Origin of the sequence: Pseudosulfitobacter pseudonitzschiae (assembly GCF_900129395.1) — a bacterium.
Classification (GTDB): Bacteria; Pseudomonadota; Alphaproteobacteria; order Rhodobacterales; family Rhodobacteraceae; genus Pseudosulfitobacter; species Pseudosulfitobacter pseudonitzschiae.
This window is the reverse complement of sequence record NZ_FQVP01000009.1, coordinates 1-56,413: the sequence shown is the minus strand read 5'-3', so window position 1 is coordinate 56,413 and position 56,413 is coordinate 1. Positions and strand designations below refer to the sequence as shown.

Here is a 56,413-nt window from a genome sequence, read left to right as displayed (position 1 = left end):
GATTGTTATGCGTCAGAAAATTTTGGTGCTGCGGATAACTTTCACACTACATTTAGATTCTTCTTGCCGGACTCACTGGATCGTGGCATTCCCATTCTGACGGCAAAATGCGTCAGACACGCTATACACCGTCAGAATGATAAAGAGCCTAACAGGGGCCAAGAGTGAGCGGCAGTACATGGATGATCGTAACGTTGGATATGCGCAAGGCATAGGCTCTGCTGATATTGGAGCGTTTGCTGACAATCTGGCCGAGTCCTTGGACCGTCAGATGAAGATCGCATTCGAACCCGAAGTGCGGAAGTCCCTGCGGCGCTTCAGCTCTACCGAGGTTGCCGGCTTGCTGCGCGTAAGCCCTTCGAACCTTCGCAATCGGCACAAAGACGGCAGCTTCCCTGAGGTGCACACAGATAACCGCGGACACCGGTTCTACACGGCCGAAGATGTCGACAAATTGCGCGATATCTTGGGGCGCACGGGCAAGAATGCAGAAGCCTATCGCCCGGGTCGCCGCGATGGTGACCGTCTTCAGGTGATATCCGTCGTGAACTTCAAAGGCGGTTCGTCAAAGACGACCGCAACGATCCATCTTGCGCAAAGGTATGCCTTGCGCGGGTACCGTGTGCTGGTGCTGGACCTTGATCCGCAAGCAAGCTTGACCACGTTTTTCGGCTTTCGGCCCGAGCTTGAGTTCGCCGATGGCGGCACAATCTATGATGCTCTGAGATATGAGGATCAGCTTCCGCTCTCGCACGTTATCCAAAAGACCTACTTCCATAAACTCGACATGGTGCCCGCCGGTTTGATGCTCTCTGAGTACGAAACAGAGACCGCGAACGCACTCGCCCGTCGCGTACAGCCCATCTTTGCGGAGCGTCTCGCTTTGGCGCTTGAAGAGGTTGAAGCAGACTATGACATCGTCCTGATCGACTGCCCTCCACAACTTGGGTTTTTAACCCTGACCGCGCTGGCAGCCTCGACAGGACTTTTGGTAACCGTGGTGCCCGGCATGCTTGACATCGCATCCATGAGCCAGTTCCTGAAGCTCGCTTCAGAAACGGTCAAGGCGGTAGAAGAGGCCATCGGTCGGCGCGTTACCTGGGATTTTGTCAAGTTCCTGATCACCAGATACGAGCCATCTGACGGGCCACAGACCCAAATGGCAGGCTACCTGAGATCGATTTTGGCGGGTCAGGTCATGACAGAGCCGATGCTGAAGTCTACAGCGATCTCCGACGCGGGAATGACCCAGCAGACCGTCTATGAGGTCGATCCAAGCCAGTTCATCAAAAAGACGATTGATCGCGCCCTGACAAGCGTGAACGGCGTTGGCGATGAGCTGGAGCAGACCATTCAAATGGCATGGGGGCGTCGCTGATGGCACGAAACATCTTCAACCAGCCTCCAAAGGATGAAACGGAGCGCGCTGCCCCCTCCCCTGCCCCGCCAAAAGCGGCAAAGCTGCCAGGATCTGTTGGCGGCTTGCGCGACTCTTTGCGCGAGATTACAGCAAACTCGATCCGCGATATCGACCCCGACCAGATTGATATGGATGGGCTGCGCGATCGGTTGGTGCTGGAAGATTCCAGCATTGATGAGTTGGCCGAGAGCATTCGGAAGCATGGCCAGCAAGTGCCCATCATGGTCCGTCCATCAGCCCAGCCGGACAGATACCGCATCGTCTACGGCCGCCGCAGGCTTGCCGCGATCCGTAAGACCGGTGGAACTGTCAAGGCAATCGTCCGGACCTTGGATGATGACGCGTCACTAATTGCGCAAGGCCAGGAGAACAACCTTAGGCTTGATCCGTCTTTCATTGAAAAGTCTTTGTTTATCAAAGAGATGCAGGAGGCAGGCTACAAACCTGGGGTCATTCAGGATGCTCTGGGTCTGACCCGGCAAGGTGTATCCAACCACAGGGTCGTCATAGAACAACTGCCAGACGGTCTTGTTCAACTCATTGGGCCGGCACATGGGATCGGACGACGGCAATGGGGTGATCTGGCTGCCTTATCGGCAAAGGTAGATTTGGTGGACATCGCCAAGGAAACGCTTGCCGCCCTGCCCGACGACACTCCGAGTTCCGACAAGTTCCAAGCGGTCTATTCGGCTAGCTCGAGAAAAAAAGCGCGTGGCGACAAGAAGCCGACCACACGTGACCTGACTACGATCATCAAGGACAAGGACGGCAACTCATTGGCCACGCTGACAGTCGCCGACAAAGCAATCGCGATCAAGGTCACTAAAAAAGACAATCCAGAATTCAGCCAGTGGCTTGAAGAGCGCGTGGAAGCCACGCTTTTACAGCTCTTTGACCAATGGCGGAATGAGAGAGGCACTGGGTCCTAACCCAAGCCATACAGAGCAACACGAGCAGAGGAGAAAAGCGAAGACCCAAAAGAAAAGAGCCCCCCAAAGTTTCCCCTGGAGAGCCCTCATCATCTGATTAGCACCTCTGATGTAGCAATCTTCAGCACAACGGTCAAGAGTCACCGATTCGGTGGACCGATATTTATTGCCTTTTTCCTTGAGAAATCCGGGAAAGAGACGGGAAAGTGGTGGGCCGAATGGTCATCGTGAACAAATTATGGCATTCACAAAACTGTCGATCGATGCTGCGGGTGCAGATACAACCCGCGGCCCCGTTCCCACATCTGAAACCGACGTCTGGACCATATTCAGGGCGCTGAGAGATGCGCGAAGCGTGTTTGGCCTGCGTCCTGGACACATACAGACACTTCAGGCCATGCTTAGTTTTCTAAAGCCAGGCCATGGTGAAACGGTATTTGCATCGAACGATTCCATCTGCAAGCGCGTCGGCGGAATCGACGAGCGAACACTCCGCAGGCACATCAACCGCTTCGTTGAACTCGGGTTCATCAAACGCAATGACAGTTCGAACCGAAAGCGCTACCGCGTGCGCTCTTCCGGCGGGGCGTGCATCAGCTATGGATTGTCTCTCGCCCCCCTGCTCCAACGTGCCAGCGAGCTCATCACCATCGCGCAAGAGATGGAAAACAATCGGAGGGATCGGATATTTGTCCGCAAACAGATCCTCACAAAGCTTGCCCATCTGGAAGAGCACGAACCCTGCAACGCATTCATCGACCACGCACGTAGAGTTCTACGCAGGAAACTGAGCCTCCCCGAATACCACGCGCTACTTGCCGATACAAATGCCGTATGCCAAAGCTTGTCTACCCTGCATGATACGGCAGAAACTATAGAATTGCCCGCCAATGACGGGCAAACTGTCCGGCACCAATCTAAGTCTGAAGAAGAAAGAAAAGATTTAGATAGCAACCCGAGTACTGAAAATTTGAAACCAGATCTGCTGATTTCATTTTGCGATCAGGCAACATCGTTCTCTACAAAGCGACTTAGAGACTGGTTGGACATCGAAAATCATGCTCGAACACTCGCACCCATGATGGGGATACACCCAGAGACTTACGAGAAAGCAAAAAATTCCGTAGGAGCTCAGAAAGCGGCATGCGCAATCTTCATCATGCTACAGCTTGGAAAGCGCATCAGGGATTTTGGAGCGTATTTTCACAGTATCACCTTGGGTAAAAGACGCGAGCAATTTGATCCTCTAGCTTTGGTCATGCGAATGTCTGATACCAACAAGCGAATCGGCTGATGTCCACCGCGGTGGACATCTACCAGCAAATTGTGCCTATCGTTGCGGGACATGTTCAGCCGTTCGAAAACGGTAATACCGAGATGGGCCTAGGAGAGCATGTTCGTCCTCCGATTTTCTCGGATCAGCGGATGTCCACCGCGGTGGACAAGTAGCACACGAGCGAACTGAAGCGGAAATATCGCTGTCCATAAAGAACGCGCGACAGTCAGCACCGATTGATTTCAACTCCTCTGGGTGGTTCACGGTTTGAGGATCGCGCGGAGAACAAGTTCGATTTTTTGTGAATTTCGGATGCGCTGGTGGCACGGCTTGAGCGGTTCTTTACAAAGCCCCAAGGCAAATCGCACATCAATCACCAGCGTGTACCGAACGGAATAGCCTTAATAAGTTGCAACAGATTAAGGTGGAAAATGCTCAAAAGGGCTACGCCCATCCAAAACGCTACCCAACCGTTCACGGCGTTGCAGTGACAAGTGCCTATTCGTCCGGATCATCGTCGGGCAGACTACCGGACACCGCGAACAGAAGATCCTGATGATCGATGCAAATTACCGCAAAGGCTCAGCGATCGACGTCCAGCATGGGCGTCACACAGGGGGGAGCGGCTGCCGGATTGGCCGCTGACCCAATCTCTTCCTGTCTGCTATCTCTCTCGCTGCGACCGTCATCTGGTGGCCAGGAGTGTGGGCTGGGAAGCCCAGAGAAGGGACTTCGGCTGGCTCTTCTGATAAAGCCAATTCGTTGGAGGCAAAGCGCTTGCCTCAAAAGCTTGGGGGCAGGTGAGTTTGGTTCGACTGTCCGCCGTACTGTCGTGCAATGGCAAATGACGTTACTCTTGGATGGCGCCAGTGTCGGCGCAATACGGTCCGGAACAGCATGAACGGATCGTTAATCTGACAGGGCAGGGGGGTCGCTGCCACGCACCCGCAACAGGTAGATGAAATTGTGCCTGATACTCTGACGACGCTCTGACCCGATTTCTGGACGAGGCGGTCCCAACCTGTGTTGATTGCTTTGATGCGTATGTCTTAATTCAACGCGATGTCACTCTGAGGAAAAATTGGCAATTGGCGGAGTCGTTGGTTTGCTGAGTTCTCTACATTGTCTCGGATGATCATTGCCCTGCTTGGTATCGCCATTCGCGGTTTTCCTTTCGGAGGCCGAAGGGTTTGATGCGCCCATTTTTCTAAGAATGAGACGCCTGTCTGACCAGCAGGGTAGTGGAGAACTAAATCCCATCGGTGGCGGATTTCGTTGCAGGAATACTTAACCTCCAACGGCAGTTCACGCGAGGGATGCGCTGCGCACCTTCAGCGCACATCTTGTCGTTGGAGGGTCCTGACGCGCGTGGCTCTGCAGGATATCTTTAGCCAAAAACTCTTTTTGGATGATGTCTTTCAGGAGGCAGAAACTACACCGTTGCGGCCTGCAGCGCCGATGGCGTGGTGTTCTCTCAACTGGTCCATACGGCTAGATTAAGAGAAGAATAAGATTGACGCCGGTGGAAGGAGAGCCGGAGTGTGGGTAAAAGCCGTCATCAATTTGTTGGAAATTTTGTGGAAGAAACATGTGGTTTCTGTCGAAATCGCCCATGGTGCTCAAACGATAGTGAAGTGTTTTTCAACACACTTTCAAAATGACCGATAATGCAAACTTATCGGACCTTTATGAGATCGGCAAGGCGAGGCGTTTTATGCCCTAATTTCTGGAAGAAAGCGCCGTCATGCGATAGGGTTCCAGCATGACATTTGCCCACGACCCCGTTCATCAGCGCCCTGAGACTATACCTCGGATGGGCTTTGTCATGTTGTTGACGCGCCCCGGCTGCACGAATAGCCCTCACTTATGATCAGCCAAGTTTCACAGCCTCGCCTGAAGGGCTTCCGTTTCCCTCGGTCCGTCATCTCCTATGCCGTCTGGGCGTACCATCGGTTTGCTCTGAGCCTGCGAGATGTCGAGGATCTGTTGTCCGAGCGGGGCGTGATCGTCTCATATGAAAGCATCCGGGCGTGGTGCCAGCGGTTTGGAACGCAGATAGCGGCCGAGATCCGTCACGATCGCCCGGTTGCTGCCGACAGCCGGGCTGAACTCTACGCCTCAGAATGCGTCACGCGCGAAGCTGCGCGGCGTTTCGACATGGGTTTGGTCGTGTCGACGGAGGCAGCCGCCGCAAAGATGCTTGCGACTGAAAGCGTCGGCCGCATCGCCGATCGGGCGGTTCAGATTCTCGGAGGTGCAGGGTATATGGCCGAATATCCCGTAGAGCGCATCTACAGGGATGTTCGCCTGCTGCGCATTTATGAGGGCACGACCCAGATCCAGCAGTTGATCATAGCTCGAAACCTGCTGCGCGATCACCAAGCGGGCACCCGGCTCTGATCAAGAATCGCCGCATTGGTTTCAACGCTTTGACGGATGACGTTGAACGCATCCCGCGTTTCCGAGATGCGGTCCAAGGTCGTCACGACATCTTTGCCTTTGTAGCTGAACCGGGCGTCCAGCACAGGAACGCGGGATGATCGCGCGCTTCTCAGCTTGGGGTGTCGATCTCTCTGATATCCCAAGGGTACTGCAACGGACCCAGTTTGAGAGGGTCGCAATGGTGCCGCCATCGACAGTTGTTGCCATCGCTGGAAAAATTGATCGACTGGTTTGGGCGCGCTCGCAGCTCAAACCGATCTGCAAAAGCTCTACCTGAAGGCAGGGAAGCACAGCTGGACCGGCCTGGAGGGCTGTGCCGTGGTGGTCATATGATCAAAGCTTCGTTGCTGTTTTTTTGGCCGTGATAGCTGTGCGGCTATTTTGCGCCAAAAATTTTGGCCAGCGCATTGGTCTGTTCGGGGCTCAGCCGATCCCGCCCTTCCGCATAGTTTCGTGCGTTCATCTCATAAAACTGCGCATTTTTTAGGTTCGCTGCACCGCAATCGCGTGTGCCAACCTGTTTTGCTGGTATCCCGGCAATGATCGCGTTTTCTGGAAACTCGGCATTTTCCGTGACGATGGAATGCCCCGCAACAATGGAATTCGCGCCGATCTTCGCGCCATCCATGATCGTTGCATTGATCCCGATAAGGCAGCGATCTCCGATTTCGCAGCCATGCAACGTGACGTGATGGGTAATGGAGCAATCCTCGCCCACGATTGTCGGCGTAGAATTTCCCACATGAATCATCACGAAATCCTGGATGTTGCTGCGTGCGCCGATCCGGATTTCATAGACCTCCGCGCGCGTGACCACGTTCGGCCATATCGACGCGCCCGGCCCGATATAGACCTTGCCGTACAACAGCGCGCTGTCGTGCACCATTGCCGGATCATCCAGCTCTACGTTCTGGCCAATGTGACCCATCTCTTACCTCCCTCGCGTGTTTCAATCAGACTGGCGTGTTGATCCGCCCATGCGTCAATTCATCCAAGACGCCGCAAGATGCGTTGACTATGTGAAGTCCGGCATCCGTTTCTGTTGCCTGGCAGCGATAACTTCCGCAAATTCAGGCGAATTTAACTGCTCGGCAAACAGGATAGATTCCTTTTCCATCTGCGCTGCCACTTGCTCTCGGCCTTGGCGGATTAAAGATTTCGATTTGAGCATGGAGTTTGGCGCTGCATTCGCCAACTGAGCGGCGACTTTTGCGGTTTCAGCCATGAGATCAGCGAACGGGATCAAACGTGAAACCAAACCGAAACGAACCGCTTCGTCTGAAGCAAGAACACGGTTTGCCAGAAGCATATCATTTGCCACCGCCATCCCGACAGTTGCCGGCAAAAGCAGTGAGGACGCGGCCTCAGGCACCAAGCCCAATTGCACGAAAGGCGTGCTGAACGTCGCGGTGTCTGAGGCAATGATCAGATCGCAATGCAGCAGCATCGTTACCCCGACGCCAATTGCAGGGCCATTAACGGCAGCGATCAACGGTTTGGGACAAGTCGAGATGGCAGCTAAAAAACGTGTGACAGGTGGGACTTCGTCACCGCGCGAGCCCATTGCAAAACCCTGCAAGTCATTGCCGGCTGTGAAATAGTCCTCGGCACCAGTGATGACAAACGCGCGGCTATCGTCGGACCGGGTATAAGTCTCCAATGCGTCTGCCATAGCAGCATACATATCTTGCGTGATTGCGTTGCGTTTTGCAGGACGTGAAATGGTCAACGTTGTGACCCGTTCAACGGTGTTAAGGGTGATGTTTTCGGCCATCTTGGCTCCTGTCTGTTTGAGGGGGAAAACTGTCATTCTCCGCTGGGCACCAGCTGCGGATCGGCGGAAAGCCGATCCCAGACGAGATCAGGACGGCGACCTTCGGCACGGCAGACGAATGAATGTCTGCTTCCAGTTCCCGTGCATCGCGGGTCGTTATGCCTATGGTTTTTGGGAGGGCTTTCTCAGTCATTTCCGGCGTCACCTTTTTTAATAGGCGATGAGCCGTTGATAATGTCATCTGCATTCGCCGCCAAATGGGTCAAAAACCGTTCGATGATGTCCTGTTCCGCAACTGAAAACGGCGCAAGAAGCGCTGTGTTGAACTGGCTTGTCTCACGCGCACCTTGTTCCAGCGCGTTTCGTCCCAATTGTTCGAGATATATATTGATGACACGGCCATCCTCTTTTGAAGGAGAACGTCGCACCAGACCCTTCGCGCACATCCGGTCCACGAGCCCCGTAAGGCTGGATTTGCCCATCGCAAGTGTAGTTGAGATTTTGCTGATGGGCTGACCGTCCGTTCGCGAAAGTATGAACAGCACAGCAAGCTGCGATGTCGTCAAACCTAATTGATCGCGTGTGCGGTGGTCGGCTGCTCGAAAGAGCGCAGAATGCGCGATCTGGAGTTTGTGGAAAATTCTGCGGTTTTTGGACATTTTTTCATTCGTATGTGAACTAAGTAATTCGTATGCGAACCAAATTGAGCGAACAACCCTAAACAGCGTTCAGAACGCTGTGACGTCACGGCATCCGACACGAACGCCCCGTTGATGATGTCCGGCGGTGCGCTTCTTCGGCAATTGCGCCTTTGGGGCGTATCAAATCTGTCATTCATTAGCTGTGTTCGGAAAACGAGGCTGCCAAACTTCGGCGCAACAAGATTCAGGAACTTTAAGAGACTACGCCGTGCAGTTCGTTTGAATCGTTCCGGGCCAATTTTTGTGCGCATCGGCACGCCGTCGGTTTGTCGATGTCCTGTTCATCAAGGCTTGCCCCGCTTAGCTGTCAAGTTCTCGACGCGTTATACGCTTCAGCGGGTATCTTGGGTTTATACGCCTTAGCGCATAAGCATAATCTATACGGTACAGAGTATATTGACAACTTATACGCCTTGGCGTATACTGGTTAGATGAGTGATTTAGCACGCACACCAAGACAGATTGGCTCTGTCATCCAACGGGCACGCAAAAAGCGAGGTTGGACACAGATGAAGCTTGCCGAGCGGGCAGGTCTGCGCCAGGCAACGATCTCGATGATAGAGAGCGGAGAAAAGCCCGCAAAGCTTGAATCCATCCTCGCTGTCCTTGCTGCACTCGACCTGGAACTCAGGATCGGACAGCGCTCCAAGGGTCATGGCAGTGACATCGAGGCGCTGTTCTGATGGGACGGCGTCCGACCTATGCGCCCCTGCGCGTCTATCTGAACAACCGCCGCGTCGGCACGCTGAACCGTGAGGCAAGTGGTGCCGTGGGGTTTTCGTACGAAGCGGACTGGCTCGACTGGGAGCATGCCCTGCCGGTCTCTTTGTCACTGCCGCTTCGGGAGACGCCCTATCGCGGTGAACCCGTTTCTGCGGTCTTCGAAAACCTGCTGCCTGACTCGGACAAGTTGCGCCGCCTCGTCGCTGAAAAGGTCGGCGCACGCGGGACTGACGCTTATAGTATGCTGACCAAGATCGGCCATGACTGTGTGGGGGCGCTCCAGTTCATCGCCGGAGACGACGAAACCCCCAATGCGACCGGCAAGATCGAAGGAGAAGCTGTCGATGCGGTGGGTGTCGAAAAAATGCTGAAAGGGTTGGGACAAGCGCCACTTGGCCTGGCCCGCGACGACGCCTTCAGGATTTCTGTTGCCGGGGCGCAAGAAAAAACTGCCCTGCTTTGGCACGACGGTCGGTGGATCAAACCCCACGGCACGACGCCGACAACCCATCTGATCAAGACTCAGATCGGTAAGCTGCCCGGTGGCATCGATCTCTCGGACAGTGTCGAGAACGAGTACTATTGCCTGAAGCTCACCGCAGCGTTTGGTCTGCCTGTGAATACCGCGACCATCGAAACCTTCGGTGAGACCAAGGCTTTGGTCATAGAGCGGTTTGATCGCCGTTGGACGAAAGACGGGCGATTGCTGCGCCTGCCGCAGGAGGATTGCTGCCAAGCACTCTCTGTGCCGCCGACGCTCAAATACCAGAACGAGGGTGGCCCCGGCATGATTGATGTTCTGGGCTTGCTCAGGGGCAGCGATACACCGATCAAGGATCAAGACACCTTCCTTAAAGCGCAACTTGTGTTCTGGCTGATGGGCGCGACGGACGCCCATGCCAAAAACTTCAGCGTTTTTCTAAGCCCGGGCGGCAGCTATCGCATGACCCCGCTTTATGACATCGTGACAGCGCAAGGTGCACTGGATGCCCGCCAAATTGAACGCAAGCAAATGAGAATGGCGATGTCGGTCGGAAACAGCCGACATTACCGTTTTGATAAGGTTCACGGGCGACATTTTGTACAGACGGCCATGCGCGCCGGTCTCTCAAAAAAGCGAACCATGGGCATCATCGAGGACATCGCAGCCAGAGCACCCGAAGCCCTTGATGCTGCCGCCAACGTCCTGCCGAAAACCTTTCCCCAGGCCATTGTCGATACTGTCGGTAAAGCGATCATGGAGCGGGTTGGTGGCCTCAAGCGGCATTGCCTACTTAAGGGCAATGACCTGTGATCGCCCCTGGGGGGACTTTCTCAGGCGGTCAACGCGAGTGCATACTGTGGACGTCACTCCGTCGCTGACCACATTCTTATGGTTCCAGTCGAACTGATAGGCCTCGCTTAGGTCGAAGGTCGGCGGAAGCTACGCGGCAGTCGACGACCGGACCACCTTGCGCACAGTGTTCCGCGATTGTTTCGGAAGTGTCGTCCGCGCGAGTTTACAGGGTCATCTTTGGATGCCGATGGTCCTGCAGATACAGTCCGAAGTGCGATAAAGCCAAACACCGCAAGCCGCCGGGATTTCCCGGTGCTCTCAGCGGATCGCACCGCCGCTCGTTGTCTGTGGCGACGACGGCGGTGTGACCAGCGTCACCACTATTTTTGCAGCCGCACCGGATTTGGCTGTGGGCAGTCTCTGATGGGGCGCAGCCCTAGCTGCAATTCGCCCGGGTGACTTCGCCGCTTTCTGCATCCATGATGACGGTGGCGCGAAAAGGGATAAGCTCCATGGTCATTGGCTGACCTTCGTTCGCACGGCGCACGGTGGTGGCGCCTGTGAGGTCCATAATCTGCCGGTCGGAGGGATTGACCAGACCGATGAGCCTTTCGGTGTGGTCAGGATCACACATGCCTTGCCCTGTGGCGATTTTCTCTGACATGCAGCCTGCGAGGAGACCGGTGGTGCAGATCGCCAGGATGGATGTTCTCAGATTGGATTTCATAGATTTATTCCATCGGTTTCGTTTCTGGGCAATGTTACCGCCCGTGCAGTCAGACGGTTTCTGTCTTGCACCGTATCTGCAGTTCAGAGCTTAGGGCGGTGCGTTGCTGTTTCACCTTCTGCGTGAACTCTATGAGCGCATCAAGTCACCAAATTTACCCACCTGAGCTGCAGCGAATGCGCCAGCGTGAATGGAAAAGTGACGGTGAATATCGCGTTCCTCAACCGTCTTATCAATCGCATCCACTGAGGTGTTTCCTGAGAACTGGACAATGGCATAAGCTTGGATTTGCTGTCTGCTGATCTTCACCACGAAAGAGATCGAAGCGGAAGAAGCACGCCCCTGAGTTCAAGGCGCAGAAGCTTTTGAAAATGCCTTTATTTTAGTCTGGTTCCGGGTGCGACCAACTGGTCATTTTTTCAACCCGTCGACGAAGATATCAAGAATACGCAGAACATTTTCGCGCCAGTCAGGACCGGGCTGTCGCGCATAGCAGATGGCATAGAGGGTTTGCATGAGGTCTTCGGCGCTGACTCCTTCTCGGATTTCTCCGATACTGCGGCCCTTGTCCAGAAGCCTGTCAACTGCGGCGCGCAGAAGGCTGGAGCGTTCAGTATAGCCCTGTTTAAGGTCCTCTGTCACGACGAGGCTCATCGCGCCCAGCATGCCGCGCTTTGTCTCCACCAGGTCGACATTTGCGTGCAGCCAGCTGCGGATGGCCTCAAGGGGGTCATCCCTTTCAACCAGGTCTTCGGCGGTGACAATGAGTTGGTCCAATTCGCGGCTGAAGACCGCCATGAACAGTTCTTCACGGGTGGGAAAGTGCCGGTACAGCGTACCGATGCCAACGCCAGCGCGCCGTGCGACGGCGTCCAGACTCGCATTTGGTCCGCCGCGGCCCAGGATTTCCTTGGCCGCTTCGAGCAGCAGCTCGCGGTTCTTTTGTGCGTCGGCGCGCGGCTTTCGTTTGCGGACTTCTGCCAAAATCTGCCTTTCATCTTGAAAACGGAGGATGCCTCCGTATATTGTGTTTCAGAAGACGGCACCGCGCCGTTTGATTCCTTATACCGGACCTCGCCAGCGAGTGACCACACCCGGAAAAATAGCATAACTAGAAATTAGCATAACAGGGAGGACGTATGTCACTCTTCATCAGCCTGACCCTCAACGGGGAGGCGCGTGAGGTCTCCATTGATGACCCGCGCGTGACACTGCTTGATCTGCTTCGCGAACGTCTGGCGCTGCCCGGGACCAAGAAAGGCTGCGACCGTGGCCAGTGTGGTGCCTGCACGGTGCTGGTGAACGGGCGACGTGCGAACGCATGCCTGATGCTTGCGGCGGGCCTTGATGGTGCGGAGATCACCACAATTGAAGGGCTGGCAAGGGGCGAGGATCTGCACCCGGTGCAGGCCGCCTTTATCGAACATGACGGGTTCCAGTGCGGTTATTGCACGCCGGGCCAGATCATGAGCGCCGTCGGGCTGATCGCCGAAGGGGATGCCGGGAGTGATCCGGAGCGCATCCGCGAGGGCATGAGCGGTAATATCTGCCGCTGCGGGGCCTATCACGGGATCACCCTTGCCGTGCAGGAAGCGAGCCGCCGGATGGCTGCCAAGGACGAGGGGGGCGCGGCATGAAGCAGTTTGACTATGTGCAGCCAAAAACCATGGATGAGGCGCTGGCGAGTTGGGAGCCGGGTGCGTCATGGCTTGGCGGGGGGACCAATCTGGTTGACCTGATGAAGCTGGGCGTGGCCCAGCCGCAGCGGGTGATCGACCTGACCCGGATTTCCGACCTGGGCGAGATCACCTTTCAACAGAATGGATCGGTGCGGATCGGGGCGATGGTCAGCAACGCTGACCTGGCCCGCCACGCGGGCTTCGCCCAACATTTTCCGATGGTGGCCGAGGCGCTGCTTTCGGGGGCCTCGGGGCAGCTTCGCAATATGGCGACTGTCGCGGGCAACCTGATGCAGCGTACCCGTTGTGCTTATTTTCAGGAGGAAACGGCTGCCTGTAACCGGCGCACTCCCGGTGCGGGATGTGATGCGCGCGACAGTGATGAAGAGGCACGCGCGCTGCTGGGGGCGAGCCCGGCTTGTGTAGCGACGAACCCGTCGGACTTCTGCGTGCCGCTCGCGGCGCTGGAAGCGCAGGTCGAGGTGCGTGGCGTGAATGGAACGCGCCAGATCCCCATTGCAGAGTTTCACCTGCTTCCGGGCGACCATCCGGAGCGGGAGACGGCGCTGGAGCAGGGCGAGTTGATTGTCGCCCTGCACCTGTCCGCCGAGGCGGCCAGGTTTGCCAGACATGCACGGTATCTGAAGGTGCGCGACCGCACGTCCTTTGCCTTTGCCACCACCGCTGCCGCCGCCGCGTTGCAGATGGAGGATGGTATTATCGTGGAGGGACGACTGGCGCTTGGCGCGGTGGCGGCCAGGCCGTGGCGGGTTGCCGAGGCCGAGGCGCTGCTGGTCGGGCAGGCCCCGGATGCGGCGCTGTTTGCGCGCGTCGCCGAGGCGGCGATGGCGGGGGCAGAGGCCCCGGTGCATCTGGAATGGAAGATCGACCTTGCCCGCCGCACTGCTGCGCGCGCACTTGCCATGGCTGCGGCCGGCACGCCGGCACGGCTGCCGGCGCTGCCCGCATCCCCCTTTGGCCAACAGAACGGAGACCTCGCCCATGTCTGACACGCTTTCACCGGAAATCCGTTTCGGTTCCAACTCGGGTCAGCCTGCCACACGGCGGGATGGTCTTGCCAAGGTCACCGGCGTGGCAACCTTTGCTGCCGACAACACGCCCGAGGGGTTGCTTCATGCGGTCTACGCACCGGCAAAGATCGCGCGTGGCCGGGTCAGCCATCTTGACGTTGCAGCAGCAGAGGCGCACCCCGGTGTGACCCATGTCATCACGCCGCAAAACCGGCCCGAGTTGCAGGGCGACCCCTCGGGCAAGCCTACGATGTTCTCCTTCCGCACGGAAGTTTTGCAGGACGACACAGTGCGTTATGCCGGACAGCCGATTGCACTGGTGCTGGGCGAGACTTTGGAAGCCGCCACCGAGGGCGCGCGCCTGCTGGCACCGCAGTACGAGGTCGATCCGGTGCGTGTGGCGCTGGATGACAACACAGCCAGGGGCTTTGATCCGGGCGGCTTTGGGCTGCCGGGCGGGGCAAGCCACGGCGATGTCGAGGCGGGGCACGCGGTTGCCGCACGCAGCATCGACGTTAGCTATGAGACAGCGGCGCAGTATCACAATGCAATGGAAACCCATGCGATCGTGGCGCAATGGGACGGGGACCGGCTGATGCTGGATATGCCCAGCCAGGCGCTGAAAGTCTCTTGTGCGGGCTTTGCCTATTTCTTTGGAATCCCGCCGGAGAATGTGACGCTGCGCAGCCCCTACATTGGCGGCGGGTTCGGATCAAAGGCGATTCCGACCGGGCCGCAGGTGCTGGCGATCCTCGCCGCGCGGATGACGCAGCGGCCGGTCAAGCTGATGTTCACCCGACAGCAGATGTTCGGGCCTGCCGGTCACCGTGGTGCCACGCGCCAGCGGCTTCGGTTGGGCGTGGACGAGAACGCCGCATTGACGGTGATCGACCACGAAGGGTTGGCGGAAACATCCACCTTTGATGATTTCGTGGAACCGGCGGCCAATGCGTCGCACGATCTTTATGCGGCCGGTGCCTTGCGGGCCAGCCACCGGCTGGTGCGGCTTGATGTCGGTACGCCCGGACCCATGCGTGCACCGGGCGAGGCCTCAGGGTCCGCTGCCTTGGAATGCGCAATGGACGAGATGGCTGAAGCGGCGGGGATGGACCCGCTTGAATTCCGCCTTCACAACTACGCCGAGACCCAACCCGGCACCGGGCGTCCCTATTCTTCCAAGGCGTTGCGGGAGTGTTACGCAGAAGGTGCGGCACGATTTGGCTGGGAGGGGCGGCCGCTGGAACCCCGGCAAATGCGGGACGCTGATGGATTGATGACGGGCTGGGGCATGGGAACGGCGTTGTTTCCCTGCCCGATGTTTGCTGCCGAAGCGCGGGCGACGCTGCGTCCGGATGGGACGGCTTTGTTCGAGACCTCTGCAGTTGATATGGGGCAGGGGGCCTGGACCGTGCTGGCCCAGATTGCTGCGGACAGCCTTGGCCTGACGCTGGATCAGGTCGAGTTCCGCGCCGGACATTCGGCATTGCCGGACGGCGGTGTTGCGGGTGGGTCTGCACATACCGCCACGGCGGGCGGTGCGCTGCACGCTGCGGGTGGGGATGTCTTGCGTCAGCTTGGCGAACTTGCCACTGCCGATCCGCAGTCGCCCCTTTATGGCGCGGGCAATTCAAGCCTTGTGGCGCGGCACGGGTGGTTGTTGTTGGAAGAGGACGAGAGCCGCCGGGAACGCTTTGCCGATATTCTGGCACGTGCCGGAAAGACCGAGATGATCGGAACCGGCCACGGCGGGCGCGCGCCAGAGGCCGCCGGACGCCATGCGATGAACTCCCACGGCGCAGTGTTCGCCGAGGTGAAGGTGGACCCGGATCTGCGCCAGGTACGGGTGACCCGGCTGGTGGGGGCCTTTGCCGCCGGGCGGATCATCAACCCACGGCTGACCGAAAGCCAGCTTATGGGCGGAATGATCTGGGGCACGTCTTTTGCCCTGCATGAGGCCGCCCGGCACGACCGGCGCAGCGGGCGCATCGTGAACGCCGATTTCGCGGGCTATCATGTGCCGGTGAACGCGGATGTGAGCGGGCTTGAGGTGATCACGGTGCACGAAGACGATCCTTACGTGAACGCGTTGGGGATCAAGGGTGTGGGCGAGATCGGCATCGTCGGGACGGTCGGGGCCATTGGCAACGCGATCTGGCATGCAACCGGCAAACGCGTGCGCCATTTCCCAATCCGGATCGCTGATTTGCTCGCGCCCTGAACGCCTGCGCTATCGACAAGGTCCGCGCGGAAACGGATGGTTTGAACCGGATGGACAATGCACTTCAGAAGTTCGGTTCGACATTCATATGCTGGTCTTTTTGGTCAACCACGTTATACTTGTTCAAAAAGCTGAATTCTTTTTCCATTAGATAGGTTTAGGCATTTTCGGAACTTGTCGGCGCGTGAAATTTGGCTTTTTGAGCCCCCCGAAATTCGGACACTGATACTATGACCAGTTCTTCTTCGCTCGAATCGCGATAACAACCTCATCCAGATCCCGTATTTCGTTAGGGCGAGAAGGATCGCGCGGGACGCAATTGGCGAAATGCATACCAAAGCGATTGACCTACAACCAGATTGCTTCTCGGTTGGCAACTACACCGCGCTTTGTCAGCAGGCTTTCGACGTCGGTCGTGATCATAGTGAAGCGATAATAGGTCCTGGCAGCATACGCGATGTTTTCGCGAGAGAAACCCAAGCCTTTCAGGCGTGTGATATTTTGGAGATTTTTATGATGTTGGGATAGCTTGATCATGCAAGTCGAACAACTTGGCAATACCGGCGCAAACCATCGACGTTCCATTGCGACAGCGGGCGGCCCCTGTCAGGTATCCGCCCGCATCTTCAGGATTTACCAGCTGTGGTTCAGCTTGGCCTGAATTTCGCGGCCCGGGCTGTAGAAATCGGCGTAAAATCCGCCAAAAGCTACGTGTTTCTCATTCAGCAGGTTTTTTACGTTGACCGAAACCGATGTCTGCTCGGTCAACTGGTACTTTGCGGCGGCGTCCACGACAAAGAAGCTTCCGGAATGGCCTGCCGTGTTGGCATCATCGAAAAAATATCCGTCGCTGAACCGTCCACCCAGGCCGACAGTCAGATCGCCACGCCCGAGGCTTTCCCAGGTGTGGTTAACCCAGATCGAGGCTATATGGTTTGGCACGCGCGCAGGCATGTTGCCGACGTTGCCATTGGTGCCGTTCTCGACAATTTCGGGGTTCAGATAGCTGTAGGCGGCGACAATCTCGAACGCGCCCAATTCAGCCTTGGCCTCTAAGTCTAGCCCGCGCACCCGCACCTCGCCGATGGGTTCCGGCTGGTTGGTGATCGGGTTGGTGCGGGTGATATTGGTTTTCGACAGGTCATAGATCGACGCCGAGAACAGCGCATTCGTGCCCTCGGGTCGCCATTTCGCGCCCAACTCGAACTGTTCGCCGGTTTCGGGCACCACGCCCAGACCGGCCGGTATTGCCGACTGCGCATAGCTGCCGAACAGAGACAAGTTTGGGTTCAACTTGTAGGTCAGGCCGAAGCGGCCTGTTGTTTCGCTAATGTCACCCTGTTCGATGGTGCTGGCCATGTTGTTGGTCTGTGTCACGTCGATCCAGTCGTGCCGCAGGCCGAACGACGCAATGACGCGGTCTTGCCAATCCAGATCTTGTTGCAGGAAGATCGCTGTGCCATCCGTTTTGGTTTCTGTGTCGGCGATTTGCGGAACACTGACGGGCCGACCGGTGTAGACCGGGTTGTTCACATCCATCGAGGGGGCAGGTCCAAAAAACCGCATGTTCGTCTCATCCGAGCTGGACAGTTCGACGCCGACCAATGTGGTGCTGACCGCTCCGCCGATCTGGGTGCTGTAGGTCAGATGCGCATCGGCGATAAAGTTTTCGCCGGTGCTTTCGCTGGCAAAGAATGCGCGGTTGACCGTAGTGCCGCTGGACCCCGAGACATAGGCATAGCCAAAATCGCTATAAGCATCGCTATACCGCAGGGTGCTGCCAAAGCTGAAACCGTTGCCTAAATCATGTGTGGCCTTGATCGTGGCGGTGGTGCGGTCGGTGGTGCGATAGTTGTAATCCGGCTCGCCAAAAAAGGTGTCGCTGCGGTCAAAGTCATACCCCGCAGGAAAGCCGCCGCTGCCCGGCACATCGTCGCGATTGAGGTCGTCCAGGATAAAGGTCAGCTCGGTTCGGTCTGTCGGGCGCCAGCTGATTCCGAACATGGCAAAGGTTTCGTCGTTCTGCGAATGTGGGTATTCTCGTTCGCCGTCACGGACAAGGCCGGTAAAGCGGTAGGACAACGTGCCTTCGGGGTTCAGGGTGTCCCCGAAATCCACTCCCACTTCTGCGGTTCCGAACGAGCCGACAGAGGTATAGGCATTGCCGAACCGTTCACCGCGCGGTGTCTTGGTGACATAGTTCACCGATCCGCCAGGGTCCGAGACCCCGAAGGTGGCCGAATTCGCGCCTTTGAACACTTCGATCCGCTCAAATGCAAACGGCTCTTCACGAATGCCACCAAAGTTCGCGCCCAGTTGCAGGCCGTCACGATAGGTATAGGCCTCGAAACCTCGGATCGAGAAATAGTCGAAGCGGTCGTCCGCGCCATAGCTGTCCGTGACCGCACCTGCAGTATAGTTCAGAACCTCTTCGATCGACGTGGCATTGCGCTGTTCGATTTCCTTGCTGGTGATCACCGACACCGATGCGGGAATGTTCAGTACGTCTCCCTTGATCTTGCCACCCCTGCTCAACTCGCTTGCCACGACCGTTTCGTTGTCGTCGCCGCCCGTGGTTTCCAGAACCAGGTCAGGCAATTGCACGGTTTCCTGAGCCAGTGCTGCACAGGGCATCAGGGCAGTACAGCACAAGAGCGCAGACTTCAGGGGGCTGGAACGCAAGCAAAGCGGGGCAAGGGCAAGTGGCGACACGAGATTCTCCAATAGTTTAGTTATTTTGTCGGGAATCGGTTATCATGCTCTTACAGGCGCTGCGATATATAACTTAGTGTTTCTGTATACTATTTTCTAGATTGTGCTTCCTGCCCGACACTGCCGCTTTTGTGACGGCCGATGGGCACCATCGTGGAGGTGCCCGATACAGGGTCGGTGACGATCCGACAGTCCAATCCGAACACTGTTTTCACCGTCGCCTCGGTCAGCACATCGGCGGGCGTGCCCTGACAGTGGATGCCGCCTTGGGCCACGGCAATCAGGTGATCGGCATAGCGCACTGCAAGGTTCAGATCGTGCAGCACCATGACAACGGTTGTCCTACGCGACAGATTCATGTCGACCAGCAGGTCCAGCACGTCGATTTGATGCGCCACATCCAGAAAGGTCGTAGGTTCGTCCAACAACAACAGGTCAGTCTGTTGGGCAAGGGCCATTGCAATCCAGGCACGTTGCCTCTGGCCCCCCGACAGAGTGTCCAGATCACGCTCGGCCAACCCCGCGATCCCGGTGGCGGTTAACGCATCGGTCACGGCGCGGTCGTCCGCGGCATTCCAACGTGAGAACAACCCGTGATGAGGATGTCGACCGCGTCCCACCAGGTCGGCGACGGTGATGCCTTCGGGCGCGATGGGGGATTGCGGCAACAGCCCCATGATCCGGGCCACCGCATTCGACGGCATGTCATGGATAACATTGTCATCCAGCAGCACCGAGCCGCCCTTGGGCTTCAGAATGCGTGCCAATGTGCGCAGCAACGTCGATTTCCCCGATGCGTTACCACCGACAATCGCCGTGATGCGGCCTGCGGGCACCTCGAGCGAGATGTCCTTCAGGATCACGCGGCTGTCATAACCCGCTGACAGATCCTTTGTTCGTAACCGGCGTGCCATGGTCATAGTGTTCCTCCGTTCCGGTTCGCCTTGACAATTAACAACAGCAGAAACGGCGCACCGATGGCGCCGGTGACCACACCGACAGGCAGACGGGCGGGCAGCATGAACTGGCCTGCGTAGTCGCCTGCCAGCACCAATATGGCTCCGATCAGGCCGGCCGCTGGCAGAATGAAACGGCCACCCCGGGTCAGACGCGCGGCGATCGGACCGGACAGAAAGGCGACAAATGCCACGGGTCCAGCTGCCGATGTGGCAAAGGCCACCAGCCCGACAGCAGCCAGCGTCACGCGAAACCGCGTGGCATCGCTGCGCACCCCCAGTGCGCGCGCCGCGTCATCGCCCAACCGCAGCAGGTCAAGATCACGCGCCGACACCGCCAACAGCCCGCCAAAGACCGCCAGCGCCGCGACCACTGGCCAGACCTGCACCAGCTGCGCGCCGTTCATGCTGCCCGTCAACCAGCGCATCGCCTCGGCGCGGTCCCATGCAGGCGCGTCCAGCAGAAGGTAGGAGGTCACGCTGTTCAGCATTGCCGAGACGCCGATCCCGACAAGGATCAGCCGCGCCCCGGCAGCCCCGCGTCCTGAAGACAGGCCCCAGATCAGCGTCGCAATGCCCAGCCCCGCACTGACAGCCACGGCAGAGACCGCCCAACCTTCGAGCGACAGGACGACAATGGCAAACACCGCCGCCGCTCCGGCTCCGGCGCTGATGCCGATGATGTCCGGGCTTGCCAGCGGATTGCGCAACATCACCTGGAACGCAGCTCCACCAAGACCGAAGCACAGCCCGACCACAAGCGACATTAACGCACGCGGCAGACGAAGGTCGTTCACCACAAAATCCGCACCGCCCGCGTCCGCGCCGGTCAATGCCGCCAGCACGTGCGCGGGGGGCAGGCAGCCCTGGCCACAGCTTAGCGTCAGTGCGATCAGCCCCACCAGGCATAGCCCAAGCATGTTCAGCACTATCACAGCGCGGCGGGTGCCACGGTTGCGGGCATGGGATGCGGGGGCAGCTGCCTGTGTGTCGATGATCAAGGTCACAGGCCGCGCATTCTTTGACGGCGGGCTGTCCAGATAAAAAAGGGCGCGCCGACAAAGGCGGTGACAACGCCGACGTCCAGTTCATTGGGACGTGCAATCACCCGACCCAGAACATCGGCGCTCCCCAAAAGAACCGCGCCACCGATAGCGCTGAGTGGCAGCAATACGCGGTGATCAATGCCACCGAACATGCGTGCGGCATGGGGCACGACCAGCCCGACAAATCCGATGGGCCCGCACAGCGCAGTCGCCGCACCACATAACAGGATCGCACCCGCCGCCGACATGATCCGCCCCGCCGCCACGTTCTGTCCCAGACCTGCGGCCAGGTCTTCGCCGAGGGCCAGCGCGTTCAGAACCCGAGCTGCCGCAAGGCTGAGCAAAAGGCCCGCGGTCAAGAACGGCAGCGCGGGCAACAGCGTGTCAAAACTGGCGCCACCCACACCGCCAACCTGCCAGGCCTGTACGCCGCCCGCTATGTCATTGCGTGGCAAAACCAGCGCGACAACAAAGGCCGACGCCGCAATTGAGGTCGCAGTGCCCGCCAATGTCAGCTTGAGCGGTGTCGCACCGCCCTGACCTGTCGATCCGATGGCATAAACAAAAATTGCCGCACAGCCCGCGCCTGCCACGCCCAGCCACATAAAGGTGGCAGCGCCGCTGATATCGAACCACGCAATCCCCACTACGACAAACAAGGCAGCACCGGCATTCACGCCCAGAATACCCGGATCGGCCAGCGGGTTGCGGGTGATGCCCTGCATCACCGCGCCCGCCACACCCAAGGCCGCCCCTGCCAGCAAGGCCAGGACCGTGCGCGGCATCCGCACCGCAACCGCAGCGGCTCCGATGCTGTCGACATGGCCGGTGAGACCCGCCCAGATTTCAGCCCAGGCCACAGGCCGCGTGCCGACTGCTAGCGACACGCCTGCCGTCAGCGCCAGCAGCGTAAGAGCCATTGTGCCCCTCAAGGCATTGTGACGGCGGTCAACGCTCATGGGGTCGTGCGTGTTGCGGCGCTTGCCAGTTGGGTCAGGTAGTCATCCAGAACATAGGGGATCGACAAGGGTGTGGGGTTGGCAGCGGTGCCCATCGGGTCGTTGGCCAGAAGGACCACGGAATTGCGCGCAACCGCCGGAAAGCGGGCGATTAGCGGGTTCTTCAGCAGTTCATCCAGCCGTGCCTGATCGCCATAGGTCACCACCACGTCCACGTCATCGAACATATCGACACGTTCGGCGCTGACACGGCCAGAATATTTGCCTACCTCGCTGGCCTCTTGGACGGCTTTCGGCGTCGCCATGCCCAGGTCTTCCAGGAACTGCACGCGCTGGTCGGCGGCGGCATAAAAACCGATAGTACTGAGATCACGCAGGTCCAGATGGGTGACAAACATGCCGCGCTTGCCTTTGAGGTCGGGGTGTTTGTCCACGGCCGTGGCGATCTGCGCCTCAAGGTCGGCCACCAGTGCCGCGCCCTGATCTGCCATGCCCAAACCGGCTGCGTTCTGGCGGATCATCTCGCGCCATGTCGTTGTCCACGCGGCGTGCGGGTAGGCGATGACCGGCGCGATGCGGCTGAGGGTGTCATAGTCGGCGCGGGTGATGCCGGAATAGGCCGCGAGGATCACATCGGGGTTGGTGGCCGCGACCGCCTCGAAATCAATTCCGTCCCCTTCGTCGAACAGCGGCGGCACCTCGGCCCCCAGTTCTTCGAGCCGCGCGCTGACCCAGGGCAACAGCCCATCACCGTCGTCATCCCCCCAATTCGCGCGGGCAAACCCCACGGGAACGATCCCCAGTGCCAGCGGCACCTCGTGATTGGCCCAGCCCACAGAGGCGATCCGCACAGGCTTGGCCTCGATCACGGTTTCGCCAAACGCATGGGACACTGTCAGCGGATAGTCCTGCGCGAGGGTGGCCGTGGCCCAGAGCGTGGACAATACAAGTGCCAGAAGGTGTCTCATGAGGGGTCCTTTCGAAGGGGATGATCAAAGGGTGCTATGTCAGCCCCGTTGCCAATATGCGGTGACGTAGGATTCTTGCCGGTCCACGCCTTTGGTCTCGCGCAGCATCTGGCGCATGGCAGTGGCGCGGTCTTTTTCAGCGGCAAACCAGACAAAGCGTTGACCCGGTGTGCCCAGATCAGAGGTCTCTAGCGCGGCTTCGAGTGTGTCACCACGTGCACGCGACAACAGGTGCATCTGCATCGCACCAGGACATGCAGGCAGCGGATAGTTGCAGACATCGGCCATTTCGATCAGAGCCGTGCCTGTAGTGGTGTCAGGCATGGCCTCCAGAATGCGGGCAATGGCGGGCAGGGCGGTTTCATCGCCTGCGATCACCAGGTGCGGTGTATCGGGCACCCAACCGCCGCCTGGACCCATCAGGCCGACCATATCCCCGCTGGCTGCCTGTTCCAGCCAGTCGCAGGTGGGGCCTCCCACATGGCGGAACACGTCGATATCCAGCACGCCCGTGGCCAGATTAAAGGATCGCACCGTATAAACCGCGACATGCAGCGCCGTCTTCGTTGGCCAGCGCACGCGTCCCTTTTCGTTCAACTGGGGCCATTGCGCGGTGCCTGTTTTCGCAGGCAACGCCAGTCTGATGTGCAGGCCTGTACGCGCGAAGGCATCCAAAGCCTCGCCCGTCACCGAAAGCCGCCAGAAATGTGCACCCGCGGGCGTCACGGACAGTACTTTGGCCAGTTTGAAGTTGGGTGGCATCGTGCCCGTGACCGGTGCGGCCTGCCATGTCAGCGCTTCGGCCAGTTCGGGCGAGAAATAGTCGATCTGCGCTGCCACGGTTTCGCGCAACATGAAAAGGTTGGCGTCATTGTCCGAGGCAATGGAGATACCTACTTTTGCCCCTGCGGTGTCAAAACGGATCTCACCAAGGTCGGAGGTCACCACCAACTTGGCATCGCCCTGTCGGGTCACGGGCAGTTCCCACAGTTTGCAGGCATCCAGCACCTGATCATAGAATGCGGCGCTGTCGGATGTGGCAAGCCAGCCCGTGCCATCGACGCAGGCAGATTTCGGTGGGGTCTTCTGAAAGGACATCCGTTGCTTCCTCTTGCGATTCGGTGGCGAACCTAGAGGGGGGCAGGGGGTTTTACAATCCTGAGTATTTTTGTTGGCTATTGTTTTTTTAAAAATGGCGGGCGTTTCTGATCTGTGTTTGCGACCCTTATTCTGGCACGGCTGCGCCCCCTAGCCGCCCTCAGTCACGTCCGGGCGTTCCAAGCAGACGTGCACCAATGCCTCGCGTAGCATTTGCAAAGATTGCAGGGTGTCGTTTTCCCGCAGGGTGACAAAACATGTCTGGATGCGCAGGAAATCAAGGTCGGGGGTGACCAGCGGCACGATCCGGCCCTCGGCTGCATAGGTGTCCAGAACGATCTTTGGCAGACAGGTCAGAAGCTCGATCTTTTGGGTCAGGCGCAAAAGTGACGTGGGATCGGCCGAAACCTCGACCACCGGAACCGGCGCTTGCACGCCACAATTGCGAAAGGCTGTTTCGATGCTGCGGCGGTTGTTCGTATCACCAGACGGCAAGGTCCAGGGCCATTGTGCCAACTCTGTAGCGGAGACACTGGAGCGGTTTGCAAGAGGGTGATCGACCGAGCAGGCCACGACAAGGCTGGTCTCGGTCAGAGGGTCGTACCGCAATGTTTCAGCCATTTGCTCAGGCGTCGCGGTCCAGTCGACACGCCCGACATAGCAATCCAGATCACCGTTGAGCAGACCGGACATCATGTTGCCGACCGTTCCAGCCTCAAGGCGAAAGCGGATGTTGGCGCGATGCGCTTCCATATGGTGCAAGGCGGACGGCACAAGATCCAGCATGACGGCGGGATTGGTTCCGACACGCACAACAGTTGGTAGATCAGCGTGCAAATCCGCCGCAAGGTTGTCAAAGATTGCCAGCCCCGTACGGGCCCTCTGCAAGGCGAGTTGTCCCAGCGGGCCGAGCATCGCGCCACGGACTGACCGGTCTACCAATGTGACACCAAAAGCAAATTCGAGATCTTTCAGCATCTGCGAAACAGCCGGTTGGGTCAGGTTCATCACTTCGCCCACCGCCCGTAAGGACCGATGGGTGTCGATCAGCTCAAGCAGACGAAGCTGGCGCAAACGAAGCCGGTCGAGATGGGGGGCTGAACTGGTCATAATGAATTTCTATCACATTCAAGAATCTTCCGGCTACTCCTTTTAGCTGAGCTTCGTTACCCCTGAAGCAGGGGAGAGCCGGGGCTACTGAGATGGTGCTGGCAGCAATGACTGTGATGCGCGAAAGGTCGGTCGATTTTGCGCGCAAGCTGTCGAAGGGGAGGAAAACTATGAAACGTGCAGACCTAATATCGGGGATTGTGCTGGCGGTCTTCGGGCTAATGATGCTGGCATTTGTGATCCCATTGCAGATTGAGCAGGCCCCGACCGGCTATGTTTCGCCTCGACTGGTTCCCAATCTTGCGATGATCATCATTGTCGGATTGTCAGGGCTGCTGATTGTGAAAAGCCTGCGCAAGGCGGGTGCGCCGCCGTTGCTGCCCGATGCAGTGTTTTCACGCAGCGAATTGATTGCGTTGCTGAAGGTTTCAGCGGTCTTTATCGTCGCGTTGGTCCTGTTTTGGCTTGGCACACCGCTTGGTGCGGGAATCGTTCTGATTGCTGGGACCCTTGTTCTTCTGGGTGAACGCCGGCCTTTGATCCTGGTTTTGATGCCCGCCGGTTTGTTGCTGGCGATCTGGGTGCTTTTCTACAAAGTGCTCGGCACCGCGATCGTGTGACCGGGGCATGGAACATCTTCTTGTCGGCTTTCAAAACGTTCTGACGCCGGTCACTTTGTTCTGGGTGACCGTCGGCGTTACTCTTGGCTATGTCCTTGGTGCTCTGCCGGGGTTGGGCAAGGCCACCGGCGTCGCCGTGGCGATCCCCATGACGTTCTACCTGCAGCCGGTCGCGGCCATTGCTTTGCTGATCGGAATTGCCAAAGGCAGCGCGGCGGGCAGTGCCGTATCGGCCATCCTGTTAAATACACCCGGAGAGCCGTCTTCGGCACCCACGGCCCTCGATGGCTATCCGTTGGCACGGCAGGGCAAGGCCCAGAAGGCGCTCAAGATGGGACTGTTCGCCTCGGTTATTGGCGATTTCCTTTCCACGCTGGTCCTGATCGCCCTGGCTGCACCTCTGGCGCGCTACGCGCTCTTGATCGGCCCGGTCGAGCTATGCGCAATTTTGCTGTTTTCATTGACGTTCATCGGAGGGCTGGCCGGGCGTTCCATGCTCAAGGGTCTGATCGCGGCCGCCTTTGGCGTATTTTTCGCGACCATCGGGATAGAAACAGAAACCTTTATCCCGCGCATGACCTTTGGCCTGTTGGAACTGGATGACGGCATTTCGCTCGTACCGATGGCGATCGGGATGTTGGCAATTTCCGAAATGGTCATTCAGGCCGGCAATGCCCACAGCATCGACAGCGAAGCCGAAAAAATCAACGACAGCTCCTCGCCGGATGATCGGCGGGTTACGCTGGTAGAATGGCGCCGGTGCCTACCGGTGATCGGGCGCGGCACGCTGATCGGGTCGGTGGTCGGCATCCTGCCGGGCTTGGGCGCCAGTGTCGGGTCTTTTCTGTCTTACGGGGCGACGCAACGGGCTTCGAAGACGCCTGAAGAATTCGGTACCGGTATGATCGAAGGTGTCGCCGCAGCCGAAAGCGCGGACAACGCGGTGGTCCCGGCAAGCTTTGTGCCGCTGTTCGCATTGGGCATTCCGGGCAGCGTGATCGCGGCGATATTGATTTCTGCGCTGGTCCTGCACGGGCTGACGCCGGGACCGATGATGTTCATAGAACAGCCGCAGATGGTAGCCGATCTCTATGCCGCGATGCTTTGCGCCAGCCTAATCCTGCTGATTGTCGGCTACACTGGCCAACGCATTTTCGCGCAGATTATCCGCGTGCCGATCCGGCTGATCATTCCGGTTGTGCTGTTCCTGTGCTGTGTCGGGGCCTACATGGACACGAACACGCTGTTCTCGATCTATCTCATGCTGGGCTTTGCGCTGCTGGGCTATTTCTCGCGCAAGCTGGACTTTTCCTTTGTCACCTTTTTGATCGGTTTTGTGATTGGTCCCAATCTCGAACTGACCTTTCGCCAGTCCCTTCAAATCCTGGATCACGACGTCATGCGTCTGCCGGCGCATCCGATTGCTATCGGCTTTGCCGTGCTGACCGTCGTCACGGTGTTCTGGATCAACCGGACCAACAGTCGTCTTGCCGCGCAAAAGGTGGCGTTGGACGTGGGCACGACCAAACAATCGCAAATCTGAAAACTGGGAGGAAAACAGATGTACACAACCAAACGAAGAACGCTTTTAAGGGTCGCAGCCGTGGCCTTGATGGCGCTGACCGGGCTAAACGCGGCCCATGCGCAAGAGTACCCGGATCGCCCGCTGACTGTGCTTGTGGGATACAAGGCAGGAGGGCAGACTGATTTGGTGGCGCGCGGCGTGGCCCGGGTTCTGTCCGGCCAGCTTGGTGTTCCGGTCAATGTGGTGAACAAACCCGGCGGCGGTGGTATTCTGGCAGCGCACGAGCTTCAGAAGGCAAAACCGGACGGCTATACGATCCTGTTTCATTCCAACAGTGTGATCAACACTGAGCCTTTCATGATGAAGCGGGTGACGTTCACGCCGGACGATTTCGAATACGCAGGCATGATCACCGCCTATCAGGTGTCGCTGGCAACGCAAAAAGACGCGCCTTACGATACGCTTGCGGAATTTGTCGCTTGGGCAAAAGGGAATCCCGGTTTCAGCTATGGATCACTTAGCCCGACAGCGCGCATGATCATGGAAGTCATCGCCAAAAAGGAAGGGCTGGATGTGAATATCGTGCCGCTTAAGGGCGGTGGCGATATGATGAACGCGCTTCTGGGCAAGCAGGTGGCTTTGGTTCTGTCCGGTGGCATTCACTACAAATATCCCGACGAGTTGAAATCCATTGTTGCGCTGACCACATTCCGTCACCCGTCGGCGCCCGAGGTCGAAACCATCAACGAGGCAGGCTATCCGCTGGGCATGGACTCGCGTACCACGCTGATCCTGCCCAAAGGTACTCCGCGTGCGGCATTGGAACGTTTGAGCACCGCCCTAAAGGCCGCGGAAACTGACGCGGACTTTGCCAAGGTCGTGCCGGCGGCAAACATTCCTATCCTCTACAAAGATCTGGACGCCGCCGCCGCCGAGGTTAGCGAAAGCTATACGCAGAACCAAGCGATCTTTGAAAACGCCGGCATCGAACCGCAATAAGCGACCTGCATCAGCGCCCGCGGCTCGGGCCGACCGAATGGCCCGAGCCGTCCCTTCTCTCACAGCATTCCCAAGGTAAAGCAGACCATGTTTCAGCCACTCAAAGGCATTCGCGTGATTGATCTCAGCCAGGTTCTGGCGGGACCTTATGCCACCTATCAACTCGCCTTGATGGGCGCAGAGGTCATCAAGATCGAAAAGCCGGGCGAAGGTGATTGGACTCGCACGGGAGGCCCCTTGCCCGGGTTGGCCGAGCAGCGCATGGCGTTGGGGTTTCTGGGGCACAACGCGGGCAAAAGGTCTGTCACGCTGGACTTGAAAACACCTGAGGGCCTCGCAGTCGCGCGTCAGTTGATGGCCGATGCAGATGTTTTTGTAGAGAACTTCAAGCCGGGTGTTGCGGAACGGCTTGGGCTGGGGTTCGAGGCGCTGCGCGGAATTAATCCGAAGTTGGTATATTGCTCAATTTCTGCATTCGGTCAGGATGGTCCGTTCAGCAACCGTCCGGCCTATGATCACGTGATCCAGGGTATGTGCGGCATCATGCTGACCACCGGAAAACCCGGCGACGGTCCGGTCAAGGTGGGCGCACCCTATATCGACTATGCCACCGGAATGAACGCTGCGATGGCGATCATGGCAGCCTTGCGCGAAGTGGACCGCATAAAGACTGCCGTGCATGTGGATGTGGCGATGCTGGATACGGCGATGACGCTTATGGCGTCATTGATGACCACACATCTGACCACCGGGTGGAAGCCCGTCCAGAACGGAAACGAAGCGTGGAGCGCCAGTCCTTCGTCGGGTGCATTTGAAACTGCCGATGGTATTCTGATGCTGGCCGCGAACCACGATGCGCAGTTCCGCGACATGTGTATGGCCATCGGGCGAGAGGACATTCTGCAAGATCCTCGATGGGAGACTGTCGCAGAGCGCCATGCGAACTGGAAAAGCCTGCGTGAATCGCTGGAAGAGACATTCCTGACGGAACCTGCCATGCATTGGGAAGATGTTCTTGCCGTGGCAGCGGTCCCAGCAGGGCGGATTCGCGGTCTGGACGAAATGCTGGCAGAGCCTCAAATCGCCGCACGGGGGCTGACCCGGGAAATCCACGTCGACGGCCATGAAGGGACAATTCACATCCCGACCATGAGCTTTAAGGTCAACGGCGCGAACAGCACCTCGGAGCTGATGCCCCAACAGCTTGGGGCCGATACCGATGCAGTGCTGAGGGCGGCGGGATATTCACAAGACACGCTGGATGCCCTGCGGTCTGCAAAGGTGATCTGACGCGCGGTCATTGGCCTTGCCGGGACAAGGCCAGTGACCGCACCTTGTCTCCTCAGACCATGCTGGTCCTTGTGCCCGGACGGAACAGCACAAAGGCCAGTGTGAGCACGCCCACCGCGATGGCGGCCCAATAGGTCGAGATCAGCAGCAGGCCCGCGAGCGTCAGCGCCGCTTTTTCCCACAGCACAAGATCGCGCCGGAACCAGCCGATATAGGCCGCAGAGAGTGCTAGAATGCCAAGCAGTCCCGACAGCAGGGCGGTGATGAATTCGACCCATGTAAAGTTCACGAACAACAGGCTGGGCGCATAGATGAACATGAACGGCACCAGCGCCTTGCCCATTGAGAGCCGGAACGCGGTCGTACCGGTCGACATCGGTTCGGACCTTGCAAGCCCCGCTGCCGCATATGCCGCAAGCGCCACGGGAGGCGTCACGTCGGCCAGCACCCCGAAGTAAAAGACGAAAAAGTGCGTGGCAACCAATGGGACGTCGAATTCCATCAAGGCAGGGGCCGCGATCGAGGCGAGGATGATATATGTGGGCGTCGTCGGGATGCCCGCACCCATGATGATACAGGCGATGGCGACAAAGATCAGGCCAAAGAACAGCGCCATGCCGTTCTCGGACAGCAGGCCGGTGAAATCCAGACCGATGATCACGCCCGCCACATCATGCGCCAGTTGCACGACCGCGCCCGAAAACTTGAAGCCAAGGCCTGTCAGCGTGGTCATGCCCAGCAGGAAGCCGACACAGGCACAGGCGGCGCCGATCGCTAGCGCGAATTTCGCGCCATCCTCAAAGCCACGCACAAGGCGGGGCGGGGTCAGCACGGTCGAAGTGTCCATGTCCGTATTGCCCAAGGCGCGCATCACCAACGGCACATAGCTGAAAGCGATGGTCAGGATGATCCCCCAGAATGCGGCCAGAAACGGCGTGTACTGCATCAACAGCATCGCCACCATGACCCCCAGCGGGATGAACAGGTGCCACGATTTTTTCAGCACGGCACCGAACTGCGGGATCTTGTCCTTGGACAGACCTTCAAGGCCCAGTTTCTTGGCCTCAAGGTGCACCATCAACAGGATCGCAATGTAATGAAAACACGCCGGTACGATGGCGATCAGGATCAGCTCGTTATACGGAATGCCCAGCATTTCGGTCATGACAAAGGCCGAAGCCCCCATGATCGGCGGCGTGATCTGCCCCCCGCACGAGGCCGATGCCTCGACCGCGCCAGCAAAGCGGCCGGAGAACCCCGATTTCTTCATCAGCGGGATCGTGAACGCACCCGTGGTCACCGTGTTGGCAATGGGCGAGCCGGAGATCATTCCGAAAAAGCCCGAAGAAACCACCGAGACCTTGGCCGAGCCGCCTGACGCGCGCCCTGCGATGATGGTGGCCAGGTCGATGAACAGCTGCCCCAGCCCGCTCATCTGCGCCAGGATGCCGAACAGGACAAAGTGGAACACATAGGTCGCAACAACGCCGACCGCGACGCCGTATATGCCTTCGGTTCCGATGAATAGGTGATTGACGATGCGCGTGATCGAATAGCCGCGGTGGGCCAGAATGCCCGGCAGATAGGGCCCGACCAGCGCATAAAGCAGGCAGCCGATCCCGATCCAGGCCAGCATCGGCCCCATGGTGCGGCGCGTGGCCTCTAGTGTCATGATGATGGCGACGACGCCCATCATATAGACAGGTTCGGGCGGGCTGCCGACGTTGTCGATAAAGATGTGTTTGAAAAAGATGGTCAGATAGGCCGAAAACCCCGCACCAAAGGCGGCAAAGACCCAATCGCGCACGGCAACCTTGCCGGGGTCCGCGTTCTTGAGGTTGACCGGAAGCGTCAACGCGACCAGCGCCATCACCACCACGACAAACACGGTTTTCAACGTGCTGGGCGGCAGGGTCATGGCGATGTCGTACAGGATATACAGATAGAAGCCCGCAAAGATCACGGATTCAACCCAGAGTTTGGGCGTGGCAACCGCCCGTTTGCGCGGGAACACCAGAAAGATCAAACCCATCACAAAGCTCAGGTGGATCGTGCGGTGCATCACCTCATTCAGCAGGCCAAAGCCTGCAGTGTAGACGTGAAACAGCGACAGCGCGACCGATGCAATGGTGACCAGCATGGCGGTGGGGCCGACCAGATTGCGGAAATTCGATTCAGAATCGTATTCGCGTACCAGTGCCTCGACTTCGTCGGCGGACAATTCGCGGTCGCCGTCGGCCGCGGTGTGGGCGCCTGCGGATTTGGGATTGGTCTGTTGGGTCATTTCAGGATTTCCTCGTCGCACGGGGCAAGGGTAAGCGCCGCATGGCCCAGATCGGCCAATGGCAGATCGGTCCCGGCAATGTGTAGCGTGTTCTTGAATTCGGCTTGGATGCGGATGGGGATCGGGCCGGTCAAACGGTTCATGTCCAGAATGAACGTCCCGTTTTCGTGACGCCAGCCGGTTGCATCCATATCATTTGCGATGGACGGCAGGCCCGCGCCGTGGGCCATGAAAATCTCGGCGGTTTGTACAATCTGTCCGTTTTCAACGCGATAGAGATCGCGGACGGGGGTGCGCGAGACCGAGTGGATAAAGCTCAACTCGAACGTGGCCGGATCGCCCAAGAGCAGGCGCGCGATGTTGGCGCCCTTGCCACGCGTTTCGGTCAGGCACAGCCAGACGCCGCCCGTGTCGGCCTGAACCGGCAAGGGGGCGAACGGCAGGAAGAGGATGGCAGTCAAGGCCGCCACCCCCACGCTGCGCAGATAGCTGCGCAGAGGCATTATTGGGAAATGCCCTTTTCCGCGTAGTATTTAGCCGCACCGTCGTGCACCGGGATCGACACGCTTTCCAGCGCCTTGTCGATCGAGATCTGTTTGCCCATCGGGTGCACCTGACCCAAGGTCTCGGTGTTTTCGTACAGCGCCTTGGTCACGGCATAGATCAGGTCCTCGGGCACATCGGCATGTGTGGCCCAGATCGCACGCACGGCCAGTGTTTCGACGTCAGCGTCCACGCCTTTGTAGGCACCCGCCCCGATCACGGCATTTGCGTAATAGGGCTGTGTTTCCTGCAACTTGGCGATGGCCGGACCGTTCAGCGGAACGATGCGGATGTCGTGGCCGTTGGCCAGATCGGTGACCGAGGAGGTCGGCAGACCGGCTGTGATCAGCGAGGCATCGAGGTTGCCGTCTTTGATCTTGTCCACGGATTGCGAGAAAGACGAATAGTCTTCGGACACCTCTTCACGCGCGATGCCGTGGGCTTCCAGCAGATCGCCCAAGAGCTGCCACTGGCCCGAACCCGGCGAACCAGAGGAGATCGACTTGCCTTTCAAGTCTTCGAAGGTCTCGATGCCACTATCGGCACGCACGACCAGTTGCACAGTCTCGGGATAGAGCGCCCCGATGGCGCGCAGGTTCTCCAAGGGTGCCCCGTCGAACTGGCCAACGCCGCGCGAAGCAGCGTCAAGGATGTCTGCGGCGACGAAAGCCGATTCAATTTCGCCACGGCCCAGAAGCTGTGCGTTGGCGACCGAAGCGTTGCCAGTTTCCGCTGTGGCCGAAATCTTGGTGTCGGGTAACTCGGCTGTGTTCGAGATCAGCTGTGCCAGCATACCACCCAAGGGGTAGTAGGTGCCGCCCGTGCCGCCTGTGGCGATGCCGAAAAAGGTGCGTCCAGCCGCAAAGGTAGGGGTGACAAGTGTGGCCAACGTGGCCGCAGCGGTTGTGCCAAGGAAATGGCGACGAGAAATGGTCATGAAGGACCCTCCGTAAATCTGTTGCGATACCCCCGTTCCGCGCGTGGCCCAAGGCCCGCCGGTGACAGGGTGTAGATGCGAACCAACTTGACGAATGGTTTTTGCATGTCAATAAAGATTTTCAAATATGAAAGGATTGCCCGTGCCCAAATCCAGTACAAACCCCCTGTTCAGCCAGATTTGCGGCAATGGCCCGGTGCTTTTGAACGTCCCACATGCGGGGACTGATTTGCCGGGGGGATTGCGCGAATCCCTGCGCCTCGAAGCGTTGGACTTGCGCGATACGGACTGGCACATGAATCGCATAGCGCGGGACGTGCTGCCACAAGGGGGCAGCCTTTTGGCGGCAAAGGTGTCGCGCTATGCTGTCGACCTGAACCGCCCCGACGACGATATGCCCTTGTACCAGACGGCCACGACGGGGCTGATCTCGACCATAGATTTCGATGGGAAACCGCTGTACCGCGCGGGGCTGGAGCCGGATGTACAGATGCGTACGGCACGAGTTACGTCCTATTGGCGCCCCTATCACGCCGCCCTGAGCGCCGAGATCGCACGGATTCGCGCGTCGCATGGGTACTGTTTGTTGCTGGATCTCCACTCGATCCGCAGTCACGTGCCCCGTCTGTTCGAGGGACGGTTGCCGGATTTGAACCTTGGGACCAACTCGGGGGCCTCCTGTGCTGACGTACTTTCGGATGCGGCCTTTGCCGCTTTGCAGAAGACGGAGTTCAGCGCGGTCCGCAACGGCCGGTTCAAGGGGGGCTATATCACACGGCATTACGGTGCCCCCGCCCAGGGCGTGCACGCCCTGCAAATCGAGATCGCGCAGGATTGCTATATGCTGGAACGCAGCCCCTGGACCTATCTGCCCGAAAAGGCGGAGCGGTTGAAAGAGGCCTTGGCAGCGCTGGTGAACGCGATGGTCGCGTTCCAACCCCAAGAGGTGCAGGCATGAGCAACACGCAGATGACCGGCGCGCATTTTCGCCTTGCCCTGACACCGGAAGGCTGGCGGCGCAACTTGTCGGCGCGGTTTGCGGCGGATGGCACGATTTCAGAGCTGGTCGCAGACGGCAACCCGAACGGCTTGCCGGTGTTCGAGGCACCCGTGGTGCCGGGGATCACCGATCTGCACAGCCACGCCTTTCAATACGCCATGGCGGGCCTATCCGAGGTGCGGCGCAATCCGGTCGACAGCTTCTGGTCATGGCGCGACATCATGTACTTTTTTGCGTTGACCCTGTCGCCCGAAGACGTGCAGGCAATTGCGGCGCGGTTGTACCTGTCCCTGCTCAAGGGCGGATATACCGGAATCGTTGAATTTCACTACCTGCACAACGATCTTGACGGCACACCCTATGCGCGCCGCGAAGAACTGTCGCTGGCGATTTTCGAGGCGGCAGAGGCGACGGGGCTGGACCTGACGCACCTGCCGGTTTTCTACGCGCATTCCAACTTTGGCGGCTTGCCCCCCACAGACGGGCAGCGGCGGTTCATTCAGGACATCGACGGTTATGCTGCGATGCTTGACGCGTTGAAGACGCCGGCGGCGCAGGCGGGGCATACTCTGGGGATTGCACCTCATTCGTTGCGTGCCGCAACACCCGACGAGGTTGCGCGGCTGATGGCGCTGCGCGACGATCTGCTGCCGGGATGTCCGGTCCACATCCACGTGGCCGAGCAGATGAAAGAGGTCGAGGACGCACTGGCCTATAATGGGCGGCGTCCGGTCGAACAGCTGTTCGACATGGCGCCGGTGGACAACCGCTGGTGCCTGATCCACGCTACACATTTGAGCGATGACGAGGTGAAGCGGATTGCGAATTCGGGGGCGACCGTGGGTCTGTGCCCGATGACCGAGGCCAACCTGGGCGACGGTATATTCCGTGCAACGGACTATCTGGCCCAAGGCGGGGTATTCGGGATCGGGTCGGACTCCAACATCGCCACCTTCGCCGCACAAGAGTTACAGCAACTGGAATACAGCCAGCGTTTGCGCGATATGCAGCGCAACGTGCTGGCAGGTGCGGTCCAGCCTCATGTTGCGGCAAACCTGTGGTCCCGCGCGGCGCAGGGTGGTGCGCGCGCGGCAGGCCGCCCCGAACAGGGGATCGCGGTGGGCGGCATGGCCAGCTTTGTCACCCTGACCAGCCCCGAACCCGCTGCAATGGGGCCGGTGGCCGATACAGCGGCGCTGGATTTCCACATGTTCGCAGGGCGGGGGTTTCACGCAGGTGATGTCGTCGTGCGGGGGCGGCACGTGGTTCAGGGCGGACACCACACGCAAGAGGAGGCGATCCTTGCCGACTATGCAGCTGCGATGGGTCGCGTGTCCGAACGGTTGGCGGCCCGCAACAGCGACGGTCGCATGGGAAGCTGAGGGAAAAGCAGATGGCAAAGGACCCCGACTATCGCTCTAATTCCCTGCTGCGCGGGCTGAGTATTCTGGAGTGTTTTAACGACAGCAACCCCGAGATGACGCTGAGCGCAATTGCCGAAGCCATCGCGGTGACCAGTTCGGCCGCCTACCGTTTTGTTGTGACGCTGGAGCGTGAGGGCTATCTGACGCGCAAGGATAACCGTTATCGGTTGGCGCCGCGGGTGATGGACCTGGGCTATCGCTATTTGGCTTCGCTGGACGTCTATGACATTGCACGCCTGCCTGCGGACGCTTTGCGCAACGAGACGGGGTTTACCGTGCATGTATCGGTTCTGGAGGGTTGCGAGATCATCTATGTCTACCGCGCGCTGTCCGACCGCGCGATGGTGTCGAACGTGCCCATCGGGTCGCGGTTGCCTGCCTTTTCGACCACGATGGGGCGGCTGCTGCTGAGCGATCTGCCCGAGGACGAACTGGATCGGCGGTTTGCCGATTACACGTTTGCGCCGATCAGTGCGAGCGCGCCTGCTTCGCTTGAGGATCTCAAGCCGCTGCTGTTGAAAGACCGCGCCCGCGGCTACGTGGCGCATCGGTCGCATCTGGCGACGGGCACTGTCTCAATCGCCGCACCGCTCGTGTCACGGCACGGGCACTACGTGGGGGCGATGAACCTGTCGGGACATGAATCCCAGTTGCAGATCACCCCGGAACTGATCCAGCGGGTGCAGGACGTTGCGGCCAACATTTCGGAAATGCTGTAAAGATAGGTCCCGTCCGCATCAGCGCATATTGATCTGCGACTATTGTCGGACCATCGGAGACCGCTTTGCAGCGCGCCATCCCGCCGGGCCCACGCCGAACTGCCCCTGAAACTGTCTGGAAAAATGACTGCGGTTGGTAAAGCCTGTGGCCTCCGCAACCGCCTCGATGGAAAGGCTGGACTGTCGCAACAGCTCAGCTGCCTTGGACAGGCGCAGTGCCCTGGAAAACCGCATGGGGCTTTTGCCCAGGTGTGCCTTGCACAGCCGATCCAGGTGGCGCACGCTGACCCCGCACAACATCGCCAGGTCCTCAAGCGTCAGCGGGTCCGCGATGTGGCTGTTCACCAGGTTGACCAGGGCCACCAGCGCCGGATGATGCAAATCGTATTGCAGTTCGGGGCTGAGCTGTTGGGCGGCTTCGGCCTGTCGCACGCCGGTGTGGATGAACCAGTCACTGACAGCCCGCGCCAGCGCGGCACCGTGATCGGAGGTGATCAGCCCGTGCATCATGTCCAGCGGTGCCATGCCGCCCGCACAAGTGTACCTGTCCCGGTCGATCACGAACAGGCGACGTTCGATCAGCGCCTCGGGATAGGACTCGCGCATCGCGTCAAGGTGGGCCCAGTGCACCGTAAACCGTCGGTCGCCCATGACGCCCGCTTTTGAAAGCACCGCCGCGCCACCGGAAATACCGCCAAGGGGCACGCCCCTGCGATCCAACCTGCGCAACCATGACAGCGTGCGCGGATCGTCAAAACGCAGCGGGTCACCGCCTGCGACAACAAACAGAATGTCGAACCTGTCCGGGCTCTCATCCAGCGATTGCGTCTCGAACGCGCCCAGCACCGAACTGCGCATCCAGCCACCTGCCAGCGACACGAACGCCAGCTCGTACAGTATCCTGTCGCTCAGCAGATTTGCCGCCCGCAAAGGTTCGATGGCGGATGTCACGGACATCAGCGCGAATCCCGGCGTCAGCAGAAATCCAATCTTTTTCAGCGCGATTTCAGGGTCTGAGGCCAAGGTGAGCACTCCTGCATTGGGGTATGTCCTTTTCTGACACAAAAGAGGCCAAAAAAGAAACAGCTGAAGGCGGCTTTCCTGTCAGAATTGTGCCAGCCAAGGAGTAGATCCATGAAATTTTCCGCCCTGCGCGTGGTGAAAGAGGCCCTGACGGGACACAAGGGTTGGAAACCGCTGTGGCGGAACCCCCAACCACAACCTGATTATGACATTGTCATCGTCGGCGGCGGCGGGCACGGCCTGGCCACCGCCTATTACCTTGCCAAGACGTTTGGAAAGGCACGGATCGCCGTTCTGGAAAAGGGCTGGATTGGGTCCGGCAACGTCGGGCGCAACACCACGATTGTGCGGTCGAATTACCTGCTGCCCGGCAATCAGCCGTTCTACGAGTTTTCGATGAAGCTCTGGGAAGGGCTGGAACAGGAGCTGAACTTTAACGCGATGGTGTCACAGCGCGGGATCATCAACCTGTTCCACACCGATGCACAGCGCGATGCGTTCCGCCGTCGTGGCAACGCGATGCACCTGTCCGGCGCAGACGCGGTCCTGCTGAATCGTGACGCTCTGCGCCAAAAGGTGCCCTTTCTGAATTATGACAACGCGCGCTTTCCGATCAAGGGCGGCCTGTGGCAACCCCGCGCCGGCACTGCGCGCCACGATGGTGTCGCCTGGGGCTATGCGCGGGGGGCGGACATGCTCGGCGTGGACATCATCCAGAATTGCGAGGTCACGGGTTTCCGCATCGACGCCGGCCGGGTGCGCGGTGTCGAAACCACGCGCGGCTACATCGGTGCCGCCAAGGTCGGCGTGGCCGTGGCCGGATCGTCCAGCCGGGTGATGGCAATGGCCGGTCAGCGCCTGCCGATAGAAAGCCATGTGCTTCAGGCCTTTGTCTCCGAAGGGCTGAAACCGGTCATTTCCGGCGTCATCACCTTTGGCGCGGGGCATTTCTATATCAGCCAGTCCGACAAGGGCGGGCTGGTCTTTGGCGGCGACGTCGACGGCTATAACTCTTATGCGCAGCGCGGCAACCTGCCCGTGGTCGAGGATGTGGCCCAGGGCGGCATGGCCCTGATGCCGATGATCGGGCGCGCACGGCTGTTGCGCAGCTGGGGCGGTATTGTCGATATGTCGATGGACGGCTCGCCCATCATCGACCGCACTGCAATCGACGGGCTCTATCTGAACGGGGGCTGGTGCTATGGCGGGTTCAAGGCAACCCCTGCCTCCGGTTTCGCATTTGCGCACCTGCTGGCCACCGACCGCCCCCATGAAACGGCCACGGCCTATCGGTTGGACCGGTTCGCAACCGGTCACGTCATTGATGAACGCGGCACCGGTGCGCAGCCGAACCTGCACTGAGGTTAAAGACATGTTGATCCCCCATCCCCTGCTGGGCCTGCGCGACGCCGAAGAATTTGTGTATCTTGGCGATGCCAGCCTGATGCAGCGCCCGGACCCCGACAGCCCGACAGCCCTGACCGATTTTTGCGACTACGTGTTCCTGCGTGACAATCCCGCGGGTGTGCACCGCGAACTCTGGTTTCACGAACAAGGCGACCGTTCGTGGCTGGTGGTGACACGTAACACGTTGACCCATGAAATTTTGGGGGCCGAACTGGCGACAGACGCCGCACGGCCCACTGTGACACAGGAGCCATCGGCATGACCCGTATCAGAGGCGGTCTGATCGACCGCGGCACCTCGCTTTCCTTTACCTTCGACGGCAAGACCTATTCCGGTCACCCAGGCGATACGCTTGCATCGGCGCTTCTGGCCAATGGCGTCCGGCTGATGGGCCGCAGCTTTAAATATCACCGACCACGGGGGGTGTTTGCGGCGGGGTCGGAGGAGCCCAATGCCATGGTTGAGTTGCGCGAAGGGGCGCGCCGCGAGCCCAACACCCGCGCTACCGTCGCCGAGCTTTATGAGGGGCTGGTTGCCAAAAGCCAGAACCGGGTGGGACCGTTGTCCTGCGATGTGCTTGCGGTGAATGACGTGCTGTCCCCCTTCTTTGCGGCTGGGTTCTATTACAAGACATTCATGTGGCCGCGCGCCTTTTGGGAAAAGCTTTATGAGCCGGTGATCCGGCGGGCGGCCGGTTTGGGGCAGCTGTCGATGCAGGCTGACCCCGACGATTATGACAGTGGGTTCCTGCATTGCGATCTGCTGGTGATTGGCGGCGGCGCGGCGGGGCTGGCGGCGGCGCTGACCACCGGTCGTGCAGGGGCGCGGGTGGTTCTGGCGGACGAGGATTTTCGCCTTGGCGGCAGGCTCTTGTCCGAGCGGGACCCCTTGGGTGGCATCCCTGCCGTCGACTGGATTGCCGGGCTCGAGGCCGAATTGGACAGCCTGCCCAATGTGCGCATTCTGCGCCGGACGACCGTTTTTGGCGCCTATGATCATGGCATTTACGGCGCTGTTGCACGGGTGGCGGACCATCTGAAAACGCCGGGGGCGCAGGTGCGTCAGTCCCTGTGGCGCATCACCGCGAAACGCACCGTTCTGGCAGCAGGAGCCACTGAACGCCACATTCCCTTCGCCGACAATGACCGGCCGGGTATCATGCTGGCGGGGGCGATGCGCAGCTATGCGAACCGCTGGGCCGTGACACCGCAAGCGCATGCTGCTGATCCGGTGGCAATCTTCACCAACAACGACGACGGCCACCGCACCGCGCTGGACCTGATGGCGCAGGAAGTGCCGGTTCTGGGGGTCATCGATACCCGCAGCGATGCGCCGAAGCTGGGCGATTATACGCTCTTCCCGGATGCCACGGTGACAGGATCAAAAGGGCGTCTGGGCCTGACACAGATCCAGATCACCCGTGCGGGGCAATCGACCTGGGTGGACTGTGCGGCGCTGGGTGTGTCAGGCGGCTGGAACCCGAATGTGCATCTTGCTTCGCACCATCGGGGCCGGCCTGTCTGGGATGCCGCAACGCAAAGCTTTCTGCCCGGTCCGGGTGGGCCGGAGGGGATGCACGTGGCAGGTGCCGCTGCGGGGCGGGGCCAGACGGGCCTTGCTCTGGCGGATGGGGCCAAAGCGGCGGTGGCGGCGCTTGCGCAGATCGGCATGTCCGCAAGCTTGCCAGAGCTGCCTGCACCCGAGGCGACTGCGGACACCCTGACCCCATGCTGGCACGTTCCCTCAAAAAAACGCGCCTGGGTTGATTTCCAGAACGACGTGACCGTCAAGGACATCGCGCTGGCACATCAGGAGAACATGCGCCCTGTCGAGCATCTGAAACGCTGGACGACACTTGGCATGGCGACCGATCAGGGCAAGACCGCCAACGTGACCGCGCTGGCCGTAATGGCCGAACTGAGCGGAAAGTCCATTCCCGAAACCGGCACAACGATTTTCCGGCCTCCCTATACCGGCGTTGCGATTTCCGCGCTTGGCGGCGGGGACAGCGGTGACAGCTTCCGCCCCCGCAGGCTGACGCCCACACACAGCTGGGCCGCGACCCGTGGTGCCGTCTTTACCGAAGTCGGTGCATGGATGCGGGCGCAATATTATCCGCAAACCGGCGAAACCCACTGGCGTCAGACCGTCGACCGCGAGGCAAAAGCCGTGCGTGCTGGTGTGGGGCTGTGTGATGTCACAACACTGGGCAAGATCGACGTGCAGGGTGCGGATGCCACCACGTTTCTGAACCGTGTCTATGCCAACATGATGGGCACGCTCAGGGTCGGACGCGTCCGCTATGGCCTGATGCTGCGCGAGGATGGGTTCCTCTACGATGACGGTACCTGTGCGCGTCTGGCCGAGGATCACTACGTGGTGACCACCACCACGGGCAATGCGGGGCTGGTGTACCGTAACCTGGAATTCGCGCGCCAATGCCTGTGGCCCGAACTGGACGTGCATCTGATTTCCACAACCGACGCATGGGCGCAGATCGCCGTCGCTGGCCCCAATGCGCGCAGCTTGTTGTCACGCATCGTCGACGACTTCGACCTGTCCAACGATGCGTTCCCCTTCATGGCGTGCAGCACGCTGACGATTTGCAACGGGCTGCGCGCGCGCCTGTTCCGCATCTCCTTCTCGGGCGAACTGGCCTATGAACTGGCGGTGCCTGCCCGCTACGGCAATGCCGTCATGCAACGGCTGGCCGAGCAGGGCGCGGATCTGGGTGTGACACCCTACGGGATCGAGGCACTTTCGGTGCTGCGCATCGAAAAGGGCCACGCCGCCGGGGCGGAGCTGAACGGGCAAACCACCGCCGATATGAGCGGCCTGGGCATGATGGTGTCCCGGAAAAAGGATTCCATCGGCGTGGTCATGTCCCGCCGCGACGGGCTGGCACAGGACAGCCGGCGCATGGTCGGGCTGCAACCTGTCGAGCCAACGCATACGGTGACGCCGGGCGCACATCTGTTTGCGCAAGGCGATCCGCAGGACATGGCGCACGATCAGGGCTGGATCACGTCTGCATGTTATTCGCCCCACGTAGGCAGTTCGATCGGGCTGGGATTTCTACTGCAGGGTGACAACCGCATGGGCGAAATCGTGATCGCCGCCAACCCGCTGGCCGGCGAGACAACCCAGTTACGCATCGTGCCCAGCCATTTTGTCGACCCCGAAGGAGAGCGTCTTCGTGCCTGACCTTACCCCTCTGACCGCGCTTGGCCATGACCAGCCTCAAAGCGTGACTTATGGCAACCTCACCATGGGTGACTGCCCGGATCTGGCGCTGGCATCGCTGGCACTGCGCCGCGATGCCCCCGTGCCATTGCCGTTCGGGCTGGACCTGCCGGGACCTGGTGGATACGTCGCCAGCGCCGAGGTTGCCGCGATCTGGACCGGCCCGCGCCAGTGGATGATCGAAGCGAAAGCCAAGGGCTGCACCGATTTTGCCGCTCAGGTCAAAGCCCAGGCTCCGGACGCCATCGTCACCGAGCAGACGGACGGCTGGGCCGCTTTCGACATCACCTCGCCGGATGGGGCGGCCATCGGCAGGTTGCTGGAAAAGCTGGTCAACATCGATCCCGGCACGGTTTCACCCGGCACGGCCAGCCGCACCAGCCTGCACCATATGAACGTGTTGCTGGTCCGCCCTGATCCGTGCTGTTTGCGGATCTGGGTGGGGCGATCGTTTGCGGGGTCGCTCTGGCACGCGGTGATTGGGGCCGCTGGTCGGCAAGCGGCTTAGGATTTCACCGGACCACTGACACGCTTCACGAACACCCGCACGTTTCGTTGACACCCCGATGACATGCCCTGCGCGGGCCGAAAAACACGACAGGATCGCAGAATGAAATATTGTCTTACTGTTACATGCCAATCCCGCCGCGGGATCGTTGCTGCCATCTCGACGTTCCTGGCTGAATTTGGCTGCAATATCATCGACAGTTCGCAATTCGACGACATGGAGACCAACCGATTTTTCATGCGCGTCAGCTTTGTCTCCGAAGCCGACGCAGACTGGCAGACGCTGTATGATGCTTTTGACGCGATTGCAGAAAAATTCGACATGCAGTTCGATTTTCACGATGAAGCCATCAGGATGAAGGTGGTGATCATGGTGTCGCGCTTTGGCCACTGTCTGAACGATTTGCTGTACCGCTGGCGCATCGGGGCGCTGCCCATCGACATCGTTGCGGTGATCTCGAACCACACCGACTATCAAAAGGTTGTGGTCAACCACGACATCCCCTTTCACCACATCAAGGTGACGCCCGAGAACAAGCCCGACGCCGAGGCGCGGATCATGGAAGTGGTCGAGGATGTCGATGCCGAACTGGTCATTCTGGCGCGCTACATGCAGATTCTTTCGGATGACATGTGCCAGAAGATGTCGGGCCGGATCATCAACATCCACCATTCGTTCCTGCCGTCCTTTAAGGGCGCGAACCCCTACAAGCAGGCGTTTGAACGGGGCGTGAAGCTGATCGGGGCGACCTCGCATTACGTGACCGCCGATCTGGATGAGGGGCCGATCATCGAACAGGATGTCGTGCGTATCACCCATGCTCAAAGTGCGAATGACTATGTGTCGCTGGGCCGCGATGTGGAAAGTCGGGTTCTGGCCCGCGCCATTCACGCACACGCCCATCAACGGGTGTTTCTGAACGGTACCAAATCGGTGGTCTTCCCCGCATCGCCCGGCTCTTATTCTTCCAGGTTGATGGGTTGAACCGGCCAGCGCTGGCAAAATCGATTGCGTGCAAAGATGTGCCTGGCAATGAGGCCCAACTATATTGTGCCGGATCAGGCAGGAACTACAGATCACCCTCGGACGACGGCTCCACTTCACTTTCGAGGATGAGCCGCTCTGGCGTTGTCAGGTTATTATGTCGCAGCGCAACGAAGATTTGCGTCTTGATCGTGGACGGAGAGCAAACGCTGCGCCTGGGGTCCGGATTTGAAACGCCCATAATCTGTTCTCTTCGTCAGGGGCCTCAAGGCGACGCCTCGGATCATTCGTTCTACCTTTTGTGGGAAAATTGATGGACGCTTGGGCAAAGGTCGCGGACGGCAAAACCATAGGCATTTCTGCATCTCAAAAGGTATCGCGCCTTAGCAGTCTCTATCGGGTACCAACCGTGGATTATGGTTATTGGTCTTCAGAAAAGTGAAAGCAGGCTTTGGGTTTTTTCGGATCCGGAGTTTGGGGCAAAGGGGGTCGGCGGAATGCCGAACAAACCCGGCCATCCCGTGTTGGAAACCCCTCGAACCAATCTCCAATCCGCGCGTGGCTTCCACGCGCTTCCAATTCCGGAGATCACTCATGGCCAAGTCCAAAAAGCCAAAATTTGACGTTGCGGCGTCGATCACCAATGAACTTATCGAGATTATCGATCGGGGCGTACTGCCCTGGCGCAAGCCCTGGCAGGTTGGGAGTAGTGCAGTGCCACTACGGCACGGCGGCGAGCCTTATCAAGGCATCAACAATTTCTTGCTGACCATGCGCACCATGGTGGCTGGATACACGTCGCCTTACTGGATGACCTTGCGACAAGCCAATGAACTGGATGCCAAGATCATCAAGGGATCTAAGTCGTCGGTTGTTGTCTATTACGGCACCGCTGAACGTGACCGCAACGAAGATGCATCTGAAGCCGACACGAACGACCCCAAGTCCATCCCCTTCATGAAATCCTACCGCGTGTTCAACGCGGATCAGATCGAGGGATTGGATGCGCGTTTTCATCCCGCGCCCCCGGACGTGCTGGATTACCCGGAGCGCGCACCAATCCCCCACATGCAGGCCTTCTTTGAGGCCATCGGTGCGACGGTCAGCTTTTCAGGACGGGAGGCCTGTTATGTCCCGACGCTTGACAAGATCTACATGCCCCCAATTGAGCTTTTCGAAGATCCGCGGAATTTCTACGCGGTCTGGGGGCATGAGTTGGGTCACTGGACAAAACCCCGCCATCGGCTCAACCGCAGTTACGGTGATGCGCGGTTCGGGAACACGGCCTACGCGCGCGAGGAGATTGTGGCCGAGCTTTGTACGGTATTCCTCGGCCAGAAGCTGGGCTTCTCCGCGCATACGTTGGAGCTGAACGCGGCCTATCTCGACAATTGGATCCGCGTGCTGCGCTCCGACAAGCGGGCGATTTTCAAGCATGCAGCCGATGCCCAGAAGGCCTGTGACTATCTCATTGCCGCATCGGAGGCGGGGCAGGGGGCTGAAGCTGCGTAGAAGGTGCTTCATAGTCCGCAGGATGTTCGGATTCGGCAGGTGCTTTGAAAGAAAAAGAAGGCCTTTGGTTTTGTGGTTTCAACGTATTTTGAAAGGACAGACCCATGAGCCATCCCGAGCCCGCCGAACCGACCCAACCAGACGCCACAATCATTTGTGCGCAGAACGACGCTTTTCGCAGGTTCGCTTGCCTTGGCATTGCTCCGGATCAACCAATCCAGGGCCGGATGCATGTCACCCAGTCCCTGGTGGCGGCGGGTGATGATTTCATGGCCGAGGCAGTGAAGGCCACGGGGGAGTTCGACAGCTTCGAGCCAGAGAACGATCCCGAAGGTTGGCATGACTTTGGGTCGGTCACGATCCGCGGTGAGACAGTGTTCTGGAAACTCGATCTCTACGAGGCTGACTCAGATTTCCGCTATGCGGCGGAGACACCCGACAATCCCCAGACCACCATGCTTGTGTTGACCATCATGATGGCGCGCGACTGGTAAGGCACCATCTACTTTTGACACGAGATCGGCCCGCTGACCCCTCAAAGGGAAAGTGGGCCTTTTGTCTGTTTAGCCCTCGGACACGGGGGTTGGTGATGCTGTCCCGGTGGGACGGCGCAGAACTCAGAAAAAGGATATCTCATGACACAAGCTCTCAAACCTGTTTCCGTCGCCATCGGCGATCTTGTCGCTCATCCTGCCAATGTGCGGAGCAGATCGCCCGAGGAATATGCCCCCGAGAACATCGCACATCTCAAAGCCAGCATCGCTGTACTGGGCATCATCCAGCCACTTCTGGTCCAAAAGATCGGTGGCAAGTTCGGGGTGCTGGCAGGCGGTCGTCGCCACGCGGCACTGAACGAGTTGGTTGCGGACAAGACCGCCAAGGGCTTCACCGTCAAAACGAAAGTCGACTGTCGCCTTGTGCCGGAGAATTGCGACGTAACCACGGCCCTCTCCCTGGCCGAGAACATCACCCAGGCGCCGATGAACGCGATCGACGAATTCGAGGCCTTCGCCCGGATGATGGAAGTCGACGGCCAGACGCCCGAGACGATCGCCAAGACCTTCGGCACGACGATTGCCGCCGTCAAAGGCCGGTTGCGCTACGGCCTGATCCACCCCGACATCCGCGCCGCGGCCCGGGCCAAGACGATCACGCTCGATACGATGAAGGCCTTTGCCGAGCACCCGAGCCAGGAGGTGCAGCGCGAGGTCCATGAGGCGCTCACGAAAGACGGCGGATATCTGCAGGCCTACACCGTCCGACAGGCGCTCAAGTCCCGAGGTGTGCAGGTCAGCGATGATATCGGGGCTTTTGTGCGCGAAGACTATGAGGCACGCGGCGGCGCTGTCGCGGCTGATCTTCTGGAGGAGCATTCCGTGCTCGAGGATGCGGTGCTGGTCGAGACCATCCTGCTCGAGAAGCTCGGTGCCGCCGCTGAGGAGGCCCGTATGAGGCTGGGCTTTGCCTGGGCAGATGCGGTGGTGCGCTACGATTACGCGACCATGGCCGACTGCGGCCGCGTCTATCCCGGCCAGATCGAACCTGATGAGGCCGCCCAGAAGCGCGTGGATGAGATCACCGCCGAGCTTGAGAGGTTGCAGCTCGAGATGGAGGACGAGGCGCTCGAAGACGACGTCTACAACGCCCTTTACGAGCGCGTGGACACCTTGGAAGAGGAAGCCCGCGACCTGCAGGAGGCGTATAGCGCAGAGGACCTCGCCCGCGCTGGTGTCATCGCGTCGTGGCAGGGCGGGCAGGTGACGCTCCATGTTGGCCTCGTCCGCCCGGAGGACACCGTGAATGAGGAGGGCGCGCGCGGCTCCTCGAGCAACCAGACAGGGGAGGAGGCCCCCGATGCCGGAGAAATCACCTACCCGGCCTCTCTGGCCGAGGACCTCAAGACCGAGCGGGCCATGGCGCTCGGGGCCGCGATGGCGCTGCATCCGGAGGCCACGCTCGATCTGACCCTCTTCAAGCTGGTGAGCGACGTCCTTGGCAGCGGCATGAGCGTCACGCAGGCGATCAAGCTCGACGCTCGCAAGGAATATCGCAGCCACGCCAAGATGGACGAGATCGACGGCACCTCGCTTGAGCAGGCGGCGGTGGCGCATGATGCGCTTGACCTCTCGTGGCTCGATGACACCCGTGCGCCCGCCGATCAGTTCACGGCGTTTCGCGCGCTCGATGTGGGAGAGAAGGCCAAACTCGTCGCCTATGCGACGGCCAGCACCACGCAGTCCTGTTTTGCCCGGGACCGGCAGCGTGACAGCCTGATCTATGAGTTCGAGATCGAGATCATGCCCGACATTCGCGCTCATTGGAGGCCGAACGCGGCGCTGTTCAATCGTTTCAAGAAGGCTTGGCTCCTGAAGATCCTCGGCGAGGATCTGGGTCTCGCTCAGGAAACGGTGACGCTGGCCTCTTCGAGCAAGAAGGAGATCGTCGCCTTCTGCGACAAGCTCTTCGCCGAGCCTTTCGCCACGCTCACGGACGCGCAGCGCGCCGCCGTGGCCGCCTGGTGCCCGCCGATGATGCAGACCGCCGGTGTTGCCTGTGATGAGGCAGCACCCATTGCAAAGACCCCGGAACCTGACGGCGAGGTCGCGAAAGCGGCCTGAGCCTTCACGCGATCCGCGCGAGCCATGCCGCCCGCGCGGGTCGCCCCTCCCATACCCAACGGAAAGACATCCCTATGGCTATTCTCAAGTTCTCTGCCTCCGCCGTTGCGGCGCAGATCGCCCATGCGCGCGCCTGCAAGACCTTCCTGCCCAACTGGAACGGGCCCGCCCTGATCCTGATCGTCGGCAATGGCGTCCATCTGCGCTCGAACGGCATCGACGGCACGACCACCCGTATCGTCACCACCGAGCAAGCCGATCCTTCCTTCGCCTTTGCCGACGGCATGAACCCGTTTCGCGACACCGACTGGATGGCGCAGCGCCGCATGGCGTTTCGCGATCTGACCGGTCAGTTCTACACCGATATCCTCGATGATGTGCAGGTCCTCATCGACCGGGGACGGGGGGCCATCCGGCTCGCCACCGATGGTCACAGCATCCGCGTCTTCGTGCACCGGGCCTCGGACTATCTCATCGGCGGAACCTACGAGGTGCACTCAGGGCTTGGCGGCACCTTCCGGGCCATCCTCAAGGATGCCTGCGACACCTTCGCGATCGTGCAGAACTGCGGCAATTGCGAGGATTTCGACGCGATGCAGCCCTACCGCGTGCCGCTCGATGCGCTGATGGAAATCGATGACCGGAGGGCGGCGTGATGGGTTGGCTCTTTTATACCGATCGCCGCGTCCAGACCTATGCGGATGAGAAAGCGGAGATCACCCGGCTCTGCACCTCTCATGGCGACACGCGCAATACCGAACTGGTCAAAGCCTGCAAGGTCGGTTCGACTTGGTACGCGGCGGCAAAGGTCACCAATCTCGACGGCACCCCGGTCGAGGACGTGACTTATGTCACTGATCCTGGCGGCTCGATCACCTTCGCAGCTGTGTTCCTCACCGCCTACGACAATGGCTGTTGGGGCTACAAGGACATGGAGGAAAGCGCTGGCCCAAACGTGTCCCGCGCGCCCCTTGCGCTGATCGAGCTTCTCTCCGACCTGAAAGACCCGGACAGCTATGCCCAGGACTGGCGGCAACGCTGCCGAGACTGGGCTGCAATCCCGGACTACGAGGAAGGCGACAAGTTCAAGCTTGCCGCGCCCGTAACCTTGAGTGATGGCAGCACCTGCCAGATCGTCACCGCGACGCACTACAGGCGGGGCCGGCAGAAACGCCGTTGCTACCGTATCGAGGAGACGGGCGGTCTCGTGCGGCTTTCGAAAGCCTCGCTTGCGGGTTCGAAGCTGCTCAGCTCCGCGAAGGATGCGGCCAGCCCAGTGCTCGCGGAGTTCTTCGCCGAGCAGGGGACCTGCAAAGCTTCCGAGGCTTGATTCAATGCGACGTATTCGTATATACATACGTATATGCCAAGGAGGATGAAATGATCGAAGCCAAAATCCGTAAAGTTGGCAATTCTGCTGTTATGACGCTCAACGCCGAAATGCTTGCCCTGCTTGATGCCAAGGAGGGCGACACGCTCTATGCGGTGCGCACTGACGACGGCGGGCTGAAACTGATGACGGAAAACCCCGAACTTCAGGCAGCACTTGCCGCAGCCGAGGTCGTTATGGATGAAAACCGCGACCTGCTTCAGGCGCTTGCATGACCGCATGGGTCTGGGTGCCTTTACCCGCCTTACATGTCATCCATGACCGCCAGATTGCCCGGCACGGTGGTGCGCCCGGTACCCGTGATCCTGCACTTTTGGATGCCGCCTGTGCGCGCCCGCTAAATCAGGCGGTCTATGCCGATCCCGATGCTTATTCGCTCGCCGCAGCTTATGCATTCGGTATCGCCAAAGCCCATGCTTTTGTAGATGGTAACAAGCGCACCGCTTTCGTGGCCGCATTCACATTCCTGCGGCTCAACGGGATTGCCATCCGCCCTGATCCCGTCGTTGGCGTCCAAATGATGGAAGACTTGGCGTCAGATCAGGTGAATGAAGAAAAATTCGCAGTGTGGTTGCGTTCTCTTCGCTCCGAGTGACCCGCCACATGCCCTCACTCGATGCCTTTTTGCACGCTGTAGTGAGGGCTTTAACACTCACCACAATGGGACATTGCGATGCCGTTGGGAGGGGCATCCACGCCATCAACAAAGACATGGGCGAGCCAAATGAACATTTTTGGAATCAAGATGGCTGTTGACGCCGGACTGTCCGTCGATTGATCGAACGAAGGCTATCTCGTCCATTAGGATCGATTGGGCCAATACTTCATTACATTTCTTCCGAACGGCAGCACCATCGGGCTGACCGACCGGAGCGGCCAACGCTTGAACGGGCCGGAGTTGGATTTTTTCATTTCCGATGCGGCGCAAGGTGAAACCGCAGCGAAGGAAGGCAGGGCGGAAACGGGCCGTCCTTCCATCGATCCGAGCGTCGTGACGGGTTGATGGGCAGGCGGAAAGTGAAAAGAAGGCTTTTTGTTTTGTGATCTCAAGAGGGGTCAAAAAACCAATCCCGTGTGCGCTGGCAAGAGGCCGGGCACCGGCAACCTCACAAAGGAAATGAGCCATGTTTGCAGGAATTCTCACAAAAAACACCGATACCGCAGCAGCCGTGTTTTCCGGAACGATTCACAGCACGAAGTTCGATATCGCGATCCATCTCGAAACTCGCACGAAAATGTCGGACCGCAGCCCGGACTTTGATGTCACGGCAGTCAACACTTCAGGCCGCAAGGTACGCATCGGCACAGCTTGGAGCGAGATAGGCAACGCATCCGGCAATCCCTATATTTCGATGCAGATTGATGTCGGCCTCGGCGCGTTCCGTGTCAACGCTGTACAGACTCAGGAAGCAAGTAAGGCCAAGAGTGGCGGATTTGAGATCATTCCTCTGGTCTCGAACGGGATCATGAGATCGGGTTCAATCTCGGGTGAATTGACAACAATGGATGCCGACAACGCCTTCGCGGGTTACATCGCCAACATGATGTTCGATCTCGACTTCATGCTGATCGCAAACGGGTACAAGACCGAAGAAACTCACCCGGATTACCGGATCGAGGTCAGCTCTCCGCGCGGCATACCAATCCGTGTGGGTTCGGCGTGGATGGCGAAAAGCAACCGGACGGGCAACGATTATCTGTCGCTGCTGATCAATACGCCTGATGGCGATCTACGGGTGAACGCGGTGCAAAACGAAGAACAGCGTGGAGGCAAAACCTTCTCGATCATTCCGTTTGTCGAGAGTGGTCATCGGCAGCCAGACGCAAGCGGCGGATTGTCATTGGCTGCTTGATAGGTCCAACATTTTCCACTGATAGAGCAGGGGACCGCGGCAACGCGGCTCCCTTTTTACGTCTGTTCGAATTTGAAGCTGGAAAAGCGCTCGACATCGCTAAATCGCGATCAAATATCCATTTGACGCATTTGCGCGATCCATCTAATCCTCTTTTCAAACTGTTGGGGTGCCCTTTCCCGGGCTGAGATGCACACGCTGCGAACCCATTGAACCTGAACCGGTTAGGACCGGCGGAGGGAACAGCTTGTGGACCTCGCGTCCATTTGGGCCGTACCTATTTTGCCATCCTGACCCCTGAAACGAGGGGCATGACTTGGTAACCAAATCGCCGACACTGGCAGTTCTTGACACAGGCGGACGTGCCAATGGATACATCCGCACAAACTATCTAGTTCTTGCGAATGGCATGCTCGCCTTCTCAGCAGCGGGCGTGAACACGCGCAATACCTATGGCAAAGTAAGTTCGTTTTCCTCTGTCATAGCGACATATCTTACTCGGCGACTGGCGCAGGCCAACACGGTTGGGCACGCTCTTGGATGGTGGCATCAAGCGGCCCTCCAAACAGAATCGAGACTTCTCGGCCAAGACGGCGGTCCCGTGCGCCACATTCACACGCCTGCATGAGCAATCCCTACACGATAATCGGGGGTGGCGTGTGCGGTCTGGCAATTGCAGCCGAGATGTCATCGCGGGGCGCGCCGGTCACGGTGATTGATCCCAATGGTGCGCCGGGAGATCATGCCTGTTCCTGGTGGGCTGGGGGTATGCTGGCACCCGATTGCGAAGGCGTGCTTGCCGATCCCGAAGTCGTGCGCCAGGGCCGTAAAGCTGCAGCATGGTGGAAAAGTCATGGTGGCACCGTCCACCACGAAGGTACAATTGTGGTCGCTTTGGCCCGCGATCAAGGTGATCTTGCAACCTTCGCGCGACGTGCACCAAGCGCGCAGGCCCTCTCCAAAACACAGATAGAGGCATATGAGCCGCATCTTGCGGAAAGACATTCCAGGGCGCTGTTCCTGGCAGAGGAAGGGCATCTTGATCCTCGCTCAACTCTCGCGGGATTGTATGAGCGACTGGGTCAAAGGGGCGTGCGCTTTGGTGGAGACGTTGCCGGTCAGTTGATTGATTGCCGAGGCCTCGCAGCGCGTGACGCACTCACCGATCTGCGGGGTGTGAAGGGTGAGATGCTCATCGTGCGCTGCCCTGACGTTACACTTTCGCGCCCCGTCCGACTGCTCCATCCCCGGTTCCCTCTCTATATCGTACCGCGCGGTGACGGTCTTTTCATGCTGGGGGCCACCCAGCTTGAAACCAGCGAACGCGGGCCCGCGAGGCTCCGGTCGGTCATGGAACTGATGAATGCGGCCTATGCACTGCACCCTGCGTTTGGCGAGGCGGAATTGTTGGAGGTCGGCGTAGATGCGCGACCTGCCTTTCCCGACAACCAACCGCGTATACGACGGATTGGCGACCGCATTTATGTCAACGGCCTGTTTCGGCATGGATTTCTGCTGGCACCTGCATTGGCGCAGATGACCGCGGATCTATTGCTGGACGGCAAGATACCGGAGGTTTGGTATGAAGATCATCGTGAACGGTGAACCGATTGAAACCGAGACACCGACACTGGAAGCGTTGTTGGTAAAACTTGGGAAGGGGGACGCCAAGGTTGCCACCTCTCTCAATGAGACATTTGTCCCGAATACGCGACGCGCAGAACAATGCCTGAAAGACGGGGACCGGGTCGAGATCGTCGCGCCCCGGCAAGGAGGATAGAATGCCCGACTTCTATGGCACCGAGGTGGCGTCCCGGCTGATGTTGGGGACCGCGCAATACCCCTCCCCAAGCGTCCTGGCCGAAGCCTTTCGCGCCTCTGCGGCAGGGATCGCAACAGTATCCGTCCGCCGAGAGGCGGGGGGCGAACAGGCCGGGCAGGATTTCTGGAGACTGATACAGGACCTGGGTGTTGCTGTCCTGCCCAACACCGCCGGCTGCCACTCGGTCCGCGAGGCGGTAACCACCGCGCAAATGGCGCGCGAACTTTTCGACACCAACTGGATCAAGCTGGAGGTCATCGGGCATTCCGATACCTTGCAGCCTGACCCCTTTGGTCTTGTCGATGCAGCCGCACAGCTGATCGAAGACGGGTTTGACGTCTTTCCCTATTGCACCGAGGACCTGGTTCTGTGCGAGAGGCTGATAGAGGTGGGGTGCAAAGTCCTCATGCCCTGGGGCGCCCCCATTGGCACGGGGATGGGCCTGAACAACATTTACGGTTTGCGCAGCTTGCGTGCCCACTTCCCCGACGTTCCTTTGGTCGTCGATGCCGGACTTGGCCTTCCGTCCCATGTAGCGCAAGCCATGGAACTGGGTTATGATGCGGTTCTGCTCAACACCGCAGTTGCAAAGGCGGGTGATCCGGTAGCAATGGCCAAAGCCTTTGCCCTTGCCGTTGAGGCCGGCGCGCTTGCCGCGCAAGCCGATCCGATGGACGCGCGTGATATGGCGGTTCCTTCGACACCCGTTCTTGGAAAGGCCATACTATGATCCTGCCACGCTTTTATCCGATCTTTGACGATGTGGCGTGGCTGCGGCGCATGCTGCCACTGGGTGTGAAGCTGGTGCAGTTGCGGATCAAGGATCAGCCACAAGACATACTACGTGCCCAACTGGCCGAAGCACGGGATTTGTGTCACGCCCACGATGCGGTGTTGGTTGTCAACGACCACTGGCAATTGGCGATCGAGCTGGACTGCGCCTGGGTTCACCTGGGGCAGGAGGACCTTGACGAGGCGGATGTGAATGCGATCCGAGAAAAGGGCCTTGGGTTAGGGGTCTCGACCCATGACAAGGCGGAACTGAGGCGTGCATTGGCCCTGAAGCCGGATTATATCGCCCTAGGACCTATCTATCCGACAATCCTGAAAAAAATGGAATGGCACGCGCAGGGTATCGAGAAACTGACGCACTGGAAAGAGCAGCTCGGCGACATCCCCCTTGTCGCGATTGGGGGAATGAACGTGTCGCGGGCGGAGGGTGCTTTTGCTGCCGGCGCGGATATCGTGTCGGCGGTCACGGACATCACGCTGAACCAAAATCCGGAAGGTCGCATCCGGGAATGGCTGGAGATCTGCAAATGAGCGCCTATGCCCGTCAGATTGCAGTTTTGGGTGACGGGGCACAAAAAAAGATTACCGGGTCATCCGTGTTATGCATTGGGGCCGGAGGCCTTGCTGCCCCGGTGATGCAGTATCTTGTGGGCGCAGGCGTCGGTCACATCCGTGTTGCGGACGCAGACGGCATAAGCCTGTCCAACCTGCACCGCCAGACTTTGTTCCGCCGGGCGGACATCGGACGCCCCAAGGTCGACGTGATCGCGGAAACGATGAAAGCATTGAACGCTGAAACGACGATTGAACCGATCCGAGAGTGCGTTGATCCGGCCAACATCGGCCGTTTCTGTGACGGTATGACGCTGATCCTAGATTGTGCCGACAGTTTCGCCGTCAGCTACATCGCATCCGACCACTGCCTTGAAACGGGCCAACCCCTTGTCAGCGCCAGCGTGGTTGGCCAGGACGGGTACGTCGGCGGCTTTTGCGGTGGGAAACCCGGTTTGCGCGCGGTCTTTCCTGATTTGCCGGACCAACTTGGCTCATGTGACTCGGATGGTGTTCTGGGACCGACCGTCGGTGCCATCGGCAGTCTTCAGGCGCAAATGGCATTGGCAATTCTGACGGGCGACCTGCAAGCACTGGGCCAACTGGTCACCTATGACGCCCGGGCATTTCGGTTTGGTGGCTTCCGCTTTGACACGGCGCCCGACCCGCGCCCCGATCCTGCGTTCATCGCCCTGGGTGATGTGGCGTCAGAAGACTTTCTGATCGACCTGCGCGCAGAGGGGGAACAAGGCCCCGAGCTTCGGCAAGCGTTACGTCATGTGGTCACCGATTTTGGCCCCGACGGTCCGCGGCCACACCCGGATCAACGCGTGGTTCTGGCGTGCCGATCGGGCCTGCGGGCCTGGAAGGCGGCAGAGCGGCTGGCGGAAAACTGGCCGGGCGAGATCAAGCTCCTTGCCTTGGGCGGGTGACGAAACGCCACTGAAACATCTGACCACCGCCGCAGCGGCCCTCCACTCGTAGGTTGATGGGCTGCGTACACAACCATATCCATTTTTCCAACGTCGGAGACTGACATGAAGGCCACTCAGCACCTACAATCGCTTGTTGCAGACGATTGGCATGCCGCGACACACCACCCTTTCACTCAAGCTTTGGCAGAATGTAGCCTGAGCAATGATAAGATGGCGGCCTATCTCCAGCAGGATTATTTGTTTGTCGAAGGCTTTGTAAGGCTTCTCGCGTCTGCTGTGGCGCATGCGCCTACTTTGGCGGATGCTGTGCCGGGGGCGCAATTCTTGGGATTGATTTGCGGTCAAGAAAACACTTACTTCCTGCGCTCGATGCAAGCACTTGAGGTGTCTCCAACCGCGAAACCAGAGCCTGAAACGGTTGCGTTTCAGGAGCTTATGGAGCGGGCGCGCCGGTCTGAACGCTATGAGATCATGCTGTCTGTACTCGTTGTCGCCGAGTGGATCTACCTTGATTGGGCCACACCGTTCGAGGATCGTGCAGATGATTTGCCGTTCTGGCTGGGGGAATGGATTACCCTGCATTCCGGCGAGGGTTTTGCGGGAGTCGTGGCCTATTTGCGCCATCAACTCGATGCAATTTGGGGAAACCTCGATGAAGCCGCGCGCGTCGAGGTATCCGAGACCTTCATACAAGCTGTGAGCCTTGAGCGTGCGTTCTTTGACGCGGCTTGGGTTGGCTTTCCAGTCGCCAAGTGATCGTGTGTTGCGAAAATATGGCAGCCACATGTTTGACTTGGCGCTCGGGCAGTTGGGGACTTGGGTCCCCCTATTTACGGGTTTAGTACAATTTGTACCTGTCTTTGCACTTAGGCCAATCCTGACGCTTAGGGCGGCCTCCCCTTCCCTTGGGAATCAAAGAGCAGCACGACCGTGACCAGGAAGTCGGCCGGTGAAAATGACCGAACGTGCAAGTGTTGAAAGAATGGTCGACATCGTATTTCGTACGAAGCTTCACGGTATTGCTGGTGTTCTCGACCGATATACCCGCCTTAACAGCGTTGATGAGGAGACAGTGCAGGTTGAGGCAACTGGCCTGTTTGCGAGTTGCGAATGCCTTGAGCGCATGCGTCAGATGAAAATTTTGCAAATATAGATTTGATCGTTTCGTCAATATCCTTTCAATTTCTCCCAAGCAAATACATTCACTCGCCCAGATTTTGGATGTCTCAAGGACGCAGGTCACTAGCATTAACCTTTTGGTAACTTCTGTCTGAAACCTTGTTGAACTGGATGGGTAATCCCCCCGTTTTTGCGGGGGCTTGGTCGTAGAATTTACGCGGCCATTCTCAGTTTCTGGGCGGGGGTCATCCCGCCGTTGCCCATGTTTG

At 59.1% G+C, this 56,413-nt stretch carries 53 protein-coding genes, 2 pseudogenes and 1 riboswitch; of the genes and pseudogenes, 38 read left to right on the top strand and 17 right to left on the bottom strand.

Annotated features, from left to right (window positions below; all coding sequences use genetic code 11):
* Positions 1-178: 178 nt before the first annotated feature.
* The 5 genes and pseudogenes from repA to BUC08_RS25295 all read left to right on the top strand — a co-directional run.
* A complete protein-coding gene (repA, locus tag BUC08_RS20255) occupies positions 179-1,378 on the top strand; it encodes a plasmid partitioning protein RepA (protein WP_037930394.1) in 1,200 nt (399 codons plus the stop codon).
* The gene (repB, locus tag BUC08_RS20250; protein WP_224769560.1) at positions 1,378-2,349 is read left to right on the top strand and encodes a plasmid partitioning protein RepB; all 972 of its coding nucleotides are present in this window, start codon (positions 1,378-1,380) and stop codon (positions 2,347-2,349) included. The genes repA and repB overlap by 1 nt, the downstream gene beginning before the upstream one ends.
* A 238-nt stretch (positions 2,350-2,587) precedes the next feature.
* Positions 2,588-3,643, top strand: coding sequence for a plasmid replication protein RepC (gene repC / locus BUC08_RS20245; protein ID WP_037930248.1), 1,056 nt, complete (start codon positions 2,588-2,590; stop codon positions 3,641-3,643).
* 1,848 nt (positions 3,644-5,491) lie between these two features.
* Positions 5,492-5,722 (top strand): annotated as a pseudogene (locus tag BUC08_RS25300) (IS6 family transposase); the annotation flags it as partial.
* Positions 5,723-6,025 (top strand): annotated as a pseudogene (locus BUC08_RS25295) (acyl-CoA dehydrogenase family protein); the annotation flags it as partial. It lies immediately after the preceding pseudogene.
* Positions 6,026-6,443: 418 nt separating this feature from the next.
* On the opposite strand, the gene BUC08_RS20230 reads toward BUC08_RS25295, so the two are convergent.
* From BUC08_RS20230 to BUC08_RS20220, 3 genes are all read right to left on the bottom strand, one after another.
* Positions 6,444-6,995 (bottom strand): gamma carbonic anhydrase family protein, encoded by a 552-nt coding sequence (locus tag BUC08_RS20230; RefSeq protein WP_037930251.1) that lies wholly within the window; start codon positions 6,993-6,995, stop codon positions 6,444-6,446.
* Positions 6,996-7,082: 87 nt separating this feature from the next.
* A complete protein-coding gene (locus BUC08_RS20225) occupies positions 7,083-7,841 on the bottom strand; it encodes an enoyl-CoA hydratase-related protein (RefSeq protein ID WP_037930253.1) in 759 nt (252 codons plus the stop codon).
* A gap of 185 nt (positions 7,842-8,026) precedes the next feature.
* Positions 8,027-8,500, bottom strand: coding sequence for a MarR family winged helix-turn-helix transcriptional regulator (locus BUC08_RS20220; protein WP_037930255.1), 474 nt, complete (start codon positions 8,498-8,500; stop codon positions 8,027-8,029).
* Positions 8,501-8,973: 473 nt separating this feature from the next.
* Here BUC08_RS20220 and BUC08_RS20215 point away from each other — a divergent pair, with 473 nt between their 5' ends.
* Together BUC08_RS20215 and BUC08_RS20210 are read left to right on the top strand one after the other, a co-directional pair.
* Positions 8,974-9,225, top strand: a complete 252-nt coding sequence (locus BUC08_RS20215; RefSeq protein WP_037930258.1) for a helix-turn-helix domain-containing protein — start codon at positions 8,974-8,976, stop codon at positions 9,223-9,225.
* A complete protein-coding gene (locus BUC08_RS20210; RefSeq protein ID WP_037930261.1) occupies positions 9,225-10,559 on the top strand; it encodes a type II toxin-antitoxin system HipA family toxin in 1,335 nt (444 codons plus the stop codon). The genes BUC08_RS20215 and BUC08_RS20210 overlap by 1 nt, the downstream gene beginning before the upstream one ends.
* A gap of 418 nt (positions 10,560-10,977) precedes the next feature.
* On the opposite strand, the gene BUC08_RS20205 is transcribed toward BUC08_RS20210, so the two are convergent.
* A complete protein-coding gene (locus BUC08_RS20205; RefSeq protein ID WP_143186798.1) occupies positions 10,978-11,268 on the bottom strand; it encodes a hypothetical protein in 291 nt (96 codons plus the stop codon).
* Positions 11,269-11,679: 411 nt separating this feature from the next.
* Positions 11,680-12,252 carry a TetR/AcrR family transcriptional regulator gene (locus tag BUC08_RS20195; RefSeq protein ID WP_051694636.1) on the bottom strand — a complete coding sequence of 191 codons (573 nt, stop codon included), beginning with the start codon at positions 12,250-12,252 and terminating at the stop codon, positions 11,680-11,682.
* A 155-nt stretch (positions 12,253-12,407) separates the two neighbouring features.
* On the opposite strand from BUC08_RS20195, the gene BUC08_RS20190 reads away from it, so the two are divergent.
* Genes BUC08_RS20190 through BUC08_RS20180 form a run of 3 tightly spaced genes read left to right on the top strand, consistent with a single transcriptional unit; the run spans position 12,408 to position 16,196 of the window.
* A complete protein-coding gene (locus BUC08_RS20190; RefSeq protein ID WP_037930275.1) occupies positions 12,408-12,905 on the top strand; it encodes a (2Fe-2S)-binding protein in 498 nt (165 codons plus the stop codon).
* Complete coding sequence (locus BUC08_RS20185) at positions 12,902-13,957, top strand: FAD binding domain-containing protein (protein WP_037930278.1); 1,056 nt, start codon at positions 12,902-12,904, stop codon at positions 13,955-13,957. The genes BUC08_RS20190 and BUC08_RS20185 overlap by 4 nt, the downstream gene beginning before the upstream one ends.
* Complete coding sequence (locus BUC08_RS20180; RefSeq protein WP_037930281.1) at positions 13,950-16,196, top strand: xanthine dehydrogenase family protein molybdopterin-binding subunit; 2,247 nt, start codon at positions 13,950-13,952, stop codon at positions 16,194-16,196. Before BUC08_RS20185 ends, BUC08_RS20180 begins: the two co-directional genes overlap by 8 nt.
* A gap of 633 nt (positions 16,197-16,829) precedes the next feature.
* Here the strand turns inward: BUC08_RS20180 and BUC08_RS20170 are convergent.
* The 7 genes from BUC08_RS20170 to BUC08_RS20140 all read right to left on the bottom strand — a co-directional run bounded on the left by BUC08_RS20170 (position 16,830) and on the right by BUC08_RS20140 (position 25,045).
* Complete coding sequence (locus tag BUC08_RS20170; protein ID WP_211254186.1) at positions 16,830-18,800, bottom strand: TonB-dependent siderophore receptor; 1,971 nt, start codon at positions 18,798-18,800, stop codon at positions 16,830-16,832.
* 197 nt (positions 18,801-18,997) lie between these two features.
* Positions 18,998-19,828 (bottom strand): ABC transporter ATP-binding protein, encoded by an 831-nt coding sequence (locus BUC08_RS20165; protein ID WP_037930292.1) that lies wholly within the window; start codon positions 19,826-19,828, stop codon positions 18,998-19,000.
* On the bottom strand, positions 19,825-20,871 hold the full coding sequence (locus BUC08_RS20160; RefSeq protein WP_234973778.1) for a FecCD family ABC transporter permease: 1,047 nt from the start codon (positions 20,869-20,871) through the stop codon (positions 19,825-19,827). The genes BUC08_RS20165 and BUC08_RS20160 overlap by 4 nt, the downstream gene beginning before the upstream one ends.
* Positions 20,868-21,830, bottom strand: coding sequence for a FecCD family ABC transporter permease (locus BUC08_RS20155; RefSeq protein WP_224769557.1), 963 nt, complete (start codon positions 21,828-21,830; stop codon positions 20,868-20,870). The genes BUC08_RS20160 and BUC08_RS20155 overlap by 4 nt, the downstream gene beginning before the upstream one ends.
* A 35-nt stretch (positions 21,831-21,865) precedes the next feature.
* Positions 21,866-22,837, bottom strand: a complete 972-nt coding sequence (locus BUC08_RS20150) for an ABC transporter substrate-binding protein (RefSeq protein WP_037930294.1) — start codon at positions 22,835-22,837, stop codon at positions 21,866-21,868.
* A 39-nt stretch (positions 22,838-22,876) separates the two neighbouring features.
* Positions 22,877-23,935, bottom strand: a complete 1,059-nt coding sequence (locus BUC08_RS20145; protein ID WP_051694638.1) for a siderophore-interacting protein — start codon at positions 23,933-23,935, stop codon at positions 22,877-22,879.
* Between the two features lie 150 nt (positions 23,936-24,085).
* Complete coding sequence (locus BUC08_RS20140) at positions 24,086-25,045, bottom strand: LysR family transcriptional regulator (protein WP_051694639.1); 960 nt, start codon at positions 25,043-25,045, stop codon at positions 24,086-24,088.
* Between the two features lie 170 nt (positions 25,046-25,215).
* Here BUC08_RS20140 and BUC08_RS20135 point away from each other — a divergent pair, with 170 nt between their 5' ends.
* The 4 genes from BUC08_RS20135 to BUC08_RS20120 all read left to right on the top strand — a co-directional run bounded on the left by BUC08_RS20135 (position 25,216) and on the right by BUC08_RS20120 (position 29,479).
* Complete coding sequence (locus BUC08_RS20135) at positions 25,216-25,665, top strand: tripartite tricarboxylate transporter TctB family protein (protein ID WP_162179369.1); 450 nt, start codon at positions 25,216-25,218, stop codon at positions 25,663-25,665.
* A gap of 7 nt (positions 25,666-25,672) precedes the next feature.
* Entirely contained in the window at positions 25,673-27,208 is a 1,536-nt protein-coding gene (locus BUC08_RS20130; RefSeq protein WP_037930300.1) for a tripartite tricarboxylate transporter permease, read from the top strand.
* 18 nt (positions 27,209-27,226) lie between these two features.
* Positions 27,227-28,189 (top strand): Bug family tripartite tricarboxylate transporter substrate binding protein, encoded by a 963-nt coding sequence (locus BUC08_RS20125; RefSeq protein WP_081855463.1) that lies wholly within the window; start codon positions 27,227-27,229, stop codon positions 28,187-28,189.
* Positions 28,190-28,276: 87 nt separating this feature from the next.
* Entirely contained in the window at positions 28,277-29,479 is a 1,203-nt protein-coding gene (locus BUC08_RS20120) for a CaiB/BaiF CoA transferase family protein (protein WP_037930308.1), read from the top strand.
* Between the two features lie 52 nt (positions 29,480-29,531).
* Here BUC08_RS20120 and BUC08_RS20115 read toward each other — a convergent pair whose 3' ends face one another.
* From BUC08_RS20115 to BUC08_RS20105, 3 genes are read right to left on the bottom strand one after another with little or no spacing between them, the layout of a single operon-like run.
* Complete coding sequence (locus BUC08_RS20115; RefSeq protein ID WP_051694640.1) at positions 29,532-31,763, bottom strand: TRAP transporter permease; 2,232 nt, start codon at positions 31,761-31,763, stop codon at positions 29,532-29,534.
* Complete coding sequence (locus tag BUC08_RS20110) at positions 31,760-32,266, bottom strand: DUF1850 domain-containing protein (protein WP_051694641.1); 507 nt, start codon at positions 32,264-32,266, stop codon at positions 31,760-31,762. Before BUC08_RS20110 ends, BUC08_RS20115 begins: the two co-directional genes overlap by 4 nt.
* Positions 32,266-33,243 carry a TAXI family TRAP transporter solute-binding subunit gene (locus BUC08_RS20105; protein ID WP_037930311.1) on the bottom strand — a complete coding sequence of 326 codons (978 nt, stop codon included), beginning with the start codon at positions 33,241-33,243 and terminating at the stop codon, positions 32,266-32,268. The genes BUC08_RS20110 and BUC08_RS20105 overlap by 1 nt, the downstream gene beginning before the upstream one ends.
* 142 nt (positions 33,244-33,385) lie before the next feature.
* Here BUC08_RS20105 and hutG point away from each other — a divergent pair, with 142 nt between their 5' ends.
* Genes hutG through BUC08_RS20090 form a run of 3 tightly spaced genes read left to right on the top strand, consistent with a single transcriptional unit; the run spans position 33,386 to position 36,386 of the window.
* Positions 33,386-34,201, top strand: a complete 816-nt coding sequence (hutG, locus tag BUC08_RS20100) for an N-formylglutamate deformylase (protein WP_229940640.1) — start codon at positions 33,386-33,388, stop codon at positions 34,199-34,201.
* Positions 34,198-35,625 carry a formimidoylglutamate deiminase gene (locus BUC08_RS20095; protein ID WP_224556820.1) on the top strand — a complete coding sequence of 476 codons (1,428 nt, stop codon included), beginning with the start codon at positions 34,198-34,200 and terminating at the stop codon, positions 35,623-35,625. Before hutG ends, BUC08_RS20095 begins: the two co-directional genes overlap by 4 nt.
* Positions 35,626-35,636: 11 nt before the next feature.
* Positions 35,637-36,386 (top strand): IclR family transcriptional regulator, encoded by a 750-nt coding sequence (locus BUC08_RS20090; RefSeq protein WP_037930314.1) that lies wholly within the window; start codon positions 35,637-35,639, stop codon positions 36,384-36,386.
* A gap of 39 nt (positions 36,387-36,425) precedes the next feature.
* On the opposite strand, the gene BUC08_RS20085 is transcribed toward BUC08_RS20090, so the two are convergent.
* Positions 36,426-37,409 carry a GlxA family transcriptional regulator gene (locus BUC08_RS20085; protein WP_037930317.1) on the bottom strand — a complete coding sequence of 328 codons (984 nt, stop codon included), beginning with the start codon at positions 37,407-37,409 and terminating at the stop codon, positions 36,426-36,428.
* Positions 37,410-37,520: 111 nt separating this feature from the next.
* Here BUC08_RS20085 and BUC08_RS20080 point away from each other — a divergent pair, with 111 nt between their 5' ends.
* From BUC08_RS20080 to BUC08_RS20025, 12 genes are all read left to right on the top strand, one after another.
* Positions 37,521-38,771, top strand: coding sequence for a sarcosine oxidase subunit beta family protein (locus BUC08_RS20080; RefSeq protein ID WP_037930320.1), 1,251 nt, complete (start codon positions 37,521-37,523; stop codon positions 38,769-38,771).
* A 10-nt stretch (positions 38,772-38,781) separates the two neighbouring features.
* Positions 38,782-39,078 (top strand): sarcosine oxidase subunit delta, encoded by a 297-nt coding sequence (locus tag BUC08_RS20075; RefSeq protein WP_028957964.1) that lies wholly within the window; start codon positions 38,782-38,784, stop codon positions 39,076-39,078.
* The gene (locus BUC08_RS20070) at positions 39,075-42,020 is read left to right on the top strand and encodes a sarcosine oxidase subunit alpha family protein (protein WP_037930323.1); all 2,946 of its coding nucleotides are present in this window, start codon (positions 39,075-39,077) and stop codon (positions 42,018-42,020) included. Before BUC08_RS20075 ends, BUC08_RS20070 begins: the two co-directional genes overlap by 4 nt.
* Positions 42,013-42,567 (top strand): sarcosine oxidase subunit gamma, encoded by a 555-nt coding sequence (locus BUC08_RS20065; RefSeq protein ID WP_037930325.1) that lies wholly within the window; start codon positions 42,013-42,015, stop codon positions 42,565-42,567. Before BUC08_RS20070 ends, BUC08_RS20065 begins: the two co-directional genes overlap by 8 nt.
* Positions 42,568-42,669: 102 nt before the next feature.
* A complete protein-coding gene (purU, locus tag BUC08_RS20060) occupies positions 42,670-43,551 on the top strand; it encodes a formyltetrahydrofolate deformylase (protein WP_037930327.1) in 882 nt (293 codons plus the stop codon).
* 594 nt (positions 43,552-44,145) lie between these two features.
* Complete coding sequence (locus BUC08_RS20055; protein ID WP_037930331.1) at positions 44,146-45,063, top strand: ArdC family protein; 918 nt, start codon at positions 44,146-44,148, stop codon at positions 45,061-45,063.
* 104 nt (positions 45,064-45,167) lie between these two features.
* Complete coding sequence (locus BUC08_RS20050) at positions 45,168-45,557, top strand: DUF3768 domain-containing protein (protein ID WP_037930334.1); 390 nt, start codon at positions 45,168-45,170, stop codon at positions 45,555-45,557.
* A 141-nt stretch (positions 45,558-45,698) separates the two neighbouring features.
* Complete coding sequence (locus tag BUC08_RS20045) at positions 45,699-47,681, top strand: ParB/RepB/Spo0J family partition protein (RefSeq protein WP_037930338.1); 1,983 nt, start codon at positions 45,699-45,701, stop codon at positions 47,679-47,681.
* Between the two features lie 74 nt (positions 47,682-47,755).
* Positions 47,756-48,337 carry a hypothetical protein gene (locus BUC08_RS20040; protein WP_037930341.1) on the top strand — a complete coding sequence of 194 codons (582 nt, stop codon included), beginning with the start codon at positions 47,756-47,758 and terminating at the stop codon, positions 48,335-48,337.
* Positions 48,337-49,011, top strand: coding sequence for a DUF6927 domain-containing protein (locus BUC08_RS20035; protein WP_037930344.1), 675 nt, complete (start codon positions 48,337-48,339; stop codon positions 49,009-49,011). The genes BUC08_RS20040 and BUC08_RS20035 overlap by 1 nt, the downstream gene beginning before the upstream one ends.
* Positions 49,012-49,061: 50 nt before the next feature.
* Positions 49,062-49,286, top strand: coding sequence for an AbrB/MazE/SpoVT family DNA-binding domain-containing protein (locus tag BUC08_RS20030; RefSeq protein ID WP_037930348.1), 225 nt, complete (start codon positions 49,062-49,064; stop codon positions 49,284-49,286).
* Complete coding sequence (locus BUC08_RS20025; protein WP_037930351.1) at positions 49,283-49,666, top strand: type II toxin-antitoxin system death-on-curing family toxin; 384 nt, start codon at positions 49,283-49,285, stop codon at positions 49,664-49,666. Before BUC08_RS20030 ends, BUC08_RS20025 begins: the two co-directional genes overlap by 4 nt.
* A gap of 105 nt (positions 49,667-49,771) precedes the next feature.
* Here BUC08_RS20025 and BUC08_RS25235 read toward each other — a convergent pair whose 3' ends face one another.
* Positions 49,772-50,197, bottom strand: coding sequence for a hypothetical protein (locus tag BUC08_RS25235; protein WP_156024897.1), 426 nt, complete (start codon positions 50,195-50,197; stop codon positions 49,772-49,774).
* On the opposite strand from BUC08_RS25235, the gene BUC08_RS20015 reads away from it, so the two are divergent.
* The 9 genes from BUC08_RS20015 to BUC08_RS24410 all read left to right on the top strand — a co-directional run bounded on the left by BUC08_RS20015 (position 50,196) and on the right by BUC08_RS24410 (position 56,178).
* Entirely contained in the window at positions 50,196-50,924 is a 729-nt protein-coding gene (locus BUC08_RS20015; RefSeq protein ID WP_037930353.1) for a DUF736 family protein, read from the top strand. The two genes, BUC08_RS25235 and BUC08_RS20015, sit on opposite strands and share 2 nt — an antisense overlap.
* A 155-nt stretch (positions 50,925-51,079) precedes the next feature.
* Positions 51,080-51,183: riboswitch (TPP riboswitch) on the top strand.
* A 57-nt stretch (positions 51,184-51,240) separates the two neighbouring features.
* Complete coding sequence (locus tag BUC08_RS25230; RefSeq protein ID WP_073194417.1) at positions 51,241-51,552, top strand: bifunctional hydroxymethylpyrimidine kinase/phosphomethylpyrimidine kinase; 312 nt, start codon at positions 51,241-51,243, stop codon at positions 51,550-51,552.
* Positions 51,549-52,529 (top strand): FAD-dependent oxidoreductase, encoded by a 981-nt coding sequence (locus BUC08_RS20005; RefSeq protein WP_037930355.1) that lies wholly within the window; start codon positions 51,549-51,551, stop codon positions 52,527-52,529. The genes BUC08_RS25230 and BUC08_RS20005 overlap by 4 nt, the downstream gene beginning before the upstream one ends.
* A complete protein-coding gene (gene thiS / locus BUC08_RS20000) occupies positions 52,507-52,704 on the top strand; it encodes a sulfur carrier protein ThiS (RefSeq protein ID WP_037930358.1) in 198 nt (65 codons plus the stop codon). The genes BUC08_RS20005 and thiS overlap by 23 nt, the downstream gene beginning before the upstream one ends.
* Position 52,705: 1 nt before the next feature.
* Positions 52,706-53,476 (top strand): thiazole synthase, encoded by a 771-nt coding sequence (locus tag BUC08_RS19995; RefSeq protein WP_037930361.1) that lies wholly within the window; start codon positions 52,706-52,708, stop codon positions 53,474-53,476.
* The gene (locus BUC08_RS19990) at positions 53,473-54,069 is read left to right on the top strand and encodes a thiamine phosphate synthase (RefSeq protein ID WP_037930367.1); all 597 of its coding nucleotides are present in this window, start codon (positions 53,473-53,475) and stop codon (positions 54,067-54,069) included. The genes BUC08_RS19995 and BUC08_RS19990 overlap by 4 nt, the downstream gene beginning before the upstream one ends.
* On the top strand, positions 54,066-55,022 hold the full coding sequence (locus BUC08_RS19985) for a HesA/MoeB/ThiF family protein (protein ID WP_037930379.1): 957 nt from the start codon (positions 54,066-54,068) through the stop codon (positions 55,020-55,022). The genes BUC08_RS19990 and BUC08_RS19985 overlap by 4 nt, the downstream gene beginning before the upstream one ends.
* Positions 55,023-55,127: 105 nt before the next feature.
* Positions 55,128-55,781, top strand: coding sequence for a TenA family protein (locus tag BUC08_RS19980; RefSeq protein ID WP_037930382.1), 654 nt, complete (start codon positions 55,128-55,130; stop codon positions 55,779-55,781).
* A gap of 193 nt (positions 55,782-55,974) precedes the next feature.
* Entirely contained in the window at positions 55,975-56,178 is a 204-nt protein-coding gene (locus BUC08_RS24410; protein WP_143186797.1) for a hypothetical protein, read from the top strand.
* Positions 56,179-56,413 lie beyond the last annotated feature (235 nt).

Excerpts from the sequence above, each read along its gene's own strand:
- repA (WP_037930394.1), top strand. The coding sequence starts at position 179 with ATGGATGATCGTAACGTTGGATATGCGCAAGGCATAGGCTCTGCTGAT.
- repB (WP_224769560.1), top strand. The coding sequence starts at position 1,378 with ATGGCACGAAACATCTTCAACCAGCCTCCAAAGGATGAAACGGAGCGC.
- repC (WP_037930248.1), top strand. The coding sequence starts at position 2,588 with ATGGCATTCACAAAACTGTCGATCGATGCTGCGGGTGCAGATACAACC.
- BUC08_RS20230 (WP_037930251.1), bottom strand. The coding sequence starts at position 6,995 with ATGGGTCACATTGGCCAGAACGTAGAGCTGGATGATCCGGCAATGGTG.
- BUC08_RS20225 (WP_037930253.1), bottom strand. The coding sequence starts at position 7,841 with ATGGCCGAAAACATCACCCTTAACACCGTTGAACGGGTCACAACGTTG.
- BUC08_RS20220 (WP_037930255.1), bottom strand. The coding sequence starts at position 8,500 with ATGTCCAAAAACCGCAGAATTTTCCACAAACTCCAGATCGCGCATTCT.
- BUC08_RS20215 (WP_037930258.1), top strand. The coding sequence starts at position 8,974 with ATGAGTGATTTAGCACGCACACCAAGACAGATTGGCTCTGTCATCCAA.
- BUC08_RS20210 (WP_037930261.1), top strand. The coding sequence starts at position 9,225 with ATGGGACGGCGTCCGACCTATGCGCCCCTGCGCGTCTATCTGAACAAC.
- BUC08_RS20205 (WP_143186798.1), bottom strand. The coding sequence starts at position 11,268 with ATGAAATCCAATCTGAGAACATCCATCCTGGCGATCTGCACCACCGGT.
- BUC08_RS20190 (WP_037930275.1), top strand. The coding sequence starts at position 12,408 with ATGTCACTCTTCATCAGCCTGACCCTCAACGGGGAGGCGCGTGAGGTC.
- BUC08_RS20185 (WP_037930278.1), top strand. The coding sequence starts at position 12,902 with ATGAAGCAGTTTGACTATGTGCAGCCAAAAACCATGGATGAGGCGCTG.
- BUC08_RS20180 (WP_037930281.1), top strand. The coding sequence starts at position 13,950 with ATGTCTGACACGCTTTCACCGGAAATCCGTTTCGGTTCCAACTCGGGT.
- BUC08_RS20165 (WP_037930292.1), bottom strand. The coding sequence starts at position 19,828 with ATGACCATGGCACGCCGGTTACGAACAAAGGATCTGTCAGCGGGTTAT.
- BUC08_RS20155 (WP_224769557.1), bottom strand. The coding sequence starts at position 21,830 with ATGGCTCTTACGCTGCTGGCGCTGACGGCAGGCGTGTCGCTAGCAGTC.
- BUC08_RS20150 (WP_037930294.1), bottom strand. The coding sequence starts at position 22,837 with ATGAGACACCTTCTGGCACTTGTATTGTCCACGCTCTGGGCCACGGCC.
- BUC08_RS20145 (WP_051694638.1), bottom strand. The coding sequence starts at position 23,935 with ATGTCCTTTCAGAAGACCCCACCGAAATCTGCCTGCGTCGATGGCACG.
- BUC08_RS20140 (WP_051694639.1), bottom strand. The coding sequence starts at position 25,045 with ATGACCAGTTCAGCCCCCCATCTCGACCGGCTTCGTTTGCGCCAGCTT.
- BUC08_RS20135 (WP_162179369.1), top strand. The coding sequence starts at position 25,216 with ATGAAACGTGCAGACCTAATATCGGGGATTGTGCTGGCGGTCTTCGGG.
- BUC08_RS20130 (WP_037930300.1), top strand. The coding sequence starts at position 25,673 with ATGGAACATCTTCTTGTCGGCTTTCAAAACGTTCTGACGCCGGTCACT.
- BUC08_RS20125 (WP_081855463.1), top strand. The coding sequence starts at position 27,227 with ATGTACACAACCAAACGAAGAACGCTTTTAAGGGTCGCAGCCGTGGCC.
- BUC08_RS20120 (WP_037930308.1), top strand. The coding sequence starts at position 28,277 with ATGTTTCAGCCACTCAAAGGCATTCGCGTGATTGATCTCAGCCAGGTT.
- BUC08_RS20115 (WP_051694640.1), bottom strand. The coding sequence starts at position 31,763 with ATGACCCAACAGACCAATCCCAAATCCGCAGGCGCCCACACCGCGGCC.
- BUC08_RS20110 (WP_051694641.1), bottom strand. The coding sequence starts at position 32,266 with ATGCCTCTGCGCAGCTATCTGCGCAGCGTGGGGGTGGCGGCCTTGACT.
- BUC08_RS20105 (WP_037930311.1), bottom strand. The coding sequence starts at position 33,243 with ATGACCATTTCTCGTCGCCATTTCCTTGGCACAACCGCTGCGGCCACG.
- BUC08_RS20095 (WP_224556820.1), top strand. The coding sequence starts at position 34,198 with ATGAGCAACACGCAGATGACCGGCGCGCATTTTCGCCTTGCCCTGACA.
- BUC08_RS20090 (WP_037930314.1), top strand. The coding sequence starts at position 35,637 with ATGGCAAAGGACCCCGACTATCGCTCTAATTCCCTGCTGCGCGGGCTG.
- BUC08_RS20080 (WP_037930320.1), top strand. The coding sequence starts at position 37,521 with ATGAAATTTTCCGCCCTGCGCGTGGTGAAAGAGGCCCTGACGGGACAC.
- BUC08_RS20075 (WP_028957964.1), top strand. The coding sequence starts at position 38,782 with ATGTTGATCCCCCATCCCCTGCTGGGCCTGCGCGACGCCGAAGAATTT.
- BUC08_RS20070 (WP_037930323.1), top strand. The coding sequence starts at position 39,075 with ATGACCCGTATCAGAGGCGGTCTGATCGACCGCGGCACCTCGCTTTCC.
- purU (WP_037930327.1), top strand. The coding sequence starts at position 42,670 with ATGAAATATTGTCTTACTGTTACATGCCAATCCCGCCGCGGGATCGTT.
- BUC08_RS20055 (WP_037930331.1), top strand. The coding sequence starts at position 44,146 with ATGGCCAAGTCCAAAAAGCCAAAATTTGACGTTGCGGCGTCGATCACC.
- BUC08_RS20050 (WP_037930334.1), top strand. The coding sequence starts at position 45,168 with ATGAGCCATCCCGAGCCCGCCGAACCGACCCAACCAGACGCCACAATC.
- BUC08_RS20045 (WP_037930338.1), top strand. The coding sequence starts at position 45,699 with ATGACACAAGCTCTCAAACCTGTTTCCGTCGCCATCGGCGATCTTGTC.
- BUC08_RS20040 (WP_037930341.1), top strand. The coding sequence starts at position 47,756 with ATGGCTATTCTCAAGTTCTCTGCCTCCGCCGTTGCGGCGCAGATCGCC.
- BUC08_RS20035 (WP_037930344.1), top strand. The coding sequence starts at position 48,337 with ATGGGTTGGCTCTTTTATACCGATCGCCGCGTCCAGACCTATGCGGAT.
- BUC08_RS20030 (WP_037930348.1), top strand. The coding sequence starts at position 49,062 with ATGATCGAAGCCAAAATCCGTAAAGTTGGCAATTCTGCTGTTATGACG.
- BUC08_RS20025 (WP_037930351.1), top strand. The coding sequence starts at position 49,283 with ATGACCGCATGGGTCTGGGTGCCTTTACCCGCCTTACATGTCATCCAT.
- BUC08_RS20015 (WP_037930353.1), top strand. The coding sequence starts at position 50,196 with ATGTTTGCAGGAATTCTCACAAAAAACACCGATACCGCAGCAGCCGTG.
- BUC08_RS25235 (WP_156024897.1), bottom strand. The coding sequence starts at position 50,197 with ATGGCTCATTTCCTTTGTGAGGTTGCCGGTGCCCGGCCTCTTGCCAGC.
- BUC08_RS20005 (WP_037930355.1), top strand. The coding sequence starts at position 51,549 with ATGAGCAATCCCTACACGATAATCGGGGGTGGCGTGTGCGGTCTGGCA.
- thiS (WP_037930358.1), top strand. The coding sequence starts at position 52,507 with ATGAAGATCATCGTGAACGGTGAACCGATTGAAACCGAGACACCGACA.
- BUC08_RS19995 (WP_037930361.1), top strand. The coding sequence starts at position 52,706 with ATGCCCGACTTCTATGGCACCGAGGTGGCGTCCCGGCTGATGTTGGGG.
- BUC08_RS19990 (WP_037930367.1), top strand. The coding sequence starts at position 53,473 with ATGATCCTGCCACGCTTTTATCCGATCTTTGACGATGTGGCGTGGCTG.
- BUC08_RS19985 (WP_037930379.1), top strand. The coding sequence starts at position 54,066 with ATGAGCGCCTATGCCCGTCAGATTGCAGTTTTGGGTGACGGGGCACAA.
- BUC08_RS19980 (WP_037930382.1), top strand. The coding sequence starts at position 55,128 with ATGAAGGCCACTCAGCACCTACAATCGCTTGTTGCAGACGATTGGCAT.